The organism is Cyanobacterium aponinum PCC 10605, from assembly GCF_000317675.1.
Classification (GTDB): Bacteria; Cyanobacteriota; Cyanobacteriia; order Cyanobacteriales; family Cyanobacteriaceae; genus PCC-10605.
In genome coordinates this window covers 3,633,302-3,690,518 of sequence record NC_019776.1, presented here as the reverse complement: position 1 = coordinate 3,690,518, position 57,217 = coordinate 3,633,302, and the positions used below count along the sequence as shown (strand labels likewise).

Genomic DNA, 57,217 nt, shown 5'->3' with positions numbered 1-57,217 from the left:
TCTGGGGCAGAACCCATTTTTATTAATCCTGAGTACGATCGAGATTTTGATTTATTTTATAATCTCTCTACCACACAAATAATTAAAGCCTTAGACAACAATTCCAGAGTTAAAGCAGTACTTTTAGTTTCTCCCACTTATCACGGCATCTGTGCAAATGTGAGAGAAATAGCCTATTGTTTGCATAACTATAACATTCCTTTGATTGTTGATGAAGCTCATGGCGGACATTTTCACTTTCATTCAGATTTACCTATGTCAGCACTAGAAGCAGAGGCAGATGTGGTTATTCAGTCAACTCATAAAGTTTTAGGGGCAATGACTCAGGCTTCTATGTTGCATTTACAAGGTAGTCTAGTTTCTTCTGAAAAAATTAGTCGAGCTTTACAAATGGTTCAATCTTCTAGCCCGAATTATTTACTATTAGCTTCCTTGGACTCAGCACGACAACAAATGGCAACAGAGGGAGAATCGTTATTAAGAAATACTTTAGATTTAGCCTTAATAGCAAGGGAAAAACTGAGTAAATTAGATTATTTATCAGTATTAAATTTTGAACAAAAAAAAGATAGTTTTAATAATTTAGATTTGACAAGATTGACAATAAATGTATCTAAATTGGGTTTAACAGGGTATGAAGCTGATGAAATTTTAAACACTCAACTCAATGTTACTTGTGAGTTACCATCATTAAAAACCTTAACTTTTATTATTTCCATTGGGAATAATCTTGATGATATAAATAAGTTAATTGAGGGTTTAACCAAGTTAGAAAAATACCGTAAAAAAGTAAACCAAAATGATATTTTTATCACAAATTTCCCCACTCCTAAACTAAAAATAACCCCTCGTCAGGCATTTTATGCTGAGACAATAACTCTAGGGCAAAGTCAAGCTATTAACCATATTAGTGGGGAAACAATTTGTCCTTATCCCCCCGGTATCCCCGTCATCATGGCAGGAGAATTAATCACCCAAGATGCGATCGCATCTCTCCAAAATATTATCAATCATGGTGGTACAATTACGGGAGCTAGTGATTCGAGCTTACAAACACTAAAAGTAGTTAATTCTTAACTCCTTCTTCCCTTTCTCTTTTCTTTCTTCTCAAACCTAAAACCTGAAACCCTGTACGGGCGAATGGCCATTCGCCCCTACTTCCCCCTCTTCCCTCATCCTCCTATCCCTAACACCTGCAACCTACAACCTGACACCTAACCTTAACTGAGATTAAATTACCACCATCTTCTCTTACCATCAGGAAAAATAGTGCGCCAACTGGTTTTTGCCATTTTTAACTGCTCATCATCCACTTTTGCCCCTTTCAAATTAGCCCCCGCTAAATTACAATCTTTCAGCAACGCACTGGTTAGATTCGCCGCCGTTAAATTAGCACCCTGTAAATCCGCATTTTTCAAATTAGCCTTATATAACTCCGCTCGTCTTAAATCCGCTTCTTTTAAGTTGGCTTGGGCTAAATTGGCATTATAAAAATTAGTGCGATAAAGATTTGCTTTTTGTAAATTTACACCAATTAGTTTACTTTGAGAAAAACTAGCCCCCGCTAATTTAAAGCCCTCCAAATCAAATCCATTCAAACTCTGTTGACTAAAATTGCGATCGCCCTGACGATAATATTCCATAATGGCATCAGGAGTTAGTTGTGCTTTCGGTTGAGTGGGAGGAATAGCACTTATATTAACCTTTGCTTTTGCTGGTGTATTGCCTCCAGCTTGTTGTAACTTTTCCCGGCGTTTTCTAATGGCATCAGCAAGATTTTGAGAAGTAGAATTAGTAACAGTCATATCCTCATCATCATCACTACTTACCTCTTTGCTGACACTTAAATTGACCATGCTACCAGCCAATTCTTCTTCATAGGGAACTAGCTCTAAAGCCTTAATAACATCGTCTGCGGAACTGTAACGCTTACGCACGTCTAACTCTAGCATTTTATTCAACACCTTGGCAAAATTGGAACTAACTGCCGTATGTCTTTCCCATGCCAACTCCCCCGTCACATTGTCGCATAAATCCTTGGGTGCTTTTCCTGTCAACAAAAATATACAAGTTGCCCCCAAAGCGTAAATATCACTAGAATATACAGGACGCATCGCCAACTGTTCAGGAGGAGCAAATCCCATTGTACCAACAGATATTTTCGTAAAGGCACTTTCAGGATTTTGACTCATTAACTGAGTGTTAACCTGTTCTTTTACCGCTCCAAAATCAATTAAAAATAAATTATTTGTCTTTTTCTCACGAAGAATATTCCCCGGTTTTATATCTCGATGAATTACTTTTTCTGAATGTATATATTGCAATACAGGCAACATTTGGCGAAGAAATTTTTTTGCCGTAGTTTCGGGATATATTCCCCCTTTTTTGATTTCTCGCTCTAAATTTTTTCCTAATACAAAATCTTGAATCAAGTAAAATTGGTTATTCTCTTCAAAATAATCCAATAGTTTCGGAATTTGAGGATGATTTAACTTTGCCAGTGTTTTTGCTTCCCGATTAAATAAGTCTAAAGCTGTACGGTAGGCTTCTGGATTTTCCTTAGCGAGTTCAAGTTGTTTAATGACGCAATAAGTGTTTTTCCGTCCCATATCCACCGCCAGATAAGTCGTACCAAAACCGCCTCTGCCTATTTTTTTGATGGCAACATAGCGTTTATTCAGGATTAAATTAGACTGACAACTACGACACTTTCTGGTTTTGGTATCGTTGACTGGATTTTCGCAATCGGGGTTGAGACAATAGATAACGCTCATTCACACTGGTTTCTCTGCTGAGTTAATGGAAAAATATTCATCTCAAGATGTATTTTTAGTTTATCTTAATTTCTTCCCCCTCGAATAAATTTACTCAAAAATCTTCCCCTTTTACTTGATTTTCTATTTCTTCAATTTTTTGTTAAGTTTTTTAACTTTTTGCGTATTTGGTAGCAATTTATACAGAAATTTATTATCATGGTGTATGTAAGCAATAAATCCTCATAAGGAGATAAGACTATGAACACCAATCAAAAATCTCGTGCTTTAATGATGCGTCACGATAAAATGATTAGAAATCGTCAACAATCTATGTTAGGTAGAGTTGCTGGTGAAATCGGCATGGATGTAAATAACACCGAATATTATGAAAATTTGAAATCTGCTCCTTTATCCAATTTTGCTCGTAGCTACGATCGCAGCAGTAGCACTTTAAGTTAAGATAATTTATGAATAAATAATGTTACAACTAAATATTAGTCAATTTTGGGCGTTCTTTCTCTGAGAAGGGGCGCCTTTAGGTTATGTTCTAAAGTTGCGCATTTATTTGGCATTGTCAGCGAAGGTAGGCTTCAGGTGACAAGCTGCAGGTTTCAGGTTCAATATAAGTAAAGGTAAAGCAAAAAAGGCAAAGGGCAAAAGCGAGTAGTGAATAGTGAATAGTGAATAGTTGATAATTAATAATTAATAATTAATAAACCCGAACTCCTCATCCCGCTAACACCCCAACCCCAAATTGTAAAAACTCCCAACTCAGGTAAAATTATGGTGTTGTTTAACAATAACTGGATGCAAAGGACGGAAAGATATAGATGAAAATTAATACCCTTGTTATTATTAAACGAAAACCTTGGTTTAGGGAAGCATTTAGGGTTAAATATTCTGTTTTTCCAGATGTTTGGGAAAAGGCTCTTTTTTTTGCTATTTTTTCCTTTGTTATTTGTTTACTGCATAGTGTTGGTTTTCCTGTTCAACAACCGATTCTAAGTAGTTTGATACCCACTATTGTCTTAGGTTTATTATTAGTTTTTCGTACTAATTCTGCTAATGAACGTTTTTGGGAAGGGCGAAAATTATGGGGGGGAATTGTTAATCATTTACGTAATTTAACTTGGCAAATATGGGTTAATATTAAAGAAGAAACACCTCAAGATCAAGAGCATAAAATTAATGCTTTAAATTTATTGACAGTATTTGCGATCGCAACTAAAAATCATTTAAGATCAGAGGGAATAAGTGAAGAAATGCGCCCTTTGTTATCTGCTTACTATTACCATCACTTACAAACAAGTCAACATTTACCGCTACAAATTGCCGCCTATTTGGGAGAATATTTACAGCAAGAATATCAAAAAAAACATCTAAATGAATATCAATTAACTAATATGCAACAATTGATTAATCAACTTATGGATATGGTGGGCGGATGTGAAAGAATTTTAAAAACTCCTATCCCTAATTCCTATAGTATTCACTTAAAACAATTACTTTTAATTTATTGTTTAGTATTACCATTTCAGTTAGTAGATCAAATAGAGTGGTGGACTATTCCTTTTGTTTCCATTGTTAGTTATATTGTTTATGGTATAGAAGCGATCGCCCTTGAAATTGAAAATCCTTTTGGTAGAGATAGAAACGACTTACCATTAGACCAAATTTGTCAGGCAATTAACCAAAATATTCAGGATTTTATACTTAATCAAAAACGTTAAAAATTAATGTTAATTATCTTTTCCAGAGGTATTAAATTTTGACTGACTCTACGATTATTAATTATGATGAGATAAAACCAAGAATTAATATATATCAATCTTCAATCATTTAAAATGAAAAAATTTTTACAGCAAACCCTTGCCAGTTTTTTAGGAAGTTTAGCCAGTTTATCATTATTAGCTTTATTAAGCTCAGGAGGATTATTCATTCTCATAGTGGTTTTACTATCCATGAGTAGCACTCCAAAAATTGAGAATCAATCTGCCTTAGTTTTTAACTTAAATAGTCAAATTAGCGATTATCAAAGAGAAAGTGATCTTAATTCTTTGTTAGGAGGAAATAACACCGAGAATTTAACCTTAAGAGATATTACTTATGCTATCAATAAAGCCGCAGAAGATAAAAGAATTTCCGTTTTATATTTAGACGGTAGTCGAGGAAATCTTATTACAGGATATGCTAGTTTAACGGAAATAAATGATGCCCTAGAAAAATTTAAAGCTAGTGGTAAAAAAATTATTGCTTATAATGTTTCTGCTGGAGAGCAAGACTACTTTATCACATCCATTGCTGATGAAATTATTTTAAATCCTATGGGCGGAATGGAAATGAATGGTTTAGCTTCCTCTCAACTGTTTTTTGCCTCTGCTTTAGAAAAATATGGTATAGGTGTTCAAGTGGTTAGAGTCGGTAAATATAAATCAGCAGTCGAGCCTTTTATTCTTGATAATTATAGTCCAGAAAGCAAGTTACAAACTCAAGATTTAATTGATGATTTATGGAATTCTTATATAGAAAATGTAACTAATAATCGAGATTTAAAAGCAGGAGAAATTAATAATATTGCAGATAATAAAGGTATTTTACAAGCCTCAGAAGCGAAGAATTTAAAAATAATTGATCAAATTAAATATGAGGATGAAATTATTAGCCAATTAAAAACTATTACTAATAGCGAAAACGAAGACAATTTTCGTAAAATATCCATTAAAGATTATATTACTGCCAATCCTGAAGAAACTAGCAGTAGTAATCAAATTGCAATTCTTTATGTAGAAGGAACAATTGTTGATGGAGAAGGCAGAATCGGAGAAGTTGGGGGTAATCGCTATGTGGCAGAAATTAGAAAAATTAGACAAAATGATGATATAAAAGGGGTCATTGTTAGAATTAATAGCCCCGGTGGAAGTGCGATCGCATCTGAGTTAATTTTACGAGAATTACAGCTAACCGCCAAAGAAAAACCAGTGGTGGTATCCATGGGCGATGTTGCCGCATCGGGAGGGTATTGGATTTCTACCGCAGGAGAAAAAGTATTTGCTAGTAATAATACTATTACAGGTTCGATCGGTGTATTTGGCTTAATATTTAATGTAGAAGATATAGCCCAAAATAATGGCATTAATAATGAAGTAGTAAAAACTAATAAATTTGCCGATTTAGGTAATGGTTTTGCACCGAAAACCGACGCAGAATTAAGTGTTATTCAACAAGGAGTTGATCAAGTTTATGACTTGTTTTTAGAAAGAGTTTCTAAAGCAAGAAATCTACCTATGGAAAAAGTTGTAGAAATTGCTCAAGGAAGAGTTTGGTCTGGACAAGCCGCTCAAAAAATTGGTTTAATAGACGAAATTGGTGGTTTAGATAAATCCTTAGAATATTTAAACGAAAAATTAGAATTAAATAATAATTATCAGCTTATAAGTTATCCTGAAAAAAGAAGTTGGCAGGTTGAGTTAATTAACCAATTAAGTGGAGCAAAACTCAATTCCAATCTAACCGATAAAGAAACTTTATTGAAAATGATTTGGGAAGAAAATACAGAGTTACAATTAAGAGAAATTTTAAAAAATCCTCATCAAATTTATAGCATTCTCCCTTATAAATTAAATATAAAATAAATAACTTCAGTTCGTTTTAAGAATATTGGATAAGGGTAGGTGTCAGGTTGCAGGTGTTGGGGATAGGGGGATGAGGGGTAGATAAGTTCGGGGTTCGGAGTTTTTTATTCTCAATTCTTAATTATCAACTATTCACTATTCATTAAATTGCCCTTTTCACCATCACTCATAGATGAAAATTTATGGTGAGTTTGTTGTGATGTTCGATTCGGTAAACCACATCTTGATCGCATTAAATCTTTTGTGACATGATGACCTATATAGTAGGGATAACAACTATATCCCATCAATTTTTACTGTTTATATAATTTCACTGTCACACTTAAACTAACTGCTTATGACTACTATCTTGGAAAAAGGAAATATTACGATTCATACCGAGAATATATTTCCCATCATCAAAAAATCCCTTTATACTGATCACGAAATCTTTTTAAGAGAATTAATTTCCAACTCTGTGGATGCGATTTCTAAAGCAAAAATGGCATCTTTAGCAGGGGAATTTAGTCAAGAATTGCCTGAACCCGAAATTTCAATTACTATTGATAAGGAGAAAAAAACCCTTGCCATTAGCGATAATGGTATCGGTATGACAGTAGAAGAAGTTAAAAAATATATCAACCAAGTTGCCTTTTCTAGTGCGGAAGATTTTATCACTAAATATGGTAAAACCGCTAATGATTTAATTGGGCATTTTGGTTTGGGTTTTTACTCTGCTTTTATGGTAGCTAAACAGGTAGAAATCGATACTTTATCTTATCGTGATGGTTCTACTGCGGTACACTGGACTTGTGATGGTTCACCTGAATTTCAATTGAGTGATTCTAGTCTTACAACCCCCGGTACAACCATTACCCTTACCATCATGGATGAGGAAACGGAGTATTTAGAGGAAGCAAGAATCAAAGGTTTAATCAAAAAATACTCTGATTTTGTACCTGTAGCCATTAAAATGAACGGGGAAACCATCAACCGTCAAAAGGCTTTATGGAAAGAATCCCCTCAAGATTTGACCGATGACGACTACTTAGAATTTTATCGTTATCTCTATCCTTTTCAAGAAGATCCTTTACTCTGGGTACATTTAAGCACGGATTATCCATTTTTACTCAATGGTATCCTATATTTCCCCAAATTGAAACCCGATGTTGATGTCACTAAAGGACAAATTAAGTTATTCTGTAATCAAGTATTTGTTAGTGATCATTGTGAGGAGATTATTCCAGAGTTTTTGATGCCTTTGCGTGGTGTCATTGATAGCCCTGATATTCCCTTAAACGTTTCTCGCAGTGCCTTAACTAATCATCGTACTGTTAGACGTATTGCAGACTTTATTACTAAAAAAATCGGCGATCGCCTCAAGTCTTTATATAATGATAACAAGGGTGAATATATCCGTTGTTGGGAAGATGTCGGCACTTTTGTCAAATATGGTGCATTAAGAGATGATAAATTCAAGAAACAAGTAGAAGACTTAATTATTTTCCGCACTACCTATGAGGCAAATCAAGGGGAAGAAAAAGCCAAAGTTGAGGTACAATCTGGAGATGATGATGCTTGGTCAGATGTTAAAACCGATGAAAGCTATCCTTACACTACCCTCAAAGAATATTTAGAGAGAAACAAAGCCAAACACGAAAATCGAGTCTTCTACACTACTAACGCTCAAACCCAAAGCACCTATATTGATTTGTATAAAAATCAAGGGATTGAAGTGTTATACATGGATTCTTTCATCGATAATAACTACTTTATTCCCTTCCTTGAGAGAGAATACACTGATGTTAAATTTTCCCGGGTTGACTCAGAATTAGACTCTAACTTGGTAGAAGAAGATAAAGCAGGAGAAATCGTCAATCCTCAAACCAATAAAACCCGTGCCGATGAAATCAAGGAAATATTCGAGAAGGCAATTAATAAGCCAAAGGTGAATATCAAAACTCAGTCACTGAAAGCAGAAAAACAGGAAGAAACTCCCCCCGCAATGGTGTTGTTACCTGAAGCTATGCGTCGTTTCCAAGAGATGACGGCAATGATGCAACAAAGGGAAATGCAGTTTCCTGATGAACATATGTTAGTAATTAACATCTCACATCCTTTGATTGAAAATATCTATCAACTCAGTAAATCCTCAATTATTCAGGCAGGAGGAGAGTCTTCTAATCAGGAAATGGTTAACCTCATGTGTCAATATGTCTATGATTTAGCTTTGATGGCACAACGGGCTTTTGACGCACAGGGTATGACAGACTTTGTGGTGCGATCGAACCAAGTGTTAACTAAACTAACCAAGCGCTAAAATTATATGGTGGGCTAATACCCACCTTTTTTGATGTAAAAATATTAAAGTTGAGATAAAATTGTCATTTTTTATAAATACTTCTTCGATCATCTATTTCATATATTAATAATTCATTATCTATGGAATTTATCCTAAAAATAATCCTAATTTTTCCTATCCTTAATCTTAAATAACCTTTCCAATTACCTGTTAAAGTTTTTATATTTAATTCCTGAAAAGGAATATTATTATCTTCATTAATTTTTTCTACTAAATATTTTAGTTTTTGCTTAATTTTTAAGGTTCTTCTACAGTGGTTATGATAAATTAATAAAAAATAACTTCCATAACCTTTATTGAATAGTTTTTATAGTAAAATAAAAAATAAAAGTTTATAAATTATTATTTAATAATCTCCTATTGTCTATTGCCTCTTGCCTCTTGCCTACCAAACACTAATAATTTACACGACGAGAAGTGATAGAGCCATTTTTAATTGGTCTTTTTCAGATAAATTATTAATAAATTTAACCGCACTTTTACTAAATTTTAGTTTAATCATTTAACCAATCATTCATCTCAACAAAATTAGCCTCATTATAGTTATGGGGATGACCAAATTTTCCTTCAATTTCCTTCATTTCTTCATCATTCACAGGAGGTATCAAAGATTGTATTAAAGATAAACGTTCTTCGTGCAATACTTCCCTAATACTTTCTTTGATCATTTCTTTTAAAGTTGCTGTTTCCATTAGACCTCTCCATAAATTATTTTTCGTTGGCTCGTAGTAAGGGCTTCAGCCCTTAAAATGTCTATTATTGGAGATGTCTATTATTCTCTCATTTTTACTTTGTTTGATACTTTAATTATAACTAAGCAAATACTTATTTTAAAATTCAAAAATAATGTTAGCATTGGCAACAAAAAATTAAATTAGTTAACCTCAGTTCGGTTTAAGAATATTGGATAAGGGTAGGTGTCAGGTTTCAGGTTGCAGGTTGCAGGTGTTGAGAGAAAGTAATGAGTAACAAATAATGAGTGTTCGGGGTTTTTAATTCCTAATTCTTAATTTTTCCTTTGCCCTCCTCCCTCTCGAGGGGGGATATAAGGGGGGTTTGCCTCTTGCCTCTTGCCTTTTGCCTTTTGCCTTTTTTTCTCCATCATTCATAGATGAAAATTTATCCCGAACTCAGGTTAGTTAAGGTGTGAAAAAATTTTTTATAAACCAGCTATCGTTATTTTACCATACAGTGAAAATTCAAAATAAGAAGCCATGAGAAAATATATTCAAATTGTCCTATGGCTAGGGATAGCTAGTATCTTTCTGTCTTGCAATACTAGGACTGTTCACGAGCCTCCACCTTCTGTTGAATTATTGGCGACTGATGCTAATTTTTCTATTGGCAGAAGAATCGTTCGGATTCCTCTTGTTGCGATCGCCTCGATCAATTTTCCACGCTCCAAGGCGGCTGTTCTTTGCGAGAACAAGTCTGATGAATTTTGCAATCTTTCCTTAGATGAGATTCGTGAGAAACAGCCAATACCAATTTCCGTAAAAGCTCTTGATATTTCTGTCAATGATTATTCTTATCTTCAAGATGCACAAACTGATACCTACATTTCCATGCCAGAATTATGTCCAATGCTTTCCCAGCAATGGGCTAAGGAAATTTGCCTTAATAGAGGCTCTCCCGTTTTTGGAGAGTATTTACGCAGTTTCACCTTAATGAACTCTGATTATCTAAAATATGCTGATATTAGCTGGATTGGCAATACCAAAAAAAGTGCCGGAGAACTTGTGCGAGAACTTGAGTTAGAGATTGGACAACCCCAACGAGTTTGCCCAAATGAGGAAAATGGGCAACCTTCATCTCTGTGTGTTGCAACATTAAAACTAGACAATGACCTTCTTGCCGTCTGGATTGTCACCCGCTCACAAGGATTAAGAGGGCTTACTAAAGACAGTGAAGCAATCCAAACTTTAGTTGAACTATGGACGGATGATGCAACAGACGGAAATGAAGTCTCCTGATATGAATATATGTTAGTAATTAACATCTCACATCCTTTGATTGAAAATATTTATCAACTCAGTAAAGGCTTAATTATTCAAGCAGGAGGAGAGTCTTCTAATCAGGAAATGGTTAACCTCATGTGTCCAATATATCTATGATTTAGCTTTGATGGCACAACGGGCTTTTGACGCACAGGGTATGACAGACTTTGTGGTGCGATCGAACCAAGTGTTAACTAAACTAACCAAGCGCTAAAATTATAGGGTGGGGTAATACCCACCTTTTTTGATGTAAAAATACAGGAGTTACAATAAAAATGAGTGCCTATCCAGAAATTTTAAAAGAAGTGCAGAAAATGCCTATTACTGAACAATTTAAACTGTTTAATACCTTAAAAAATTCTCTTAGTAAATATATAGAAACTGAAGATAGTGAAGAAATTATTTTAGCTGAAGAAATTGCCGAAAGTGAACAAGCATGGCGAGAATATATTACAGTAAAAGATAAAGGTATAAATTCCCAAGATTTAAAGAAAAAATTATTAATCGCAGAAAATGTTTGATTATACTTTACTTAAAAATGCAGAAAAATTTTTATTAAAATTACCAAAAAATGAACAAATAAGAATTATTCAAGTTAGATAATTTGGTTAATAATTCTACTAATCTTGATATTAAAAAGTTAAAAGGACGTTTAGAATTTCGTTTAAGAGTGGGGAAATATCGTATTTTATTTATAGAAGATATTGATAATAATTTATATGTTATTACAACAATTGGTTCAAGAGGAGATGTTTATAAATGACCAAATTATAGAAAAGATGAATAAACCTGAATTATTAGATGCGATCGAACTATTAGTAGATATTGCTCAATATAGTCTAAGAAAAGGAGAACAAGGCACAATAGTTGAAGATTATGAAAATGAATTCTATGAAGTAGAATTTACCAACAGAAAAGGAGAAGCCACAGCTTTATGCACGATTAATCAAGATAAATTTACGGTGGTTTGGAGTGCAAAAACTCAGCAATGGTTAACTTTCGTTGTTTAAATAGATCGAACCAAGTGTTAACAAAACTAACCAAGCACTAAAATTATATGGTGGGCTAAGAAGAAGTCTATTAATGCTAAATAGTTTCCATAATAAATATTGAGATATAAACGGTTCGATCTAAGAAGTGAAACTTAAAATGATTGCTTTATTTTTAATGCCTGTATTGGTATTTACTTGGATTTTTTCCGTTCTAAAGAAAGAGCGTGATCTTAAAAAAGTTCTTCCTAAGGAAATAAGGGTATCAAAAATTATTTCAACTTATGAAAAAATAGGATTAGGGGAGGGTTGCGGTATTACTATTTACAAAATATCTCCACATACAATTGGGCAAATCAATAAGCAGGGGTTAGACTTTTTTAAAAATTTAAAAGTAGCTAGAGGGAGTGAATTATTGGAAAAGCAGTCCCCTTATTACTTTTATCAAGATTGGAGAAAAACTCCAATTCAAGAAAACAAGAATAATAAAAATTTTTGGTTTGGTTTATCGTGTGTCAATCAAAAAGATTTGAATAAGTCTTTGTTTGAAAAAATTATCCAAGAAGCTAATGAAGCAAACTCTTATTATACAGGTCACAAAGAAGGTCAGTTAGTTGTTATACCAAGTATGCGGATAGTAATTTTTGCTTATTCAGGATAGTTGGCGATTAAATAAACTTAAATTAACTTTAACCTAAATATAATAAAGACAAGTTAAATTTAAGTAATTGATAACAATTAATTATAATTCTGGGAGAATTGTATGCTCATTAAAATTCAACAATAATGTTAGCACTGCCAACACAAAATTAAATCGATATGAGGTATGAAAAAAATCCTTTATGAAATAGCCATCCTGACTTTGCCATTAGGTATAATTCTTTCGGTGTTCTTTACACTAAATTATTCAGGCTTTTGCTTTAAAGAATTCAGGTATCTCAGTGATAGGGAACTGATGGAATCCCTTTTTAATATTTGGAATAGCTCTTATTTAGATAATGTTAACTTTGAAATTTTGGAGCGAAAAAACAGATATGCTAACTTCGATGAATTTTTAGCCAAACACCCAAACTGCTGTGAAGTTGATCCTGGAGGCCCCTATGATATGGGAGCTCCCTTCTTTATAGATAGAATCACAGGCTATGATTCTGGTAAAGTAATCAGTTTCGAGTTTAAAGAGGAATATATATATCCAGACGGTAATATCCGCACTGAAAAAATTCATATCTTAGATAGATTACAAAATTGTGGCGAATCATATTGGTAATCTACGTTATAGCTTTATCTCGGATTTAGGTTAATTGAGAAGAAGATAATATTTTTGTTGCTCTTTTTGAGTAAGTTTTGACTGTTTCATAGGGCATTTCTAATTCTGTGGCAATATCTTTTAATGATTGTCTTAATTCTTTTCTAGCAATGATATTGGCGTAATTAAGACAAATATTTTTAGTACGATTACCTCCTTTACCATTCTTTTTTTTCAGAAAAATATCAACTAATTCATCTATTCTTTGAGATAGTTTATCTTCAAGACTATTATTATTATTTTGATAAATATCAACCCATTCTAATCTGGTATGTCCTAAACCAAATGTAGTTTTATGGCCTGTACCGCAGTAAGGTGCAAATCTGCATAAAGCGGAGTAAAGTTGAGTAAATTCGGGATAATCTTGATATTTATGACCTAAATATAACTCTAATGAACCTATAAAGCCTGTAACACTACCTTTTTTTCCTCCTGCTACTTTTTTTGATTCCAGATGATACCTACGGATGATGACAAATTTATCTATCCAATCTAAAAAGCTATCTTGGGAAAATACTTTTTGGGAAAATTGATTCCAACGTCGCAAATAACTATGGAATAAATTGGGGGGATGAGGCAAGGGGTAATGGTGATTGTTACGGCGAAAACTTGTGGGTGAGAGAAATGTAAAACAAAAATTAGTTTCTATTTTTTCTTTCCAGAGATTTTCGTAGGTGGTGGGGGGAGAAAAAAATTTGACTTTTTGGATTTGTAGAGGTGCATGGTATAAACCCAAATGAGAGGGGAATTGATTAAACCAAATTTTTAACCATTGGATTAATTCTTGAGAGAAGATGGATAGATACCAAGTGTAAAGAGAGTTTTGTTTGAGAAGAATTTTATCGTCTGATTCTATTAAATTACCTTGCAAACGGGAAATGCTGAATGCTTTTTCTTCTGGATAGTCGTGAAGTCTTTGTGATAAATCAGAGGATAGTTGCCTTACTTGATCTAAAAACCAAGCGTGTAAGCCTTTACTGTAGTCGAAACAGAGATAGTAATCTTTTCCCGCAACTAATTCAAATTCGAGAATAACTAAATCATTTTTATTTGTCCAAGTTAAATTTCCTAAAGAGGATAGTGGATTAATATTCACAAACAACTAAAAGGTTATAGGCTAGTTTATATTAAAGTTTGCAATGAAGTGCTAAGGCACTGGTAACAATATAGTATCTTATGAAAAATTTTCCTAATGTAGATAATTTAATAAATTGTAACAGATAAGTAAATAGGAAGTTATTTTTTATTACTATTTTATTATAAAATAGCTACAAGGGGACTCAGCATTAGTAACGCTGTAAGTTAATTATATGGAAGAGGCGATCGCATCCAGATATAAAATCATTAAAAACCTTGGCAGTGGTGGCTTTGGGGATACATTTCTCGCTCAAGATTTACAAATGCCTTCTGCTAGACAAGTAGTTATCAAAAAACTTAAGCCGGTTCATCATAATAATATTTCTCTTGAATTTATTGAGACACTATTTGAAAAAGAAGCAAAAGTATTAGAAGAATTAGGACAAAATTGCCCACAAATTCCCACTTTATACGCTTATTTTCGAGAAAATGAAGAATTTTATCTAGTTCAAGAATATATTGAAGGTAAAAGTTTAGCGGAATTGGGAGTAATTCACCCCAATCAATGCGAATCAATTTTATCATCTCTGCTTAATACTCTCAAATATGTTCATGGCAAGAATATTATTCACCGTGACATTAAACCCGAAAACATCATTCTTAGAGACAGCGATAAATTACCCGTCTTAATTGACTTTGGTGCAGTCAAAGAAAGTATGGGGGCTGTACAATTAAGCAGTGGTTCGACGGTAAGTTCAGTAATTATCGGCACAAGGGGCTTCATACCACCAGAACAAAGCACAGGTAGGACAGTATTTAGTAGTGACCTATACGCCCTGAGTTTAACCATTATTTATAGCTTAACAGGAAAATATCCTATAGAACTGCCCAATAATAACATTACGGGGGAATTAGATTGGCAAAGCTATATTCCTAATTTACCGTTAAATTTGAAGACAGTACTGGAAAAAGCCTCAAAAATTGATTTAGCTCAAAGGTATCCTACCGCCCAAGAAATGTATGAAGCCTTGCATCTCAGTCAAGGACAAACTATGGCAGTAACTCCAAATCCTATTGATTTACAAAAATCTAGTACTCCTAATCTAGCACCGACAGTCTTAATTCCCAACAGTATGGCTAGTGTGCCTCAACAGGTGTCGCAAGTTTCTCAACCCCTTGTTGCCCCTCAAAAAAATAATTTGCTAGTCATATTAATAACAGCTTTATTAGTGGCTTTAGGGGTATCAGGAGGGTTTTTTGTCGTTCAACAAATGAAGGAAACTCAGGCAAGATTAGAAGAAATTGAAAAAGAGAAAGAGGAAACAGAAGCAAGACTAGCTGAGGAACAGACAAAACGAGAAGAAGAAGAATTAAAACGGCAAGAGTCCGAGAAAATGAGATTAGAAGCAGAAAAGGAGAGAGCAAAAGCTGAGGAATTACGTCGTCAAGCGGAAATAAAGGCACAATCTCAACCTCAAATTCGTACAGTTGTAGTTAATCCGTCCAGTTTAACCGATGGTTCTTATGGAACAATTACGGGTAGTACAGGCTCAAAAAATATTCGATCAGGACCGGGTACAGGTTATCCTGTAGTAGGAGAAGGATACACTGGTGAATCCATTGAAATTTTAGATAGTGGTTATGACAATGGAGGCTATCTTTGGTATAAAGTTTATCATCCTTCATCAGGGGTAACAGGGTGGATGGCAGGACAATTAGTTAATTATTAGAGAAAATGGGGTATATATGAAAAAATTTTGGCAATTTTTAGGGTCTAACTTTCAAATAGTTAATTTTTTTCTCGCTTCAATTATTATAGGTGGGCTTTTTGGTTTCTGGTATCTCCCTCAATCCTCTCAAAAGGAAAATACTAATATTAACAATCCCCCCCCCTCTGTCACTAAAATTACCCCCACGAATTCCCCCGAAACGGCAACCGAGTCACCTCTTACTATTGCTAATTCTCCTCGCAACAATCCAGAAACACCCGTTGATAATACTTCTGTCACCCCTTCCTCAACTTCCAATAACTCCACTGCATCTATTACCCCTCCCGCAACCGTGAATAATACTACCATTGCCACTTTGCCCACCACTAAGCAAGAAAAGGTAAATAATCCCGTTAATAGTTCACAATCCCCCGAAATAGAGGATCAAGAATTAGCTAAGATTAATTATCTTCTTTCTTCTACTTATTTTGGTCATTTTCCCTTTCAAGAAGCCCCTCAAGCACGATTAGTGAACATGGGAAAATATTATAATCGCACAGAGTATTTAGACAGAGAAGCAGGGGAAGCATTTTTGCGGATGAAGGCGGCGGCGAAAACTCAGGGAGTTGAATTAATTTTAATTTCGGGATTTCGTTCAATTTCTTCACAAACCCAATTATTCCAAAAACAAATCCAAAAACGAGGTAGTAAAGAAGAAGCAGTAAAATTAAGTGCACCTCCGGGACATAGTGAACATCACACAGGTTATGCTTTAGATATAGGCGATGGAAAACAACCATCTCTTGATTTGAAAACTCAATTTCAATCCACACAGGCTTATCAGTGGTTAAGTAATAATGCCCATAAATATGGCTTTGAGCTATCCTTTCCCCCAAATAACTTACAAGGAGTAAGTTTTGAGCCTTGGCATTGGCGTTTTGTGGCTTCTGATCGAGCTAATAGAATTTTTGCTATGCCTAGACATTTACTTTATCAAAATAAATGATATTAAAGTATTGTTTATCAAAATTTTCTCGTTAAAGATCTAATGTTTCACCTTAACTCACCCTTCCAACCCACTGGAGATCAACCAAGTGCGATCGCATCTTTAGTCAAATCACTATCATCGGGTAATCGCTTTCAAACCCTCCTCGGTGCTACAGGCACTGGTAAAACTTATACCATAGCTTGTACTATCGCTCAACATCAAAAACCAACCCTAGTATTAGCACACAATAAAACCCTTGCCGCCCAATTGTGCAATGAATTAAGGCAGTTTTTCCCTCATAATGCCGTAGAATACTTCATCAGCTATTACGACTACTATCAACCAGAGGCGTATATTCCCGTTACCGATACCTATATCGAGAAAAGTTCATCTATCAACGATGAAATTGATATGTTGCGTCACTCCGCTACTAGGTCATTATTTGAAAGAAAAGATGTCATTGTCGTTGCTTCTATCAGTTGTATTTATGGTTTAGGGATGCCCGTTGAATACCTCAAAGCCTCTATCCCTTTAGAGATTAACCAAGAATATGATCCCCGTCAACTACTTAGAGACTTAGTAAATGTGCAGTATCACCGCAACGATACAGAGCTATCCCGTGCTACTTTTCGCCTTAAAGGAGATGTGTTAGAAATCGTACCAGCCTATGAAGATCGAGTTATACGGGTGGAATTTTTTGGAGATGAAATCGAAGCAATTTCTCTTTTAGACCCCGTCACAGGGGAATTATTGCAAGAATTAGAGCGAATTAACATCTACCCTGCCAAGCACTTTGTAACACCACAAGATCAATTAGAAAGAGCGATCGCACTTATCGAGATGGAATTAGAAGAAAGATTAACGGAATTGGAAAAACAGGGGAAATTAGTAGAAGCACAAAGGTTAAAACAGAAAACAAAATATGATTTAGAGATGTTAAAAGAAGTCGGATACTGCAACGGAGTAGAGAATTATTCAAGACATTTAACAGGTAGAAAAGCAGGACAACCACCCGATTGCTTAGTGGATTATTTCCCTGAAGATTGGCTTTTAGTAGTGGACGAATCACACGTTACTGTACCACAAATTAGGGGAATGTACAACGGAGATCAAGCAAGGAAAAAAGTATTAATTGATCATGGTTTTCGCCTACCCAGTGCCGCCGATAATCGCCCCTTAAAAGCCGATGAATTTTGGCAGAAAGTTCAACAGTGTATTTTCGTTTCAGCAACTCCTAGTAATTGGGAAATTGAACAATCAGAAAATAGAATTGTGGAGCAAATTATTCGCCCTACTGGTATTTTAGATCCTGAAATTTTTGTAAGACCCACCGAGGGACAAGTGGACGACTTATTAGGAGAAATTAAAGAGAGAATTAAGAGAAAAGAAAGGGTATTAATCACAACTTTAACAAAAAGAATGTCGGAAGATTTGACAGAATATTTACAAGAAAGAGGAGTAAATGTACAGTATTTACATTCTGAGATTCAATCTATTGAGAGAATAGAAATTTTACAGAGTTTAAGGGCTGGAGAATTTGATGTCTTAATTGGAGTGAATTTATTAAGGGAAGGGCTAGATTTACCTGAAGTCTCATTAGTGATCATTTTAGACGCAGATAAAGAAGGATTTTTGAGATCAGAAAAATCATTAATTCAAACCATAGGAAGGGCGGCAAGACACGTTAATGGACAAGCTATTTTATACGCTGATAATTTTACCGATAGCATGGAAAAAGCTATTAATGAAACTAAAAGAAGAAGGAAAATTCAACTGGAATATAATCAAAAAAATAATATTATTCCTCAATCTATTAGTAAAAAATCGAGTAACTCTATTTTAGAATTTTTAGATATATCACGAAAATTAAACTCTCAACAATTAGAGGAAATTTATAACCAAGTTGAAGAAATTAGCCTTGATAAAATTCCTGATTTAATTAAACAATTTGAGGAAAAAATGAAAGAATCAGCTAAGAATTTAGAATTTGAAAAAGCCGCTGAATATAGAGACAAAATTAAAAACTTAAGGGCAAAATTAGTCTCTTATAATTAGGGTTTGATGAAAAAATGGCGTGAGGGAAATAGACAATGGGCAAAGGGTAAAGGTGAATAGTGAATAGTGAATAGTGAATAGTTGATAATTAATAACTCCGAACACTCATTACTCATTACTCGTTACTTATTACTTTCTCCAACACCTGCAACCTGAAACCTGAAACCTGACACCTTGTCTCCCTCTCCCTCATCTCTTCATCTACCAAACACCCTGACACCTACCCAATATTCTTAAACCGAACTGAAGTTATTTATCTCAATTTGGTTAATTGTTTGCTATTCGTTGATTGATTTACCATTTTTTATAGGGTAAAAACTTACCACACATTGTAACTTGGACTCGATCGCCCTTGGGGTCTTCCACTTTGTCCACATCTAGGGTAAAGTCGATCGCACTCATGATACCATCTCCGAATTTTTCATGGATAACCTCTTTCATAGGCATTCCATACACCTGCATAATTTCGTAAAAACGATAAATCAGGGGGTCAGTGGGAATTACGGGGTCTAAAGAGCCTTTTAAGGGAGGAATAGTTAATTCTTCAGCGAACTCTGGGGATAAACCTAACGCCTCGACTAACTTTTTCGCTTCCGTTTCATCAGCACTAGCTTGACGGTAAATCACCGATGCGATCCAGACTTCATCCCGTCCTAAAATTTCCTCTAATTGAGCAAAAGTAACGCCCTTTGCCTTTTTTGCATCTAATAAAGTTTTGGTAATTTCTGCAATAGTCATAATGTGTTCACCTCAATAAAATAATTACAGTTGATTGTGTATAAATTTGGGGTTCGGAGTTGAGAGTAGGGAGAAAACCAATTAAAGACTTTTGCCTCTTGCCTCTTGCCCACCTTCACCGAGATCCCACTATGATAAATAAGATCTTTTTGAATTTAACCCCTTTCCCAGAGAAATTTTCGTTCTGATTCCTTGATCAAAACATCATTGATACTAGCAAAACGATTTTGCATTAAGCCATTTTCGGCAAATTCCCACATTTCATTGCCATAGGAACGATACCACTGATTAGATTCGTCGTGCCACTCATATTCAAAACGAACGGCAATACGATTATCTGTAAAAGCCCATAATTCCTTGCGTAAACGATAATCTAACTCCTTTGCCCATTTACGGTACAGAAAAGCCTTGATTTCTTCTCTACCAGACAAAAACTCAGAACGATTACGCCATTGAGAATCAATGGTATAGGCTAAAACAACCTTTTCAGGATCTCTTGTGTTCCAAGCATCCTCAGCCATTTGCACTTTTTGTTGTGCCGTTTCTAAGTTGAAAGGTGGGAAGGGTGGTTTTGATTCCATAGGTGCGATATTAATTCTTAATTGTTAACTCTGGCTTCTTCCACCGCCCTAGTTTCTCGGTATAAGTGTTCTTCCATGGCCACTTTCAAATCATGATAAGCAGGATGATCTTCTACTTCAAAACGATTACGAGGACGGGGGAAAGGTACATCGAGAATTTGAGCAATACCTGCGCGAGGACCTTTTGTCATCATGATGATTTTATCCGACAACAATAAAGCCTCATCGATACTGTGGGTAATCATAATTACCGTTTTCCGATGTTCTTCCCAAATACGCTCGATTTCTTCTTGTAAGAAACCACGAGTTAAAGCATCCAACGCTCCAAAAGGCTCATCCATTAGTAAAATATCTGGATTAATTGCCAATGCCCTTGCAATACCCACCCGTTGGCGCATCCCCCCCGATAACTCATGAGGATGTTTTTTTGATGCCCCTGTTAAGCCTACCATTTGCAAATGTTCTTTAACAATGCGTTTTTGTTGGTTTATGGGCATTTTCGGGTAAACCGTTTCCACTGCAAAACGGATATTTTCCTCTACCGTCATCCAGGGCATGAGGGCGTAACTTTGAAACACCATACCTCGATCGGGACCTGGTCCTATAATGGGTTCTTTATTCATCATTACAGAGCCACCACTAGCAGAACTTAACCCGGCAATAATGCTTAAGAGGGTTGACTTTCCACAGCCTGAAGGACCGATGATACTGACAAAGGTATTGTATTCTATATCGAGATTGATATTTTCGAGGGCGACAAATTCTTTTTTCTTTGTGCCGAATAAGCCTTGTTTTGTTGAGAATACTTTAGAAACATTACGAAGACACAGTTGGACGTTATCCCCTGCCTCCAAACAAGTTAAATATTCTGGTTGAGTTGATACCGTCATGATGATTCTTTTCCAAATGAAACCATTTTTTCTAAATAAGCGAAGATTTGATCTAGTAAAAGTCCCACTAAACCAATGATGATAATTGCCACGATGATGTTAGGTAGATAAAGATTATTCCATTCACTCCAGATGAAGTAACCCAAGCCAGTACCTAAAAGCATTTCCGCCGCTACAATTACCAACCAAGAAATTCCCATACTGATGCGTAAACCAGAAATAATATTGGGCAACGCCGCAGGGATAATAACTTTGAAAATAGTCCGCCATTTTGATGCACCGAGGGTTTTGGCTACGTCGAGATAGTCAGAGTTAACTTTACTTACTCCAAAAGCAGTATTAACAAGGGTGGGCCAAATACTACTAATTAAAATAATGAAAATGCCTGTTTTTTCTGAATCTCGAAATAAATATAAACCCAAAGGCAACCAAGCAAGGGGGGAAACGGGCTTTAGAAGTTGTACGTAAGGATTAAACGCTTTGGTGGCTATTTTCGACATTCCGAGCAAAATCCCTAAAGGTACGGCAACTACAGATGCCATAATATAACCGATCGCAACCCGTCTTAAGCTAATTAACAAATTCCAACCGATACCCATATCATTAGGTCCATTGTTGAAAAAAGGATTAGTTAGCCACCACCATAATTCTTTGAGGGTTAAGGAAGCGCTAGGCATACCTTTAGCGAAAATTTTGGCATTTGCCCCTAATTCCCACACCAGCAAGAATATCCCCAAAGAAAGAAGGAATATCCCCAAGGCTTGGACATTTTCGTTATCCAATAATTGTTTAAATTTATTTTGGGGCGATCGCCCTTGTACAATAGTCATAAGAATTTAGAATTGAGAATGAAAAATGTAGAAAATAGGTGTCAGGTTTCAGGTTTTAGGTGTCAGGCGAATAAAAATTACTCTCCACACCCCCTACTTAAAAAAACTCCGAACCCTAAAAACCATATTTATCAATCTGTGCCTGAATATATTGATCGGGTTGTTGAGGATCGAAGGTGTCAAATTCAAGGGTTTCCGTGCGATAAATTTCATCGGGGGGAGTTTGTCCTAATTCTTCCGCTAATTCCCTTGCTAAATCTGTGAGGAAGATTTCTTGTCCTAATTGGTCATATTTACCATCGGCGGTTAATTGTTTTGCTTTGCCATCTCCTGATATATCCCAACGCACTAATTGAGACATGATCCAGTTTGCGAAACTCTGCCAAGGGTAAGGATCGAAGTCAATGCGATCGGGTACGTCTAAGTTATTACCTAAACCGTCCTCAAATTTACCTGTTAAGACCGCTTGAACTACTTCCACTGGTTGATTCAAAAAGGCGCGATCGGATATAGCTTCCGCAATTTCGACTCTATTTTCTGGTTTACTAGCGTAGCCCGTTGCCTCGATAATAGATTTATTTAACGCTCTAAAGGTGTTAGGATTTTCGTTAATCCATGTGTCACTGGCCGCAAAAGCACAACAGGGATGTCCGGGCCACAATTCTTTGGTTAACTTATGAATAAATCCAGCGTCTTCATACACCGCCCGTTGATTAAAAGGATCAGGCATCAAGAAACCATCAATATCCCCTGCTACTAATTGAGCGATACTGTCTGGAGGTGGTACAGGGCGAATAGTAACGTCCACATCAGGATTAATACCCCCTGTGGCTAAATAATAACGTAAGAGTAAATTGTGCATGGAATAGGGGAAAGGTACTCCCAACACAAAGCCCTTAAAGTCCGCAGGACCATTGATTTTACCCTTATACTTATTAGAAACGGTGATGGCTTGTCCGTTGATGTTTTCAATACTTGCTAATCTCACCCCAAAAGTAGCTGAACCTAATCCCAGAGTCATGGCAATGGGCATGGGTGCTAACATATGATATGCGTCTAACTCCCCTGCGATCGCAGAATCCCTCACCGCCCCCCAACTCGGCATTTTTACAACCTGAGCGTTTAAGCCGTATTTTTGATAAAAACCTAAAGGCTCAGACATAATAATCGGAGTAGCACAGGTAATGGGGATAAAGCCCACTTTTAAATCTGTTTTTTCCAAATTAGAGGTATCGGGGGGAGGGGCATCAGGTTGAGACTCAGGAGTACCAGCATTATTGCCACAGGCATTAACAAGGGAAACTAAAGCCGCCCCAATGGCTACGTTTTGCAAAAATTTACGACGACTAAATTCACCACTGCGAATAGCATCGCCGAAAAATTCTCCAGCTTTTGCACCAAAGGCGGCGGAAAAAGCATTATCTAAACCCCCCGCTTGTTTGGCTAATTCTAAAACCAATTTTTCTCTTTTTGGGCTTCCTTTTCCTGCCATTTTTAGGAATAATTCTTTCCTTAATTCTGCAGTGCTTAAGGAGTTGGCAATATCGAAAGTGGCGGGTTTATAAACCCCCATTTTTGTCAAATCACTAATCATCTCAAGAGGATCTTGAGGCATAGTTTGCATAAATTCCCAGTGACTTTGACTAGGGTGAAATTTACCACATTGGACACAAAAATTTTTTGCCGTTTTCCATTCATCTCTGGGAGATAAAATTGTTTTTGTTAATGCCATAGTTACCCAATATTAGCAATTTGTATGGGGATATTAAACGGGTTTTTAAGGGCGTTAGTTGTAAATATGGCTACAAATTTTATATTTCTTTAAAAATTTGACATTACCGTTATGTAATCCTATGGACTCTTTGATCAAGCTACAATTAAGACAAAATAACGTTATTATTCTTTACTAAAATTTTATGCAATTAACTTGGTTAGATAGCAATTCATGGCTGATTGAAATGTCCAACACGAGGATTTTACTTGATCCTTGGTTAGTTGGTTCTTTAGTTTTCGGTAATCTTAAATGGTTATTAGAAGGAAAAAAGAAAACTTCTCGCCCTATTCCTGACAATATTGATTTTATTCTTCTTTCTCAGGGTTTAGAAGATCATGCTCATCCCCCTACTTTAAAAGTTTTGGATCATAATTTACCTGTTGTGGCTTCGGTAAATGCGGGAAAAGTCTGTCAAGATTTAGGCTATACCAATATCACTACTCTTAAGCATAATGAAAGCTACATTTTTAATGATAAAATTCAAATAGATGCGATCGCAGGTTCTCCCGTTGGGCCAGGTGTAATAGAAAACGGGTATATTCTCAGAGATTTAGTGACTGGGGAATCTATTTATTATGAACCTCATGGCTTTCACTCTCCCAATTTACAAAAACAAGAATCAATTACCACAATTATTACTCCTCTAACTAACATCAAAATCCCTTTCCTTGGTCCTGTTATTAAAGGTCAAGAAACTGCTGTAGAAGTCTGCCGTTGGCTGAATCCTCAATATATTCTTTCCACTGCCGCAGGAGGAGATATAGATTTTGACGGTTTATTGGTCAATCTTTTAAAGCCTGACGGGACTATTGAAAGACTGCGTAATTTGTTAAAAGAGGCTAACTTATTTGTAAATGTTATTGAGCCTCAACCCGGAGAAAAGATAGTTATTACCAAGTAGGCAAAGTCAAAGTTAAAAGGGCAAAAGGCAATTAGTGAATAGTGAATAGTGAATAGTTGATAGTTGATAGTTGATAATTACTCATTACTCCCCTAAACCTGACACCTGCAACCTGATACCTGCCACCTCTCCCCCCATCCCCTCATCTCCTAAACATCTTACTCAAACCATCAAAACCCCAAAATCAAGCTATTTTTATCCTTTCGTTGCCCATTCTTTTGCCCAATGGAGATTTTCTTGGACTATCTTTAAAGTAGGTGCTTCTGAATATAAACGTAATAATGGTTCAGTACCACTAAAACGAATTAATAGCCAACTGCTATCTTCAAGACGATATTTATAGCCGTCAATGGCAAGGCAATCGATTACTTTCTTTCCCGCTATTTCTGTGAGGGGATTGTCTGAAAGTCTCTGTTGTAATAGGTTTTTTTGTTCTAAGTTTTTTAAGGGTAGGTCGATGCGATCGTACTCTGAGGTAAAATTGACTTGTTGACGGAGGTTATTATATAAGTCACTGATGTCTTTTCCTGATTCTACCACTGCTTCAAGGACATATAAAGCAGATAACAAAGCATCCCTTTCGGGGATGTGGTTACTGTAACCCACTCCTCCTGATTCTTCTCCCCCCACTAAAACTTGATTTTGTAACATTCTTTCTGCAATGTATTTATAACCGATCGCAGTCTCGGAGATGGGAATATTCATAAACTGGGCTATTTTGGGTATTAAGTCTGATCCGCTCACCGTTTTGACAATTTCCCCCTTCATTCCTTTTCTTTGGGCTAAATGCTCAATTAAAACGGGAATCAAAATTTGCGTACTACAAAAGTTTCCCTGTCCATCAATTGCGGCGATGCGATCGCAATCTCCATCGAAGACTAAGCCCATTCGCAACCTATGAGGGTTATCTTTAGCATCTTCTTTGACTCTACGGAATAATTCAGAGATATAACGAGGTAAGGGTTCGGGTGCACCACCATCGAAAAGGGGATCTCTATTAGCGTTAATTTCTTCTATATCACAGCCTAATAAACGACGTAGCCCCCCAGAAGCCGCACCGTGCATCACGTCCACAAATATTTTTAACTTACCAGATGCGATCGCATCTCTGATAATATTAACATTGACTTGAGAACTTAATTGTTGACAGTAACTTTCCCAAGGATCAAATAATGTTATGTTACCTTCTTTACTGCTAGTAATAGTTTCATCCCTAGGGATTAAGGCTTCGATTTTCTGAGTTACATCTTCAGTGACAGAACCGCCAAAAGCTCCTTTTACCTTTAAGCCTAAGTATTTCGCAGGATTATGACTAGCGGTTAAAACTAAAGCACCTAAGGCGTTTTTCTCCTTCGCCGCCCAACTAAAAGCAGGAGTTGGAGCAAAACTGTCTGATAATAACACATCAAAACCAGCTTCCTGTAAGCTATCCGCCGCCAACTTCGCAAAATCTTCCGCTAAAAAACGGCGATCGAATCCTACAATCATTAAATTAGAATTGGGGTTATATTCCCGTAAAACATGAGCCGACAAAGGTGCTAATTTTGCCACTCGCTCAAAGGTGAAATCGGCGGCAATGACACCGCGCCAACCGTCTGTGCCAAATTTGATCGGATTTACTGTAAAAGCCATGATTTTAAGTAATGAGTAACGAGTAATGAGTAGGGAGTTTTTAAAAGTAGGGGAGTAGGGATAAAAACTAACACCTGAAACCTGACACCTGCCACCTGACACCTGAAACCTTTTAATTGTTTACCGTTAAGTCACTAAACGCAAGGCGAATTTGCTCTAAGCGACGACGATTCACCCCTAAATCAGACTCTCCTAAACGAGAAGCTGATCGCCATTGTACTACTTTTTCATCTTCAGGAAAATAAAATTCGGCATCATCCACAAAGCCCATAATTTTACTTCTTGATTCTGTACGGATATAATCATCTGTTTTTTCTACTATCACAGTATCAGGTACAACAGAAAGGATTTTGAGAAAGTTATTGTAAGCAGAAGTGCGATCGCTGTTATACTTTAACGGTTTGATGTAGTGAGTTTCATCCTCTGTTTGACTAACAACACAATTAGGAGAAGGAGGACATTGTTTTAATTTGCCATCTGTTACCCCTAAATCCGTAGGCACACTCCCCTCAAAATGGAAAATAGAAGCCATTGCAGATTTTTCCCATGAAAGAGGAAAAAGCAAGGATAATGCGATAATGACCGAACAAAAAAAGGAAATGAGTGCAGACATATTCTATAAAAACTAAATCAGGTTTGCTCATAAGTTTACTGGTGTAAGTGGTGAATGGGCAATAGTCATAAACATAAAGATGAATTAATTATCTATGGAGAAATAATTAATTTTCCTCACTCTTGCTTCTTACCCAACTTCCTTCCAAAAAAAAGTTTATTGCCTGAATCCCAATACCTATCATCGCTTCATCGCTTACAAGTTATTTTTACAGAAAATAAATGATAAAAAATTGCAACAACTCTTGAAAAGATTTTTCAACTGATCTAAAATATAAACATTGAAAAATAACCATAATAACTATTGAAAATTGTCTGAATCAAAAATAGTAAAAATAGACTAACTAGGAAACAAAAAAATAAAAATACTGTAGTTATTATCGAAGAAAAACTATACCAAATTTTAAGACGAAAAGTCGAAATTGCGAGGCAAAGAAATAAAATGAACTGTCATCAATGTCAAAGCACAACTTGTCATTCTCACAGCAAAAATAATTGGTTTACATCTTTATTTAAGAAAAAAAAGACTCAAACTATTGAGAGAGAAACTACGGGAAAAATTGCTTTAGTAGGAATGCCAAATGTGGGAAAAAGTGTCTTATTTAATGCCTTAACTGGTATTTATGTGGATATATCTAATTATCCCGGCACAACGGTAGAAATTTCCCACGGAAAATTTCAGATAGATAATGATTATTTTTCCATTATTGATACTCCGGGGATGTATTCTTTACTGCCTATCACCGAAGAAGAAAGAGTAGCTAGAGATTTGCTATTACAAGACTCTTTATCTCTTGCTATTCATGTAGTTGAAGCCAAAAATTTAGCCCGAATGTTAACCCTTACTTTTCAGTTAATTGAAGCTGGCTTTCCTACTTTATTAGCAGTGAATATGATCGATGAAGCGGAGAAATTAAAAATAAAAATCGATCCCCTTACTTTAGAAGATGAATTGGGAATTCCTGTAATTAAAATGTCCGCCGCTACCGGCTTTGGATTAGATCAGTTAAAACGGAGAATTTTGAGTTATGTCAGCTAATATTAATTACCCTAACATTATTGAAAAAGGTTTAGCAAAAATCGAAGATTTATTAGTACAAGAAGCTGAACTATTTTTACAAAAAAATTATCTAATTTCTCGTCGTAGTTTAGCTTTACTAATTATTCAAGAAGATAGAGAAATAATTATAGACTTACAGAAATATTTACCTAGTATTTCTCCCATTGAAGAAATTATCTATGATGTACAAACTCAATTAGGTAAATCTATCACAGAGGCGATCGCATTTACTAGACAACAGAAAGCCTTAGAAATTGAACAACAAGTATTGCAAGATAATAGCGATAGTCAGAGAGGAATAGGAGAAAAACTACATCAATGGATGATTAATCCCCTCACAGGATTTCCAATTTTAGCCCTAGTGCTTTACTATGGAATTTATCAATTCGTTGGTAACTTTGGTGCAGGCACATTAGTTGATTTAATTGAAGGGTTTTTCGAGGAGAATATTAACCCCTTTGTTAATCATATCGTTGCTCAAATTTTTCCATGGGTAGTAATTCAAGACTTATTCGCCAATGACTACGGTATCATCACCCTAGGTATTCGCTATGCTACAGCGATTATTTTACCCATTGTTGCAACTTATTTCCTTATGTTTTCCCTTTTAGAAGACACAGGATATTTACCTCGTTTATCTCTCATGTTAGATAGAGTTTTTAAAACTATGGGATTATCAGGAAGAGCGGTCATTCCTATTGTTTTAGGCTTGGGCTGTGATACTATGGCAACAGTGGTTACTCGCACCCTCGAAACTAAAAGAGAGAGAATTATTGCTACTTTCTTACTTGCCCTAGCCATACCCTGTGCGGCTCAATGGGGTGTTATCTTAGGGTTATTAGCAAAAAATCCCCTTGCTTTGTCAATATGGGCAGTAGTGGTTTTAGGTATATTTTTGTTAGCAGGATTTTTAACCTCTCGTTTCTTACCCGGTAAACCTGCTCAATTTTATATGGAAGTGCCTCCTTTGAGGATGCCCAAAATTGAAAATATTATCACCAAAACCGTGATTAGAATGAAATGGTATTTCTGGGAAATTATCCCCCTATTCATTTACGCATCTATTCTTATTTGGTTTGGTAAATTAACGGGTTTATTTGACTTAATCATTAGTTGGATTAATCCTATTACCCTTGCATTAGATTTACCTGAAGAAGTATCCCCTATTTTCCTATATGGATTTTTCCGAAGAGACTATGGTGCGGCAGGATTGTTTGATATTCAAAGCAATGCAGGATTAACGGGCAATCAATTGGTGGTTTGTGCCATTATTTTAACTCTGTTTTTACCCTGTATCGCCCAATTTCAAGTCATGTTGAAAGAAAGAGGATGGAAAACCACTTTAGCAATGGTATCTTTTATTTTCCCCTTTGCCTTTTTCGTTGGTTATTTAGTCAATCAAGGCTTAAATATTATTAACCTCACTATCTAATTTTTCCTAACCCCTTTAGGGGTTTTACTTTTTTTTATTTACAAGCAAAATACCTGTTGTACGGTTTTAAAATGCGAAAGTTTATTAAGTTGGATAACATTTAACTCCTACGAACTAAATATTAAGTTTTGTAACAAGTAATTGTTAATAATTCCTAGTTGTAAGTGCAAGTTAAAACCATTGTCTATAAAGATAAAACCCAATTTTGTTAAATTCGTTTTACAGATAGTTTCATGTCAGGAGTTTCTCAAGTTAATATTATAGAGTCGATCGCAACTTTAAAAACCTTATTAAACGAGCAAAAAACTTCTGATAACTTTCAGAAAATCCAAGTTTTATATCTACTCAAAAGTAAACAAGTAAAAACCATCACAGAAGTAGCCCAAATAGTGGGGAAACATCGGGTAACAATTCAATGGTGGTTAAGATGTTATCAACAAGAAGGAATACAAAAATTTTTAAGAGATAAAAAAGATAAAAATAGCGGAGGCAGAAAATCAATTATTTCCGATAGTGTCATCAAAATATTAACGAAAAAACTGAGAGAAACTCCCGATTTTAAAACTTATAAAGACATTCAACACTGGTTAAATCAAGAGTTTCAAATTCAAGTTAGTTATGATGTGGTTTATTATTTAGTCAGAAAAAAACTTAAATACTGTCTCAAAAAATGAAATTGCATCTTGATGTAATTATTACCCCTAAAACCTCAAGCCTACATCTTAGATAAAGAAGAAATTTTCCCTAACTTTGCAGAGTCTAAACCAGTTAATTCTTCCAAACTAATCCAACCCTCTTTTAAAAGTTGAGCAAAAGTAAACACTAACATTCCTTCAGTATATTTATCAATAGAAATCTCTTAACGGATAAAATTTAATAACTCTTTAGGAGATGCTAATAAGTCAATCGCAACAAAAAAGATTTTATTCTCAGGATTAAGTAAAAAGCGCCAAGCAATATCCATACCAACGTTACCACCAAACCAAGGGGTTTGAACTTTTCCAGTCACTTTAATTTGAGTATAACCATCTTCTGCCGGTTCGGAAATTCCCTGTTGAGGAATTAGTTTTAAATTTTGACATTCTTCTTTCATAAATTTTCCTAATTGATACCAAAAACCAAGTTTGATATTAGCAGACCACACTGCACTGGTTTGTTTATCGTTGCCCATGATGGTATGCACGGTATTCTTTTTCCTTACAATCTTAATATCAATGATGCGATCGCAGCTTTAGCTTTAATTTTATATGGGGGGTTATCTTTCAGAGATTTAAGGGAAAAACATTATTTGCATCATCGTTTCACTGGTACGAGTCTTGATCCAGACTTTCATGAGCATAACCCAAATTTTTGCTTTTGGTATTTTAGATTTATGGGAAAATATGTCAGTTTTTTAAATTTGTGTCGTCTATGTTTATTAATTTTAATAATTGTTAATCTTTTTCACATTCACTGGTTAAATTTACTTTTATTTTGGGCTTTACCTTTAATTTTTAGTTCGTTACAACTATTCTTTTTTGGGACTTTTTTACCCCATCGTCATCATCAGGATAATCAATATAGTTTAGGTGCAATTAAGAGTCTTCATTTACCGATATTATTGTCTTTAATTACCTGTTATCATTTCAGTTATCATCAAGAACATCATCGCTATCCTTCTCTTCCTTGGTGGCAATTACCCCATTTGAGAGTCCATAACATGGGGTAACGATAACTTAATCCCTTTAACTATCACAAATGCACCCCTGCTAATAACCTCTCTACCTAAAAATTAACTGTTAAATTCGAGGTAGGATTCTAAGACGAAATGAGAATTACCTTTTCTCATCTGTTGTTAATAACACTTACCTCTTGTAACGGAAGCCCAAATTTTAATAATAATTTATCCTAATAAATTTACTTCTTTCTTTGAAATCTATTACTTATAACGATGATTTAATTAAGAATGATTTTTTTTGATGCTAGAAGAAAGATATAAACTACTTTTGATCATACTTTTCAATAACGGTTTACCTAACTTTACAGTAGCAGGAATGAATACTGTACCCATAACAATAGCACCTAATCCCAAGAGAGCGGTGCGATCGCCTTTTTGGTGATCTTCCATCATTTCTTTCAGATGTAATGTTAAAACCGACTTATCCCAATGTACTAAAGCCATAACAATACCTTTACAACTAATAAACTTCCTCTCAGGAATTATTGCATAATATTTGCATTAAAATTATATCTTAATAAAAATTAACAATTAATAATTTTGCCTCTATCACTTCTCGTCGTGTAAATTATTAGTTAGGGTAGGCTGAAAGGCAAGAGGCAAGAGGGGATTATTAAATAATAAAATAATAATTTATAAACTTTTAGTTTTTATTTTACTATAAACACTATTCAATAAGGGTTATGGGAGTTATTTTTTATTAATTTATCATAACCACACTCTGAAGAACCATAATCTTTAAAAATCTATTATTGAAATAATCGTTTTTCACTCGAAAGGAAAAAATGTGAGAAATATAGCTATATTTTTGTCAAGAAAGTGATAGCTATCGAAGGAGAATCAGGAAAAATTACATCAACAAACATTTTTCTAGTCATGGAATGTGTAAAGTGATTTTTTAAAATTAATAAAAGTGACATTTTTTTACTGATAAAAATAGTTAACAAAAGGTTAAAATAAATAATTGATCAAAAAAGTAAAGATTGCTATTATGAATATGAGGAAGTTAATAATTTTCACTATTCAATTAAGAATAATTAATTGTTTTATTGTCAAATAGAGGTTTAATATGTCGAATTATTTTCCTTTGTCAGATTTAAAAGTAGGCTCACAAGCTATAGTTGCAAAATTAGAAACCCAAGATGAAGGAATTATTCGTCATTTGATGGCAATGGGGGTGATTCAAGGAGTCAATATTTCCCTTGAAAGTAAATTCCCTTCCTATGTGCTTTCGGTGGGTAAAAGTAGAACTGCTTTAGATAAAGAAACAGCTTCTATTATCTATGTCTCTCAAGACTAATATAAGGGAAAACAATAACCTTCTTTAATTGATACTTTCATCAGTATTTACTAAGTTAATTTGCAAGGAGAAAATAATGCTAGATAAAATAAAAAATATGTACCAAAATGACCCTCTTAAAACTATTGCTATTGGTGTAGGTGCGGTGATTATCGCTCCAACAGTGGCTTCTTTACTCAAGCCAGTGGCTAAAGCTACTATTAAAACAGGAGTTATTTTATATCAAAAAACAAAAGAAACGATAGCTGAAACTGGAGAACAATTGGGAGACTTAGTGGCAGAAGCACAAGCCGAAGTTTTAGCTGAAAAAGCAGAAAATAGAGACAACATTACAGTTTTAAATCCCTCTTCTAATGATTAAAAAATGTAAAAATAATTGGCTATCTTACTTATTCAGAAAAAGAGATACTTATCTTCATATATATATTTATGATGAGGAGAAATAGATTATGACTAATGCAACAGTAACGGCAGAAAATTCTGCTATTACTACCACAGAAAATAAAGAACAAATTGCAACTTTTTTAAAGGAACATGAAGAAGTTGAAATGATTATTCCTGTTATGTTTGGACTATTTGTAACCAGTCAATTTCAATTAAGGGGTGCAAAGGCTTTATTAGTTAATTTAGGAGTAGCAACGGTTTTTCGTCAACTATTTAAGGAATTAAAAAAAAGTCCTTCTCAAGATACACAATCATCGACGACACAAAATCAAACCAATGTTTCTGAGGATGAGGAGGAAATGTCGATTCTTCACTCTGTTAAAGGCAGAATTAGATTGCGTATTCCTCAAATAAAAAAAGATGCACTATTTGCTAAACGCCTAGAAAGATTACTCAATGATGATGATAACGTTTTAAATGTGCGTATGAATCGCACCGTTTCCTCTGTGGTAATCAAATACGATGCAGGAAATTTATCGGATATGGATTTAGGGTTTAAGTTGATGAGTATTATTGATGCGGCGAAGGGAGAATAAGAAGTATTAGTTGTTAGTTATATTTCTGGTGGCATAGGGGGGATAATTTTTTCTAATTCAATAACAAGATTAGGAATGTCAACAGTGATTACTTGCCAAATTCTTTTTTGATCAACTTTTTCATATTGATAGGCAATAATATTCCTTTGCCCAATAATATCACTCCAAGGAATTTGCTTGTTTTCTTGCTGAAAATCATCGGATATTCGTCTTGCCGCTTCTCCTAATATTTCTAATTGTCTCTCGATCGCACTTTGTAATAAGATATTATTGCGGTATTCTTGCCATGAGGTATTTTCGGTAAAAAGAATAATTCTTTGACTCGATTGCCACATATCCCAAAGAAAAGCATAATTTCTATTAATTTGACTCATAAATAATTTGAGGATTATTGATAATTTCGTAACGAATAAAAGGATTAGATAATGCAGATTTTTCTACTAAGTCAACTTCCTGTTTGAATAAGTTTTTTAACTCATTTTTTAGTCTAACAATATCAAATAGACTCCACATAGCACTATCATCAAACGTGACTAAAACATCAATATCACTATTCTCATTAAATTTATTAGTCAAAATTGAGCCAAATAAAGCTAATTCTTTAACTAACCATTTTTGACAAATTTTTTCTAACTTATCTTGAGGTATTTTATCAATGTTAATTAAACTCATTATTTTTCATTTTAACTGGCAATATATTCTTTAATTTGGGCTAATACTTCCTTTTCTTTTGTTTGAGTGTGGAATAAATCCCAACGTAGTTGAAGGTTAAGCCAAAAGTCTGCTGATGTGCCGAAAAATTTGGCTAGGCGTAGAGCTGTACTAGGGCTAATGCCTCGACGACAATTTACTATTTCATTTACTCTCTGGTAAGGCACTCGGATTTTATCCGCTAATTCTCTTTGTGATATACCCATAGGCTCTAAAAACTCTTTCAGTAGCATTTCTCCGGGATGGGTTGGTTGTCTATGAGTAGGAATGTTGATCATGCTTATTCTATTCTCTATCAATATTAAGATTATGGTTTTATCTCGCAAAGGAGCAAAGACGCAAAGGGGTTAATCATCAATTATCGGTGTTGTCTAAGCAAGAGAAAGAAGTATGTAATTAATTCTTAGTGATAATCGATTATTTCAACTTCCCAAATATGGTTATTTTGCCAAGAGAAACAGATACGGTATTGTTGATTAATTCTAATATTATATTGTCCATCTCGATCGCCCTTTAGGGGTTCAAATTGATTACCTGGCGGTATTTTTAATTCAGCTAAAGAAATTATAGAATCTAATTGATCTAATTTTCTTCTTGCTATTTGCCAAAGATTTTGAGGACAAGTTTTTCGGGCTAATTTACTATTTTCCCCATAAAAAATATCCTCTGTGCCTTTATTTTTAAATGATTTAATCATAATAACATATTATCACGGTTTCCATGACATTAACTCAAGCAACAATCAATCATTCTCACAATAATCATCTCGGTGAATATTCCCTTGTCCATAGTATTGAGGGGAGAATCCGCCTTCGCACTCCTGTCTTAACAAAGGCTTTACAAGAACAATGGGAAAAACGTTTGATGGCAATGGAGGAGGTTAAGGATTATCGTTTCAATGTGTCCGCTTCTTCAATGGTGATTAATTATCAGAGAGAAATTTCTCAAGATGTTTTTTTAAATAGTCTCTTTTTAGGGTATAATTCAGATCATAATGGGATGTTCTCGTCAAAAATTGCATCTGACTCTACAAGTATTAACAATCGCACCTCTGACACTGACTCTCAAAATGAAGAATGCGATCGCCCCTCATGGTCTAATTTAACTTTACCATTAGTATCCACTGGTTTAGCTATTGTTGCCAATGGTTTCTCCTCCAGTTTAATCACGTTTTTGGCGAGAAGTGCCTTAATTACTGCTGGTTTACCCGTTGCGACAAGGGCGATGGAAAGTGTTTTTATCCATCATAAACTCAATATCGACTGTCTCGATTTAATGGCTTTGGTGTTGAGTGGTTTACAAGGTAAGTTGTTGACTCCCTCTCTGGTGATTACCCTTCATGAGTTAGGGGATTTGATTCGGGAATATACGGCGCGATCGACGGAACAAAAAACTGCTAATCTATTGGATACCATCGGGCGTTTTGCGTGGGTAGAAAGAGAAGGGGAAATAGTGCAAATTAAAAGTGATGAGGTGATAGCAGGAGAAATCGTCATCGTCTATCCGGGGGAACGCATCCCCGTTGATGGTATAGTAACATTTGGAGAGGCTACCGTTGATCAACAGCAACTCACCGGTGAATCTATGCCCATTGTTGCTCAAATTGATACCTATGTCTATGCTTCCACTTTGGTTCGATCAGGTAAAATAAAAGTAAAATCCGAAAGGATAGGCACTCAAACAAGAGCGGCGGCTAGTATAGAATTATTAGAAAAAGCCCCAGTCCATGATACCAGAATGGCAAACTATGCGGCAAAAGTTGCAGATAAGTTGATCATTCCTTCCATGATTTTAGCAGGAATTGTCTTCGCTACCACAAAAGATCCGACTCGCACCGCCTCTATTTTAACTCTCGATTTCGTTACTGGTATCCGTGTCTCTATGCCGACGGCTTTCTTAGGTGCATTAGATCACACTACCCGTCACGGTATTTTAGTTAGAAGTGGACGCACCATGGAATTGTTAGGGGAAATTGATACCATTGTTTTTGATAAAACAGGCACTCTCACGGAAGGTAATATTAAGGTGGTTGGGGTGGAAACTGTCAATGATAATATCACCCCTCAAAGATTATTGCAGTTAGCGGTATCTGCTGAACAAAGAATTACTCATCCTGTGGCCGAAGCTATCGTTAATTATGGGAAACAAGAGAAAATAGAAGTTTTACCCCGTAATAGTTGGGATTATAGCGTAGGTTCGGGCATGACGACAGAAATTGACGGTTTAACGGTGATGGTGGGTAGCGAAAAGTTTTTACGCTCTCAGGGAGTAAATTTTGCTTTTATTCCTGAAAATGAGGACAAATCAGATGTTTTAGAGGGTTTATCTTTTGTTTATGTTGCCTGTGATGGTGATTTAATGGGTTATCTGGAATATACTGATCCTTTGCGCCCTGAAAGTGCTAGTTTATTGTATGATTTACAAAATCTTTACGGCTTAGAAGTACATCTTCTCACTGGTGACAATCAAACAAGGGCGCATCAGGTGGCAAAAGTGCTTAATATACCCCCTCAGCAAGTCCATGCTGATGCTTTCCCTGAAGATAAGGCAAAAATTGTCAGAAATTTGAGTAGAGGCGGTAAAACGGTGGCTTTTGTTGGAGATGGTTTAAACGATTCTGTCGCTTTAGCCTATGCGGATGTGTCTATTTCTTTCGCTGATGGTTCGGATATAGCACGGGAAACGGCGGATGTTGTCTTAATGAATAATGATCTAAGTAGTATTTTAGAAGCAATTTTGATCGCAAAACAAACTCAAAATCTTATTGAACAGAATACCATGTTAGTGGTCGCTCCTAATCTCATCGGCTTGGGTTTTGCTTCTACTATCGGTTTAAATCCCCTACTCGCTACTATAATCCATAATGGAACGGCGATCGCAGCAGGGTTGAATAGTTTACGCCCCCTAGTGCAACATCAATTGGAAACTAAGGAAAATTGATTATTAGATACAAACCTGGTTGATTTTTATTTACAGCAAAAGGGAGACTTGAAACACTTATTGTTGCTTGGCTACAACAAGCAGGATAACCTGCTTCCTTACACTCAGTCGATCAAGTTTCGGTGCATCTGCAACCTTTGTCTGCTCTCCTTGAACTAAAGTCGCCCCATGTCTGCCTAAGCACGTTGGTACCGCACAATCAAACAAATCTATTCCAGATGCGATCGCATCTCTGATAATATTAATATTGACTTGAAAACTTAATTGTTGACAGTAGCTTTTCTCCAGAGCAAAAAACGGCGATCAAATTCTACAATCATTAAATTAGAATTAGGGCTATATTCCCATAAAAAATGAGCCGACAAAGGTGCTAATTTTACCACTCGCTCAAAAGTAAAACTGGCAACAATAACTCCGCCTCCTTAAAAATCCCAATCATCATCTTCATCATCAAAATTATCGTAATTTTCGGCAGTATTATTCGTTTGGGCAGGGGCAATAACCCGATAAGGGGCATCATAAACTCCTTTATAGGTTCTTTTTGGTTGGGGGGGGGATTCTTTTGCTTGTGATGGATTTTTTTTGGTTTTTTTGGGATTGATTTCGGTTTTTTCTCTTGATTGATAAGAATATGGAGAAGCCTGACGAGGTTTAAGTAAATTTTCAGGGGGATAATCTTCTTCTGACAGCTTACTTATCTCTGACATTGAAGTTTTGTTTTCTGTTTCAATTTCAGTAGAGGGGCTGTCAATGGGTTTTGGTTCTTCAATTTTGATTTTTTCTTCTTCTTCTATTTTATTAGTCGTTTCTTTTATATGCTCCTGTGTTTTGCTCTCACTCTCTATTTTTGTTTTCGGATAAGCTACCTCGTTTTCTGGAAGTTTATTGATAGGTAAAGGCGTATTGATAATAGGAGTGTCTGGTAAGTCTTCAAAAACATCATCTTCTTCCCATTGGTATTGAGGTTTTTCTTTTTCTATGGGAGGATTCTGGTTGAGAGAAATATTTGGTTTTGCTTTTATTGGTTGGGGAGATGGTTGAGGCGCAGGAGAGTAAGGGGGATTGAAAGATTGGTTTTTTTTATTTTTTGGAATTGGGTTATTACTTAACAGATTAATCATTAAACTGGAAATAATCCCGGTAAATAGTGCCATAAGTATCCAAACAAAAAGGGGTAAGGCAGGGGAATTAAAGCCGAAAAAGGTAAGAACGATCACACCTCTGTTTTGCAATCCAAATATGATACAAAATGCGATCGAGCCTATTAAAACAAAACTTTTAAATCCCATTAGATCTTTGAATACTTGTGATAATCATTTAAAAATAATATCATTTTTGCTTATTTTTTTCTGCTTAAGAGATTCTGAAATCCGTTTGAGGTTTTCTTGATTATTAATTGGTTGACGAGGATAAGGTAATTCATTATTGGGCCAGTTATCCATATCGTTACAAACACAACTGCTATTTTGTATCCCCACATCAATCATTGGCACTGGCATACTACAACGAGCACATTCAGTAATATCCCACTGAGAAGATAGTAATTGCTGAATAGTTTGAGATGTACCCTCTAAATAACAATCTCCTGTATTTTCGTCAGTGACTAATTGCCAACATTCTTCAAACTCATTAGCATAACCGTGACCATTTAAAATTTTAGAAGGTAAAATGGCTGTATTTTGGCTAGGAATAATAATTTTTTTTCCCAATTGAAACCAATAGGCGAGATATTTTTTTACCTTTGCTGACTCTGCCATAGAAATAATCATAGATTGCGATTTTACTTTCACTTCTATTCTATGGTAACGATTGATTGACATTCTTTGATAATTTTTAAGCTAATCTCCAGATTTGGGAATTGGGGAATTTAGAATAGTCTGCTTCGCTTGTTTTCCAAGCGGTAGGGAGTTTTAGAAAGTTGCGGTGAACTTACCAAATTATCTACAATCTCGAACTTATAACTTTCAAACTTTATGCCTCGGTTTTGCTAAATTTAAATCTTGATGAGCAATGGTATGAGATGATAGATAAGTATATAGTTTAATAAGATCAAGATAAAAAGGAAATTTGTCAATGGCTCGAATTGAATTTGCACAAGGTGTTGTAGAAGAATCTATTCCTGATGTTAGATTAACTCGTTCCCGTGATGGCAGTAATGGCACTGCAACTTTTCGCTTTGAAAGCACTAAAATTCTCGATAGTGGTAATACTCAAGAAGTAACGGGAATGTACTTAATTGATGAAGAAGGAGAGTTAGTAACTCGTGAGGTAAAATGTAAATTTGTGAATGGAGAACCAACTGCGATCGAAGCTATCTACGTTATAAAAAACCCTGAAGAGTGGGATCGTTTTATGCGTTTTATGGAACGTTACGCAAAAGAAAATGGTCTTGGTTTCACTAAATCATAATTCCATTGGGAAATAAGGCTTAAGAGTTCGGTTGATTGTGGTAATCATGCCGACTCCCTTGACACCATCTACCTAGAAAACTATTTTGGTATCAATAATAAAGATTTCGCAGGGGAAGAATTAGAGTTATCTGAAAAATTGGTGATTAAAAAAATAGGTATAGTCAGAGTTGTTAAAGCAATTAATGTACCTAGAATTTCCACAGATACTTGCTTAAAACCTTTTTTCTTCCTCGACGGTTCGCCAGCTTCCATATATAGATTGATAAATTTAACGTTAATTAAATATTGTTGTTTTTAATTGTTAGTAATAACTATGATAGCAGTGATTTTCAAGATAACTGTAATTAAGACGACGATCTTAACTTTTACTTTAATTTTGGCTACATTTAGGGCAAGAGGCAAAGATAAATAGTGAATAGTGAATAATTAATAACTCCGAACACTCATTACTCGTTACTTATTAGTTTCTCCAACACCTGCAACCCGAAACCTGAAACCTGACACCTTGTCTCCCTTTCTCCTCATCCCCTCATCCCCTCATCACCGTAAGGGTTGAATATATTCAACCCCTACCACCTGCAACCTGCAACCTGACACCTACTCTTATCCGATACTCTTAAACCGAACTGAGGTTAATTACTCAATAGTTCGCCAATCCCCCGAAGGAATAAACGCCGCCCAAAAAACAGGATGATAATATTTTTCGCTCTTTAACATTTCTAATTGTACGTTACGTAATGCTTCGGATCTTCCTTCCCCCTGAGTAAGTTTTTGATAGTATTTGATCATTAAATCTTTTGTGCCTTCATCATAAACATCCCATAAACTCATTAATTGACTCTCTGCCCCTGCCAAGACAAAAGCCCTTCTTAATCCATAAACCCCATCTCCATTTTTTACTTCTCCTACTCCCGTTTGACAGGCAGATAAAACCACTAATTTTGTTCCCCATAAATATAAGCTAGAAGCATCTAAAGCCGTCAATGCACCACTCATTTGATTTCCTTGAGGATTAAATCCCGTTAAAGCTAAACCCGATCGCAACAATGGATTTTCGCTTGTAATAATATTTGCTTCAAGATTGTTTTGGGTATCAGATAAAGTGGGAGGGGGAGAATTTTTGACATCAGGCAAAAAGAAGCCATGAGTAGCTAAGTGTAAAATTTTGGGTGCTTTTATTCTTGTAATATTAGTAGTATGGGCATCTTTTTCTGTATAGACTAATGGCTGAGAGAGTAGAGGGATTATTGCTTCGGCTTCCGCTTTTGTACCAGACAAAGCAGTACAGCACCATTGTAAAGCGTCTAAGTCTCCTCCTCGCAAATTTGCTCCCCGATTCATTGCCATAAAATTTGTATCGTCATTAATTTTCAAGTCATAGATAGGATTGGCAACAATAATAGCTTGGGATTGGGATTGAAATTTAGTTTTGAGTCTGAGCAAGTCTCGCCCACTGGTAAGATAACTAATGGAATAGTCTTCTACTAAATATTTACCTTGATTATCTTGCAAAGCGGCAAAGGGAATTAAGTTGAGTTGACTATCAGGAGAAACTAAGAGAGTTTTTTTGTTATTTAGTAAGGGTAAAAGTGGCTCAAAAATTAGCTTATAGAGTTGCTGTGCATATTTTTTTAAGTTATCTAAATCACTAATATCACCGTAGGCTAAATTACCACGAAAATGCTCTACTAATTGATCAATAATTTCTGTTTCACCTAAATCGATACCCTGAGATTTACCATTATGATCTAAAACATAGACTCCATAACGTGGTTTTCCCCAAGTTTCTGTTTTTGGTTCAAAAGGATAGTAAACGATATACTCCACTAAAACCGTATTTTCAGGTATTTGTTGAGCAATAGTCGAAAGGGTTATTTCTTCATTCAGAGTCCGAAATTCTGCACTATTATTGGATAAATCTGTTTCTAGTTGACGGATATTTTGCTCTAAACTGGCAATTAATTCACCATAAAGAGTCGGAGACATTTTCCCCACTCCTTGTAAGGTTAAAGAGGCGAGTTGACTTCTTTTTTCGGCGAGGGTATTAAAGATTTTTTCCGTTTCGGGGTTACTGTTTTGCCGTAGGGTAGAAACGATATTACTCATTGCATCTAATACTCTTCCTTTTCTACGTAGAATTGTGGTTAATGCTAAATCTGTGGCTTTTTGATTCTCTGGTGCATAGTTTAGATGTAGAGAAACAGTCCAATTTGTTGTGCCGTAAAGGGTGTTAATATAGGCTTGTTTTCTTAATTCATCACCACTACTGTTAAGAAATTCTGCAAGGTTAAATTCTTCTACGTTTGCACCTTGGGTAAGATAGTCTAAGGTAGAGTCTAATTTATCGGTTGCCCAGTAAACCATTGCCAAGTTGTTGAGATAGGTGGCATTGTCAGGATGATTTTCGCCGAAAACTTTTTGTTGAATCGTTATGGCTTGTTTGTAGAGAGGTTCAGCAGATTGATAGTTACCCTGATTATAGTAAAGCAAGGCTAAGTTATTGAACGATTGAGCAACATCTGGATGGTTTTCGCCTAATATTTCTTTTCTAATAGTTAAAGATTGCTGATAAAAAGGGGCGGCGGTTTCGTACTTTCCTTGAATACGGTACAATTCTCCTAAGTTATTAAATGAAGTGGCTGTAAAAGGATGTTTTTCACCTAATACTTCTTGATGGATTTTGAGGGCTTGTTGATATAATTCTTCGGCGGTTTGATAATCTCCTAAACTATAGTAAAGTAGTGCCAAATTATTGAGAGATTGGGCGGTATCAGGGTGTTTCTCTCCTAAGACTTTTAAACGAATGCTAAGGCTTTCTTGATAGAGGGGTTGGGCAGATTCGTAATTACCTTGAATACGATACAATTCCCCCAAATTGTTAAGACTTGTGGCAGTGTTGGGGTGGTTTTTTCCTAATACTTCTTTTTGAATTGCGATCGCATCTTGATATAATGATTCTGCTTCTTGATGATTGCCTTGGCTATGATAAAGCAATGCTAAATTGTTGAGAGATAAGGCTACATCAGGATGTTTTGCCCCTAAGATTTGTTGACGAATAGCTAATGTTTCTTTAAATAAGGGTTCGGCGGCGATATAATTGCCTTGATAATAGTACAGTAATCCTAAATTATTTAAACTGGTAGCGGTGTCAGGATGGTTATTCCCTAATACTTCTCGATAAATTGCGATCGCTTCTTTATAGAGGGCTTCAGCCCTTGGATAATCTCCCTTATTCTCCGCTAATAAAGCCATATTATTAAGGGTTTGGGCAACGTCAGGACTTTTTTGACCTGAAACTTGTTTCCTTACGGTTAATGCCCTTTCATAGAAATTTTGGGCTTTTTGATAATCCCCTTGATACTGATAAAGTAACCCCAGATTATTCATGGCCGTTGCGGTGTCAGGATGATTTTCCCCCAAAACCAAAAAATAAACCTGCAAAGCCTCCTCATACAAAGGTTGTGCCCCTTCATAATTACCCTGATTTTGATAAAGTAAGGCTAAATTATTAAGAGTAGTGGCAGTAGCAATATCCTTATCTCCTAAAACTTCCCTTTGAATTGCTAAGACTTCTTGATAAATTTTTTCCGCTTCCTGATATTTACCTTGATAGTAATATAAACCTGCTAAAGTATTTAAGGAAGAAGCGGTGCCGGGGTGCTTATTTCCGACTACTTCTCGATAAATACTCAAAGCCTGTTGATAGTAGTCTTCTGCTTTTTTATAGTCTCCTATTTCTCGATAGAGAGTGCCTAAGTTATTGATAGCTTCTGCAGTGTCGGGGTGCTTTTCTCCAACTAATTCTTTGGCTAAAACAATGATTTTTTCGGCGATGGGGATTGCTTCTTTGTATTTTCCTTGTTGATATAAACTGAATAACTGCTCATATAATTTTTCTGCTTCTGTATATTTTTCATTCTCAGAATTTTGCACAATTATATTTTGAGAAACAGTTATTGCTTTTAGGGGAAAAATATTAATATAAAAATCAATTACTCCCAGAGACAATAAAAATAAGAGTGTTTTTAGTAAATGAGTCATTTTTTTCTATATAGCAATCCTAAATCATTTGTAAAAAATAAAAGCGTGATAATAAACCTTTCCTAAAAGCCGACGATGAGACTAAATACATTGATTTATAAGCACTTTTATCCTGACTCGATGATTTCTACTACCATAATAATCTTCACAACTCAAATAGGATCGCTATATTAAATTATTTATACTGGTAGAGGTTATAATCTGGTATTACATAAAAACTGTTGCCTATTGCCTATTGCCTATTGCCTACCTTCTCCTAACTCAACTTATGCCCTTCCAGAGTATATATTATTGACGATTTATTCTTTATGATCACCAATTTTTTTTCTGCCCTACAATTAGAATTTATGCAAAACGCCATTATGGCTGGTTTTTTGGTAAGTATTGCCTGTGGTATTATCGGTACTTTTGTAGTAGTTAATCGCATTGTATTTATTAGCGGTGGTATAGCCCACTCTGCTTATGGCGGTATCGGTTTGGGTTACTTTTTTGGCTTTAATCCTATTATAGGTGCGATCGCATTTTCTCTATTATCTGGTTTCGGGATGGCCATAGTGGAGAGAAATACTGGAGAAAGAAAAGATACTATTATTGGCACAATGTGGGCGATGGGTATGAGTATTGGCATTATTTTTATTGATTTAACGAAAGGATATAAAGCCAATTTGATGAGTTATTTATTTGGCAGTATTTTGGCTGTGCCGAAACAGGATTTATGGATTATGTTGATACTAGATTTAGTAATTATTACGATGGTATGTCTTTTTTATAAAGAATTATTAGCTATTTCTTTTGACCCTATGTTTGCCACTACTCGTAATCTCCCTGTTAATTCATTATACTTGATGTTAGTAGGTGCGATCGCACTCACTATTGTTATGGTAATGCAAGTTGTTGGCTTAATCATGATTATTGCCCTATTGACTATTCCGGCGGCTGTTGCCAATCAATATGTTCAAGAAATGAAACAAATGATGATTTTAAGTAGTATTTTAGGAGTTATTTTTATTTTATTGGGCTTATCTCTTTCTTTTGTTTTTAATTTAACTTCTGGAGCTACGATTATTATGGTTGCTGGATGTGTCTATTTTCTCAGCTTAATTATTAAGCAATGGCAACTAAAATCTAACTAAGTTAGTTTGCATCTAAGTTTACTGGTAGAGATAGGCAAGAGGTAAGCGTTTAAGTCATTTTTTAACACTAATAAAAATCAAAATTAATGGCTCTTCTACAGTTGCTATGGTAAATTAATAAAAAATAATTGCTATAAACTATGTAAATTAAGAGATTAACGATAACAAAAAATTAATTGTTATAAATTAATATTTATTATTTAACCTGACACCTGCCACCTTCCGCCTGACACCTTTTCCTAACCAATAATTTATATACTCACAGTAAGAGAGCCAAATTAATTGCGTCTTAGCTTATACTTGATGAGAGAATAAAGATCTGATTTAGAATAGAAATATTGATTATCCCCATCATCAGAAAAATCAAAATGGATTCTGCCAATTTATTGCGTCAACAACAGCTAGATTTTTATTCTCGCCTCGAAAAAAATAAGTTGTCTCTTAACGAACAAAACTATGATTTTAAAGAGTTAGTCATGGTGGGGCAAAACACCATTGAAGAAATAACCTTAGAGTCGATACAAATAGCAGAAGATATTATTCGTCAATACGAATTTAATTATCCTCGTAAACAAATTTTAAATACTATTTTTTACCGTCAATTACTAGAAAATGGTTTCTTATCCCATTATGGATATTTATTATCTTTAGAAACTTCAAACCCAGAAAATATAAATTTTTGCTCTCAAGGGGTAACTCAGCACAATTTTTTGTTAAAGAAAAATAATAATATCAAGGTTTTACTCAAGGCTTATCATGGAAATTTTAATGATACTCAATTAAATCTAACTGATATAGAATTTGAAGAAAACGATATATTTATTTTTTGTTTATGCCCTGACAATTTAGAGAACTATCAGTCTGAATTTCCAATATTATTTCTGGGATTTATTCCTAAAAAGTTTATTCAAGAAAATATGTCAGAGGGTAATTATTTACTCATTCATTTAGCTGTTAAAGATTTACTACATATTGGTGGATTAGAGGATTATTTAACTTCTTTTATTAATGCTATCAATAATTTATTTGCTGAAGTTAAAGTTTATCTCAAAAAAGGAGAATATAATAAGGTTATAGATTTAATAAATAAGGATAATAAGAAAAATTTACCTTATGAAAAACTAAATTTATTGAAAGGAATATGTTATTATCGCTTAGGACAAAATGCAAATGCGATCAGTAGTTTTCTCAAAACAGTTGAAATCAATCAACAATCCTATTTAAGTTATCATTGGTTAGGAAAAATCTATTATGATTTAGGGAATTATGGTCGTGCCTTAAGTAACTATAATGCAGAAATTAAAATATGTGGTCTTAATTTTTTTGCTTACTTTAATCGAGCATTAGTTCATTATAAATTGAATAATTTAGTACAGGCTTTAGATGATTATAATGTGGCAATAAAAATCAATCAAAATTTTTTTCAAACATTTTATAACCGAGGTATTCTTTACTATAAATTAGGAGATAAATATGCCGCTATTGATAATTATTTACAAGCTATTAAAATTAATCCCGATTTAGCTTCTGCTCATTTTAATTTAGCTATTCTTTATCAGGAATTAAGTAATTACAAACAGGCGATCGCATCTTATCAAGAAGCAATAAAAATTAATCCTAACCATATAAATGCTTACTATAACTTAGCCATTTTAGAGGCGAATTTAGGACTTTATAAACGCTCAATAGAAACCTACGAAAAAATACTAGCCATTGAACCAAATTTTCTTCCTGCTATTTATAATCATAAATCCTTAGTTTTACTTCTCAAAAAAGAAGGACATATTATCCTATCTGAAAATGAAAAATCATCCCATATTGCCCATGCAGTAGCAGATATAATTAATGTTTCTTACGAAGGAAAAGTTGATAGTTCATTACAACAAAATAGTCCTAATAATCCATCAATTCTTGAGAATAATCCCTTTGATTTTTTAGCCATAGATTAGCTATCGATAAACAGGTAAAGTAAAACGAAAACAACTCCCTTGATTACCATTATTATCAACCCAAATTTGACCATAGTGAGCATTAATTATTTGCCGACATAAACTTAAACCTATACCATATCCTTCTTCATTTCTATCTCTTTTCAAACGAAAATGTCCCTCAAATATTTTCTGTTTTTTTGCCGTAGGAATACCCGGTCCTAAATCCATCACACTTACTTGTACTTTTTGGGTAGTTTTATGAATAATTGAAAGGGTGATAGGTACATTTTCTGGACTATATTTGATCGCATTTTCCAATAGATTAATAATAACTTGTCTGATAAGTTTTGGATCTGCATAAACTGGAGGTAAATCTTGGGGAATTTCTTTAATAATATACTGCCTTTTTTCTGACAATTTATTTTGTAAATTATTGACAATTTCTTCTGTTATATTTACTAAATTAACTCTTACAGGGGCAACGGTCAATTGACTGCAAATATCTTTAGAAGCGGCAAGTAAATCATTAATCATTTTATTCATAATCAAAAACTGATTTTTTGCCTGTTGAAATAACTTTTGATATAAAGAATGATTAGGCTTTATTTCTTTTTTATTTTGAACTAATTCGATAGTTTCCACTGCAATGGAAGCCGCCGTTAACGGACTTCTTAAGTCATGAGCTAACATTGCTAACATTTGATCTTTAAATTGTACTTGTTGTTTGAGATTATCTACTTCTTGTTTTAAATGGAAAATTTCATCTCTCAAACGAATTAATTCAAAGGAAGGAAGACAAGTTTGTAAAAGAGAATCTTGCTCACTAGAGTCATGAAAAACATCCCGATTTTCTCTTAAAGATGTTTGCCATTTGTACCAATATTTTTTTAATTTTGCGGTTAAATTTGTCCCTGCTAAAGTTTGTTGAGGAGGGGGATTTACCTTTACTAAAGCAGGAGTCACAACTAATTTGAAATGTTCTACTAGATGGGGATATTCACTAATTTCTAATACTTGTAAATGAAAATTATAATCTTGACTTAAACCGTTTAAATATTCTTTAATTTGCTCTATATTCTTTTGAGAACCATGGCGATTATCAACAAATAATAATAATTGTAAAATGTCTGGATTTAGATTGGAGGTATAAGAGAAAAATTCTGACATATTTTTTGTTATAATCATAATGAAATAAATGCCCAATTGTTAGATAACAACAATCGCCTTTTCCGAAACTTTAGTACCAATATTAATAAAATATAAAATATCCCCAATTACTATCTTACATTAGTGTCTGATTTTACAGTAGAATCTAAAGGCAGTGTTTAAAGATTAGGGTGATCAATGGATTTATCTTTGGATTTTAGTACTTATACCTTATGGTCAGTATATGGCACGATCGCATTTTTGTTATTAGCGATTTTAGGATTTATTTTTAAATGGGGTTTTCGCTTCCGTTTTGTAGGGGCGACAGGATTCATGGCAGTTTTAACCGTAGGCTTATTTGCTTTGAGTTTGGGTTTATTTGAGCGTGTGGAAATACCTAATGCTCTCAGATATAATTTAGTCTATGATACTGGTACTAACCAAGCAGTTATTGCCGTTGAGGAGGATATTACAAAAACCGAATTAGAAGCCACTTTACAACAAGCTGCGATCGATTTATTTTCTTATGGTAGAACTGCAAGTAATGGAGATGATCAATTAACTATTAGGGCAAGAGTGCAAATTCACAAGGAAAATATCACTTATCCTCTATATCTAGGACAAATTAGACGCTCTTTAATTACAAGAGAGGACGACAACCCAGAAATCACAATATTTCAAGATAGCTTACGTAAAAGACAATCTCTTATTAACCTGAGTTAGAAGCATAAATTTCCGGTTTATATACAATTTCTTATTTAGGTGGGCAATGGGCAAAGGGTAAGAGGCAAAGATGAATAGTGAATAGTTGATAATTAAGAATTAAAAACTCCTAACTCCTGTACGGGCGAATGGCCATTTGCCCCTAACTAACTCCTAACTCCTAACTCATTTCTCTCTGACACCTGCAACCTAAAACCTACCCTTATCCGATATTTTTATTATTTTTCTCATTAGCGAGGCACTTTAGAAGATACTTCAGTAAATAGTAATTACAAAAAAATATCAGAGTTAAATTCGGGCTATTGACCATAAGGACTTAGGTTTTTTTGATAATATAGGATTCCGGAAGCACTAACTTAAAATTAGTTTTTGAATTTAATTAAATTTTTGGGTATATTGCCCCTTGTTTGTAGGAGAATAAAACCTTACATTAATAGATAAGTTGGCTCGGTAAATTAGCATTACTATCGTGGCTCTTTCTTTTTGTATTTACATAAGGCATCATTTCTAATTATTTATAAATCATATTCAGAGGAAAATTCAATGAGAGAGCAACTAATTACCGTTTTAGATTTCTTTGGTTTAGCTTGTTGGTTAGAAATTACTACTAATCATCCCGAATGTATTTATTATTTTGGCCCTTTTTTAAGCCAACGAGAAGCCCAATCTTATAGCCAGGGTTATATTGAAGATTTAAAAGGAGAAAATGCGGTGGGAATAATAACGAAATTTAAGCGTTGTAAACCTAAAACCTTAACTATTTTTGATGAGAATATTTCTTATTCTAAATCTGCTATTGTTATTTAATATCATTAAATCTTATGGCATCTCTGTGCGATGCACTAATGTTAGATTTCAGCAGATATTGGGTTTCAGGCTTTAATAATTGCTAATTACTAATTATTAATTGTTAACTGTTAATTGCCTACCTCGGCGACATCACTTTTTCATTAACTCCTAAGTACCGAAAATTAACTATTTCGGTAAATTTTTTTGGCTCTTCTACAGTGGCCATGATAAATTAATAAAAGTAATAACTTCAAATTATTGTCACACAAGTAATAGACTAAAGTGAAAATTAACATTCTATCTTTTACTCTTTTTAAGAATACTCTGTTGCCTGTTGTCAACCTTAACCAATAATTGACACAACCAGAGGTAATAGAGCCATTTCTTTCATTCGTTCCAAGATTATTCAATTTTCATCATCATTGCATTGATTCTCAGAAAAACTAATCCAATAAAAAGTCCTCATCGCAATAACCGTAAATGCACAGAGTAGCAAGATTATGTCACAATCAGAAAGAGAATAAATTTAAGCTGATTGAGGAAAAATTAAGATGAATTCACCCATTCAAGCCGTAAGTGCACCTTATCGAGGTGATGCCTACTATCGCACCCCTCCCCCAGATTTACCATCCTTGCTACTAAAAGAGAGAATCGTTTACCTTGGTTTACCTCTTGTTTCTCCTGATGAGTATAAAGATCAATTGGGAGTAGATGTGACAGAATTAATTATCGCTCAATTATTGTACTTACAATTTGACGATCCAGAAAAGCCTATTTACTTGTATATTAATTCTACAGGCACATCATGGTATGGTGGAGATTCGATCGGATTTGAAACAGAAGCCTTCGCTATTTGCGACACCATCAACTATATCAAGCCTCCTGTCCATACTATCTGTTTAGGGCAAGCAATGGGTACAGCCGCTATGATTTTAGCATCTGGAACAAAAGGTTGTCGAGCCAGTTTGCCCCATGCTACCATTATCCTGCACCAAGCCCGTCAAGGCGCCCAAGGACAAGCCACAGATATTCAGATTCGGGCTAGAGAAGTTATCGTCAATAAGAGGGTAATGTTAGATATTTTATCGGCAAAAACAGGACAACCCAAAGAAAAAATTGAGAAAGATACCGATAGAATGTTTTATATGAATCCCCAACAGGCAAAAGAATACGGTATTATTGATAAAATTTTGGAAAGCACCAAACAGCTACCAACCCCTGTACCTGCCATCTAAATTCTCTGGAAAAGGATTTTTTTAGTTAATAATTGTTCGCATTTATCAAATATACATATAATCAAGAGGAAAAATCATGCCTATTGGAGTACCTAGAGTTCCCTATCAACTACCCGGTCAACCTTACAGCGACTGGGTAAATATTTACGATCGCCTCTATAGAGAAAGAATTATATTTTTAGGTAGAGGAGTAAACGACTCTTTAGCAAATCAAATTATTGCGGTGATGTTATATCTTGATTCTGAAGATAACAGTAAACCCATCTACTTATACATAAATTCCCCCGGTGGTTCTGTTACCGCAGGTTTGGCAATTTATGACACGATGCAACATATTAAATCAGAAGTAGTAACAATTTGTGTTGGGTTAGCCGCTTCTATGGGGGCTTTCTTGCTTTCTGCTGGAACAAAAGGAAAGCGTTTAGCTTTACCCCACTCCCGAATCATGATTCACCAACCTTTAGGGGGTATTCAGGGAAGAAGACAAGCCACTGACATTGAAATTGAAGCAAAAGAAATTTTGCGCATCAAACACGATTTAAACGAGATGATGGCTTTACACACAGGTCAACCTATTGAGAAAATAGAAAAAGACACCGATAGGGATTACTTTATGTCTGCGGCGGAAGCTAAAGAGTATGGCTTAATCGATAAAGTTATTGAGGATAGAGTGTAAATGTCAATGAACAATTAGGATAAGGGCAAAGGGAAAGGGGCAAACCTCTCTTTATCCCCCTAGGGCTGTTTCATTTTCGAGAAAGAAAAAAGAGCGGGAGATAGGGGAAGAGGGAGATGGGGGGATTTTTGTTCATAAAGTTTTAACTAATAGAAAAAATCCTTGTATCTCTTACTCTTACTTAATCTCAGTTAACCTAATTTTTTACTTTGAAACAGCCCTGCCCTCTTGAGGGGGGAGGGCAAAGGTAAATAGTTGATAATTAATAACTTCTAACTCCTGTACAGGCGAATGACTATTCGCCCCTAATTAACTCCGAACCCCGAACTCTTATCCGATATTCCTAAATCGAACTGAGGTTAATTAATGTTTAAGAAGTAATAATTATTTCCAGTTAGAAGCAATAATTTCAGCTAAATCAACAACTCTTTGAGAGTAACCCCACTCGTTGTCATACCAAGCAACAATTTTAACCATGTCACCATCTAAAACAAGAGTTAATTTACCGTCAACAGTAGAAGAACAGTCAGTAGCACGGAAGTCACTAGAAACAAGTTCTAAATCAGTATAGTCAAGAATACCTTTCATGGAGCTACTAGCCGCTTCTCTCAAAACGCTGTTAACTTCTTCCGCAATGGTTTTCTTTTCAACCTGAGCAACTAAGTCCACAACGGAAACGTTGGGAGTGGGAACTCGCAAAGCGATACCATTTAATTTACCTTTCATTTCAGGGATTACTAAAGCTACTGCTTTTGCCGCACCTGTAGAAGTGGGAACAATATTCACTGCGGCGGCTCTAGCACGACGCAAATCACGGTGAGAAGCATCTAAAATACGTTGATCTCCTGTGTAGCTATGGGTTGTAGTCATTGTACCTTTGATGATACCAAAGTGTTCATGAATGACTTTAACAATAGGTGCTAAACAGTTAGTGGTACAACTAGCGTTACTAACAATATTATGTTTATCATGCTCATAGTCTTTATCGTTAACTCCCACTACATAAGTGCCGATGTTTCCACCTTTACCGGGGGCGGTAATCAACACTTTTTTGGCACCAGCTTCGATATGTTTGGATGCACCTTCTTCTGTAACAAATACACCGGTAGATTCGATAATTAAATCAATATCCCAATCTTTCCAAGGTAGATTAAGGGGGTTGCGATCGGATACGCACTTGATGGTTTTACCATTGACAATAATAGAATTTTCATCGGCTTGGATGTCTGCATCTAAACGACCTAACATAGAGTCATATTTGAGCAGATGTGCGTTAGTATGGGGATCAGAAGTGTCGTTAATACCGATGACTTCTAAACCACTGTTTTCACGTCCTAACCAGCAACGCAAAAAGTTGCGCCCGATTCGTCCAAAACCATTAATAGCTACTCTAACCACAGTTTTTTTCCTCTTTTAATATTTAAACTAAATCAAGTAAATTTTTCTAATGACCCTAATCATATCGTAAAGCCTGTCTAATGCAATACCCATTTGGAAATTTTTTTCCGTTGGCAAAACAGAAGTATAACCTCATTTAGACAAGACAGGTCATAAGATTTTTGTTAGTGGGAATAATTCCCTAGCAATTTTACCTTTAGGAAGTCATTAAGTCAAAAATGCAGTATTAGGTATAACCACACTTTCGGTATTCCTCTGTGGATCGGGTATAATATAACTAGACTCGCTAAAGGAGTTTTTATCATGAAAAAATATATCGCAGGTGCGATCGCACTTATAAGTACATTAGTTGTATCCGGATATAGTAAAGCCGAAAATCCAGCCCATGTTCAACGGTTATTAGAAACTAATCTTTGCATGGGATGTGACTTGGTGGGAGCAAACTTAGAAGGAGCTCATCTCATTGGTGCAGACTTGAGAAATGCAGACTTGCGTAATGCCAATTTGAATTCAGCCAACCTAGAAGGTGCAGATTTAGATGGAGCAAATTTACAAGGTGCAGATTTAAGTAATACTTTTTTGACTAATGCCACTCTTAACAATTCTAATTTGAATAATGTTGATTTAAGCTACGCAACTATTTTCGACGCTCAAGTACAAGGAGCAACCATGAATAATATGAACATTGAAAATGCTAGTATTAGCGAAACAGGTATTGCCGTAGGTGGCGAATACCCATAGTTGACTTCGGAGATAAGTATTGCAATTAGAGTATTACAAGGTAAAAAATAAGTTCGGTGTTTGGTGTTGTTAATTATTAATTGCTCACTATACCCTATTGCCTGTTGTTCGTTCCCTGTGGCTTTTTCTTAACTACCTTAATTATCTACATCTCCTTATATTTAGAATCGGAAAAGAAACGAATATGACAAAATAAAGGTAATTTATTCTGAGAATAAGAAGATATACTCAAAAGGGAGCGAATTTTGTGACTACAGCAACATTAGAAACAACTAAAACAGGTTTTAGTCAAGATACTTTTAATCAATATGTAATGAACACTTATGGGCGTTTTCCCGTTGCCATTGAGAAAGGAGAAGGTTGTAAATTATGGGATACCGAAGATAAAGAATATCTTGATTTTGTAGCGGGTATTGCTACTTGTACGTTAGGACACGCACATCCAGCTTTAGTTGAAGCAGTAACAAAACAAATCAAAAAGTTACACCACATTTCCAATTTATACTATATCCCTGAACAGGGAGAACTAGCTAAATGGATTGTTGATCATTCCTGTGCAGATAAAGTCTTTTTCTGTAATTCTGGGGCTGAAGCTAACGAAGCGGCAATTAAATTAGTAAGAAAATATGCTCACACGGTTTTAGAATTTTTGGAACAACCCGTGATTCTTACTGCTAAATCTAGCTTTCATGGACGAACTCTTGCAACTATTACCGCTACAGGTCAACCTAAGTATCAAAAGAATTTTGAGCCTTTAGTGCCGGGGTTTGAATATGTTCCTTATAATGATATTACAGCAATAGAAGAGGCTATCACTGATATTGATGAAGGCGATCGCCGTGTAGCCGCTATTATGATTGAACCATTACAAGGAGAAGGGGGAGTGCGTCCCGGAGAGTTAGAATATTTTTTAAGATTGAGAAAAATTTGTGATGATACAGGTATTTTATTAGTTTTTGATGAGGTGCAAACTGGTGTGGGTAGAACAGGTAAAATGTGGGGTTATGAAAATCTCGGTATTGAGCCAGATATTATAACCAGTGCCAAAGGTTTAGCTGGAGGCATTCCCATCGGTGCGATGATGTGTAAGGCTTCCTGTGATGTTTTTGAGCCGGGAAATCATGCTAGTACATTTGGGGGTAATCCTTTTGCTTGTGCTTCTGCGTTAGCGGTTTTGCAAACCATTGAAAAAGATAATTTATTGCAAAATGTACAGGCAAGAGGGGAACAACTACGCACTCGTTTAAGAGCGATCTCACAAAAATATTCTGATATATTTATAGATGTGAGAGGGTGGGGATTAATTAACGGAATGGAAATCAATAATAATGCCGAATTAACTTCCATTGAAGTAGTTAAAAAAGCGATGGAAAACGGCTTATTATTAGCCCCTGCAGGACCTAAAGTTATTCGTTTTGTGCCTCCTTTGATTGTTTCTGCTGAAGAAATTGACCAAGGGAGTGATATTTTAGAAAAAACTGTGTCTCAATTAATCTAAATTTAATCTCAAAAGTTGCAACGGAATTTTTTGAGTCAGGGTTGGGTTTTAAAGTGTTAGGGAACCTCAGTTCGGTTTAAGAATATTCGATAAGAGATAGGTGTCAGGTTTGACGGTTGCGGGTGGTAGGGGTTGAATATATTCAACCCTTACGGTGTTTAGGGAGGAGGAGGAAATTTCTTTTTTATCTTAACTCCTAATTCCAAACTCTGATAAAACCCTTGAGATGTTGAGGTAGGTTAGCTAACTAATTTTTAATTCTTCATTCTAAACATTGATGCTTTAAGGTAGAATGAAAGAGAAACTATCACAAAACTAACTAACCGTGTTTTCATCAATTATCGCTGACTTTAAAATAATATTTGAAAGAGATCCCGCAGCGCGCAATTGGTTAGAGGTTTTACTCTGCTATCCGGGTTTACAGGCATTATTGTTACATCGTTTCTCCCATTGGTTATATAATCTTGGTTTACCGTTAATTCCTCGTTTGTTATCTCATTTCGGACGCTTTTTTACTGGCGTTGAGATTCATCCCGGAGCAACCATTGGAAAGGGCGTTTTTATAGATCATGGTATGGGAGTTGTCATTGGAGAGACAGCTATATTAGGAGATTATTGTTTAATATATCAGGGTGTAACCCTTGGTGGTACTGGAAAAGAAAAAGGAAAAAGACATCCCACCCTAGGAGAAAATGTTGTTGTTGGGGCAGGGGCAAAAGTTTTGGGTAATATCCTAATTGGCAATGAGGTGAGAATCGGGGCTGGTTCTGTTGTACTTAAAGATGTTCCATCTGATTGTACTGTGGTAGGTATTCCGGGGAGAATTGTTTATCGTGCAGGAGCAAAAGTAGATCCTCTTGATCATAGTAATCTACCAGACTCTGAAGCAAAAGTGATTCGTACTTTACTCGATCACGAAGCGGCTCTGCGCGATCGCATCGAAAAGTTGGAAAAACAAGTTACTGAGTTACAGCAGCAATCTTTAGAAGCAAGATATATTAAATGAGTTCGGAATTAGGAGTTAGGGGTTCAGGATTATATTTAATTTTATAGGAGGCATGGGAAGATAGGGAAAATAATTTTTTTATTCTTCTGAATTTTTGACTCCTTTTTCTCAATTCTTCATTTTTAATCATTAATTATTTTATATGGCAAATATCACTTTAAATGTTCCTAGTATAGCTTGTGAAGTTTGTGCAAAAACTATTACTAAAGCTATTCAAAATGTCGATAACATAGCTGAAATTAATGTGGATGTTAAGACGAAAATGGTAAATGTTACCACTCAAAAAGCAGAAGAAATTATTAAACAAGCCATCCTTGATGCGGGGCATGATTTAGCTTAACACTGAATGAAACGATTTGATTTAATTGCATTGACGGGGCTATCTTGGCTTAGCTATACTTTTGCCGGATATGCTTTGGAAGATTCTCTCTCGGAAAAAGGCATAGACGCAAAAAGATTACATGAAGCCCCTTATAATTTATTAGGACGTAAAATTAGCATAGGACAAGTAGAAATCGGCAGACCAAAAAAATTTGGTTTGGATAAGTTGTCTCCTCTCCATCGTAAGTTGCCTATTGTTCGATTATTTTATCGTGATCAACCTGCTATTTCTAATACTCATATCGATAATCATGCCATGATGGTGGCAGGTGTTATGGTTAGTAATAGTAAAAAGTTGCCGGGGGTTGCCCCTTCTGCTAATCTTTATGTAGGTGCGATCGGATCTTTAAAAACAGCAAAACAGCCGGAAGAATGTCTGACAATTCAAAATATTGCTTCTCAGAATGGTAACACTGTTCAGGCAATTAATCTCAGTTTTGGAGAGTCTTTGGCGAGGGATGAAAGGGAAAAACCTTTATTAGATGGTAATGCTTTATTTACTCAATGTGTTGATTGGTCTGCAAGGGTACATAATGTTTTATATGTGGTAGCCGGTAATCAGGGCATGGGAGGTATTCCAATTCCTACAGATAATTATAATGGTATCACTACTGCTTATAGTCGTCGTCAAGATGGGGTTTTTCGGAAGGTTGATTTTGCCAATCTTAGTGTTTCTGTAAGGGGAGTTGCTAAAGCCCTTATTTCTCAAGAAATTAATGTAGGCGATCGCCGTAGTATAGGTTTACTAGCTCCGGGTAATCGCATTCGGGTGTATAACTTGGACGGAAAAATAGAAACTGTCTCTGGTAGTAGTTTTGCTTCACCTCATGTCACTGCTACGGTTGCTTTATTACAAGAAGCAGGAAATCGATTTTTTTCCCAAGGTAAATTTCTTGATACTGATTATCGTCAAGCTGAAGTAATGAAAGCTATTTTACTCAATTCTGCTGATAAATTACAAGATAAAGGGGATGGTAATTTATTAGGAATGACAAGAACAGTTTTAACGCAAAAAAATAGTACTTGGCTAGAAAGTGATGCTTATTTAAACCCAAAAATTCCCCTTGATATGGAAATGGGAACAGGTCATTTAAATGCAATGAGGGCTTATCAACAACTATCAGCAGGAAAATGGAACTATTTAGATAAAGTACCAACTA

60 protein-coding genes and 2 pseudogenes (2 of these 62 cut by a window edge) are annotated in these 57,217 nt (G+C 35.2%); 36 read left to right on the top strand and 26 right to left on the bottom strand.

The genetic code is table 11. The features are described from left to right. On the top strand, positions 1-1,077 hold the 3' portion of the coding sequence (locus CYAN10605_RS15535) for an aminotransferase class I/II-fold pyridoxal phosphate-dependent enzyme (RefSeq protein ID WP_041922552.1). 378 nt of this gene lie to the left of the window's left edge; the window shows 1,077 of its 1,455 coding nt (coding positions 379-1,455); its start codon lies off the left edge, out of view; the stop codon is at positions 1,075-1,077. Between the two features lie 158 nt (positions 1,078-1,235). On the opposite strand, the gene CYAN10605_RS15530 is transcribed toward CYAN10605_RS15535, so the two are convergent. Further along, complete coding sequence (locus CYAN10605_RS15530) at positions 1,236-2,774, bottom strand: serine/threonine-protein kinase (protein ID WP_015220896.1); 1,539 nt, start codon at positions 2,772-2,774, stop codon at positions 1,236-1,238. 240 nt (positions 2,775-3,014) lie between these two features. Here CYAN10605_RS15530 and gifA point away from each other — a divergent pair, with 240 nt between their 5' ends. The 3 genes from gifA (at position 3,015) to sppA (ending at position 6,388) form a co-directional block, all read left to right on the top strand. Next, complete coding sequence (gifA, locus tag CYAN10605_RS15525; protein ID WP_015220895.1) at positions 3,015-3,215, top strand: glutamine synthetase inactivation factor IF7A; 201 nt, start codon at positions 3,015-3,017, stop codon at positions 3,213-3,215. A gap of 371 nt (positions 3,216-3,586) precedes the next feature. Further along, entirely contained in the window at positions 3,587-4,486 is a 900-nt protein-coding gene (locus tag CYAN10605_RS15520; protein ID WP_015220894.1) for a bestrophin family protein, read from the top strand. A gap of 114 nt (positions 4,487-4,600) precedes the next feature. After that, positions 4,601-6,388 carry a signal peptide peptidase SppA gene (gene sppA, locus CYAN10605_RS15515; RefSeq protein WP_015220893.1) on the top strand — a complete coding sequence of 596 codons (1,788 nt, stop codon included), beginning with the start codon at positions 4,601-4,603 and terminating at the stop codon, positions 6,386-6,388. Positions 6,389-6,516: 128 nt separating this feature from the next. On the opposite strand, the gene CYAN10605_RS18935 is transcribed toward sppA, so the two are convergent. Continuing rightward, a complete protein-coding gene (locus CYAN10605_RS18935) occupies positions 6,517-6,675 on the bottom strand; it encodes a hypothetical protein (RefSeq protein WP_015220892.1) in 159 nt (52 codons plus the stop codon). Between the two features lie 50 nt (positions 6,676-6,725). On the opposite strand from CYAN10605_RS18935, the gene htpG reads away from it, so the two are divergent. Then, positions 6,726-8,687, top strand: coding sequence for a molecular chaperone HtpG (htpG, locus tag CYAN10605_RS15510; protein WP_015220891.1), 1,962 nt, complete (start codon positions 6,726-6,728; stop codon positions 8,685-8,687). Positions 8,688-9,223: 536 nt separating this feature from the next. Here htpG and CYAN10605_RS15505 read toward each other — a convergent pair. After that, a complete protein-coding gene (locus tag CYAN10605_RS15505; protein WP_015220890.1) occupies positions 9,224-9,421 on the bottom strand; it encodes a hypothetical protein in 198 nt (65 codons plus the stop codon). A gap of 522 nt (positions 9,422-9,943) precedes the next feature. Between CYAN10605_RS15505 and CYAN10605_RS15500 the strand changes: the two genes are divergently transcribed. The 7 genes from CYAN10605_RS15500 to CYAN10605_RS15475 all read left to right on the top strand — a co-directional run bounded on the left by CYAN10605_RS15500 (position 9,944) and on the right by CYAN10605_RS15475 (position 12,982). Continuing rightward, positions 9,944-10,702, top strand: coding sequence for a hypothetical protein (locus CYAN10605_RS15500; protein ID WP_015220889.1), 759 nt, complete (start codon positions 9,944-9,946; stop codon positions 10,700-10,702). A 9-nt stretch (positions 10,703-10,711) separates the two neighbouring features. Then, complete coding sequence (locus tag CYAN10605_RS19490; protein WP_277422486.1) at positions 10,712-10,843, top strand: hypothetical protein; 132 nt, start codon at positions 10,712-10,714, stop codon at positions 10,841-10,843. Between the two features lie 158 nt (positions 10,844-11,001). Then, a complete protein-coding gene (locus tag CYAN10605_RS15495; RefSeq protein ID WP_015220888.1) occupies positions 11,002-11,247 on the top strand; it encodes a hypothetical protein in 246 nt (81 codons plus the stop codon). Between the two features lie 83 nt (positions 11,248-11,330). Beyond that, positions 11,331-11,489 carry a type II toxin-antitoxin system RelE family toxin gene (locus tag CYAN10605_RS19230; protein WP_241212774.1) on the top strand — a complete coding sequence of 53 codons (159 nt, stop codon included), beginning with the start codon at positions 11,331-11,333 and terminating at the stop codon, positions 11,487-11,489. 16 nt (positions 11,490-11,505) lie between these two features. Further along, positions 11,506-11,736: a DUF4926 domain-containing protein gene (locus CYAN10605_RS15485; protein ID WP_041922950.1), complete on the top strand. Its 231-nt coding sequence runs from the start codon at positions 11,506-11,508 to the stop codon at positions 11,734-11,736. A 139-nt stretch (positions 11,737-11,875) separates the two neighbouring features. Beyond that, positions 11,876-12,376: a hypothetical protein gene (locus CYAN10605_RS15480; protein WP_015220886.1), complete on the top strand. Its 501-nt coding sequence runs from the start codon at positions 11,876-11,878 to the stop codon at positions 12,374-12,376. Positions 12,377-12,541: 165 nt separating this feature from the next. After that, positions 12,542-12,982: a hypothetical protein gene (locus CYAN10605_RS15475; RefSeq protein ID WP_150108964.1), complete on the top strand. Its 441-nt coding sequence runs from the start codon at positions 12,542-12,544 to the stop codon at positions 12,980-12,982. 25 nt (positions 12,983-13,007) lie between these two features. Here CYAN10605_RS15475 and cas6 read toward each other — a convergent pair whose 3' ends face one another. After that, positions 13,008-14,117, bottom strand: coding sequence for a CRISPR-associated endoribonuclease Cas6 (gene cas6, locus CYAN10605_RS15470; RefSeq protein WP_015220884.1), 1,110 nt, complete (start codon positions 14,115-14,117; stop codon positions 13,008-13,010). A gap of 214 nt (positions 14,118-14,331) precedes the next feature. Here cas6 and CYAN10605_RS15465 point away from each other — a divergent pair, with 214 nt between their 5' ends. Genes CYAN10605_RS15465 through uvrB form a run of 3 tightly spaced genes read left to right on the top strand, consistent with a single transcriptional unit; the run spans position 14,332 to position 18,850 of the window. Beyond that, entirely contained in the window at positions 14,332-15,828 is a 1,497-nt protein-coding gene (locus tag CYAN10605_RS15465; RefSeq protein ID WP_015220883.1) for a protein kinase domain-containing protein, read from the top strand. A 16-nt stretch (positions 15,829-15,844) separates the two neighbouring features. Beyond that, complete coding sequence (locus tag CYAN10605_RS19225; RefSeq protein WP_015220882.1) at positions 15,845-16,813, top strand: D-alanyl-D-alanine carboxypeptidase family protein; 969 nt, start codon at positions 15,845-15,847, stop codon at positions 16,811-16,813. Between the two features lie 42 nt (positions 16,814-16,855). Continuing rightward, entirely contained in the window at positions 16,856-18,850 is a 1,995-nt protein-coding gene (gene uvrB, locus CYAN10605_RS15455; protein ID WP_015220881.1) for an excinuclease ABC subunit UvrB, read from the top strand. Between the two features lie 294 nt (positions 18,851-19,144). Here uvrB and cynS read toward each other — a convergent pair whose 3' ends face one another. The 5 genes from cynS to CYAN10605_RS15430 all read right to left on the bottom strand — a co-directional run bounded on the left by cynS (position 19,145) and on the right by CYAN10605_RS15430 (position 23,621). Then, complete coding sequence (gene cynS / locus CYAN10605_RS15450; protein ID WP_015220880.1) at positions 19,145-19,588, bottom strand: cyanase; 444 nt, start codon at positions 19,586-19,588, stop codon at positions 19,145-19,147. 155 nt (positions 19,589-19,743) lie between these two features. Then, positions 19,744-20,169 carry a nuclear transport factor 2 family protein gene (locus CYAN10605_RS15445; protein WP_015220879.1) on the bottom strand — a complete coding sequence of 142 codons (426 nt, stop codon included), beginning with the start codon at positions 20,167-20,169 and terminating at the stop codon, positions 19,744-19,746. Positions 20,170-20,186: 17 nt separating this feature from the next. Next, positions 20,187-21,059, bottom strand: coding sequence for an ABC transporter ATP-binding protein (locus CYAN10605_RS15440; protein WP_015220878.1), 873 nt, complete (start codon positions 21,057-21,059; stop codon positions 20,187-20,189). Next, complete coding sequence (gene ntrB / locus CYAN10605_RS15435; RefSeq protein ID WP_015220877.1) at positions 21,056-21,889, bottom strand: nitrate ABC transporter permease; 834 nt, start codon at positions 21,887-21,889, stop codon at positions 21,056-21,058. The genes CYAN10605_RS15440 and ntrB overlap by 4 nt, the downstream gene beginning before the upstream one ends. A 115-nt stretch (positions 21,890-22,004) precedes the next feature. After that, complete coding sequence (locus tag CYAN10605_RS15430; protein WP_015220876.1) at positions 22,005-23,621, bottom strand: ABC transporter substrate-binding protein; 1,617 nt, start codon at positions 23,619-23,621, stop codon at positions 22,005-22,007. A 184-nt stretch (positions 23,622-23,805) separates the two neighbouring features. Here CYAN10605_RS15430 and CYAN10605_RS15425 point away from each other — a divergent pair, with 184 nt between their 5' ends. Next, the gene (locus CYAN10605_RS15425; protein ID WP_015220875.1) at positions 23,806-24,564 is read left to right on the top strand and encodes an MBL fold metallo-hydrolase; all 759 of its coding nucleotides are present in this window, start codon (positions 23,806-23,808) and stop codon (positions 24,562-24,564) included. A 195-nt stretch (positions 24,565-24,759) separates the two neighbouring features. Here the strand turns inward: CYAN10605_RS15425 and CYAN10605_RS15420 are convergent, their stop codons facing one another. Together CYAN10605_RS15420 and CYAN10605_RS15415 are read right to left on the bottom strand one after the other, a co-directional pair. Next, positions 24,760-26,196, bottom strand: coding sequence for a phosphoglucomutase/phosphomannomutase family protein (locus CYAN10605_RS15420; RefSeq protein WP_015220874.1), 1,437 nt, complete (start codon positions 26,194-26,196; stop codon positions 24,760-24,762). A gap of 112 nt (positions 26,197-26,308) precedes the next feature. Continuing rightward, entirely contained in the window at positions 26,309-26,809 is a 501-nt protein-coding gene (locus CYAN10605_RS15415; protein WP_041922550.1) for a DUF1499 domain-containing protein, read from the bottom strand. Between the two features lie 441 nt (positions 26,810-27,250). On the opposite strand from CYAN10605_RS15415, the gene CYAN10605_RS15410 reads away from it, so the two are divergent. The 3 genes from CYAN10605_RS15410 (at position 27,251) to CYAN10605_RS15400 (ending at position 29,974) form a co-directional block, all read left to right on the top strand. Continuing rightward, positions 27,251-27,847, top strand: a complete 597-nt coding sequence (locus CYAN10605_RS15410) for a FeoB small GTPase domain-containing protein (RefSeq protein WP_015220872.1) — start codon at positions 27,251-27,253, stop codon at positions 27,845-27,847. Further along, complete coding sequence (locus CYAN10605_RS15405; RefSeq protein ID WP_015220871.1) at positions 27,837-29,300, top strand: ferrous iron transporter B; 1,464 nt, start codon at positions 27,837-27,839, stop codon at positions 29,298-29,300. The genes CYAN10605_RS15410 and CYAN10605_RS15405 overlap by 11 nt, the downstream gene beginning before the upstream one ends. 233 nt (positions 29,301-29,533) lie before the next feature. Next, positions 29,534-29,974: a helix-turn-helix domain-containing protein gene (locus CYAN10605_RS15400; protein ID WP_015220870.1), complete on the top strand. Its 441-nt coding sequence runs from the start codon at positions 29,534-29,536 to the stop codon at positions 29,972-29,974. 41 nt (positions 29,975-30,015) lie between these two features. Here the strand turns inward: CYAN10605_RS15400 and frp are convergent, their stop codons facing one another. Both frp and CYAN10605_RS17965 read right to left on the bottom strand, forming a co-directional pair. After that, on the bottom strand, positions 30,016-30,129 hold the full coding sequence (gene frp, locus CYAN10605_RS18930) for a fluorescence recovery protein (RefSeq protein ID WP_190275002.1): 114 nt from the start codon (positions 30,127-30,129) through the stop codon (positions 30,016-30,018). A 30-nt stretch (positions 30,130-30,159) separates the two neighbouring features. After that, positions 30,160-30,399, bottom strand: a pseudogene (locus CYAN10605_RS17965) (ketosteroid isomerase family protein); the annotation flags it as partial. A gap of 54 nt (positions 30,400-30,453) precedes the next feature. Here CYAN10605_RS17965 and CYAN10605_RS15390 point away from each other — a divergent pair. After that, entirely contained in the window at positions 30,454-31,008 is a 555-nt protein-coding gene (locus CYAN10605_RS15390) for a fatty acid desaturase (RefSeq protein ID WP_051018162.1), read from the top strand. A gap of 231 nt (positions 31,009-31,239) precedes the next feature. Here the strand turns inward: CYAN10605_RS15390 and CYAN10605_RS15385 are convergent, their stop codons facing one another. Next, positions 31,240-31,461 carry a hypothetical protein gene (locus CYAN10605_RS15385; protein WP_015220869.1) on the bottom strand — a complete coding sequence of 74 codons (222 nt, stop codon included), beginning with the start codon at positions 31,459-31,461 and terminating at the stop codon, positions 31,240-31,242. A 625-nt stretch (positions 31,462-32,086) separates the two neighbouring features. On the opposite strand from CYAN10605_RS15385, the gene CYAN10605_RS15380 reads away from it, so the two are divergent. From CYAN10605_RS15380 to CYAN10605_RS15370, 3 genes are all read left to right on the top strand, one after another. Continuing rightward, positions 32,087-32,317 carry a FeoA family protein gene (locus tag CYAN10605_RS15380; RefSeq protein WP_015220868.1) on the top strand — a complete coding sequence of 77 codons (231 nt, stop codon included), beginning with the start codon at positions 32,087-32,089 and terminating at the stop codon, positions 32,315-32,317. Between the two features lie 76 nt (positions 32,318-32,393). After that, entirely contained in the window at positions 32,394-32,678 is a 285-nt protein-coding gene (locus CYAN10605_RS15375; RefSeq protein WP_015220867.1) for a DUF5132 domain-containing protein, read from the top strand. 88 nt (positions 32,679-32,766) lie between these two features. After that, complete coding sequence (locus CYAN10605_RS15370; RefSeq protein ID WP_015220866.1) at positions 32,767-33,297, top strand: HMA2 domain-containing protein; 531 nt, start codon at positions 32,767-32,769, stop codon at positions 33,295-33,297. Positions 33,298-33,314: 17 nt separating this feature from the next. Here the strand turns inward: CYAN10605_RS15370 and CYAN10605_RS15365 are convergent, their stop codons facing one another. The 4 genes from CYAN10605_RS15365 to CYAN10605_RS15350 all read right to left on the bottom strand — a co-directional run bounded on the left by CYAN10605_RS15365 (position 33,315) and on the right by CYAN10605_RS15350 (position 34,705). Continuing rightward, complete coding sequence (locus tag CYAN10605_RS15365; protein ID WP_015220865.1) at positions 33,315-33,671, bottom strand: HepT-like ribonuclease domain-containing protein; 357 nt, start codon at positions 33,669-33,671, stop codon at positions 33,315-33,317. Next, positions 33,658-33,969 carry a nucleotidyltransferase family protein gene (locus CYAN10605_RS15360; protein WP_015220864.1) on the bottom strand — a complete coding sequence of 104 codons (312 nt, stop codon included), beginning with the start codon at positions 33,967-33,969 and terminating at the stop codon, positions 33,658-33,660. Before CYAN10605_RS15360 ends, CYAN10605_RS15365 begins: the two co-directional genes overlap by 14 nt. 11 nt (positions 33,970-33,980) lie before the next feature. Next, positions 33,981-34,286: a HigA family addiction module antitoxin gene (locus tag CYAN10605_RS15355; protein ID WP_015220863.1), complete on the bottom strand. Its 306-nt coding sequence runs from the start codon at positions 34,284-34,286 to the stop codon at positions 33,981-33,983. Between the two features lie 125 nt (positions 34,287-34,411). Beyond that, a complete protein-coding gene (locus CYAN10605_RS15350) occupies positions 34,412-34,705 on the bottom strand; it encodes a type II toxin-antitoxin system RelE/ParE family toxin (protein ID WP_015220862.1) in 294 nt (97 codons plus the stop codon). A gap of 23 nt (positions 34,706-34,728) precedes the next feature. On the opposite strand from CYAN10605_RS15350, the gene CYAN10605_RS15345 reads away from it, so the two are divergent. After that, positions 34,729-36,948, top strand: coding sequence for a heavy metal translocating P-type ATPase (locus CYAN10605_RS15345; RefSeq protein ID WP_015220861.1), 2,220 nt, complete (start codon positions 34,729-34,731; stop codon positions 36,946-36,948). Between the two features lie 123 nt (positions 36,949-37,071). Here the strand turns inward: CYAN10605_RS15345 and CYAN10605_RS19475 are convergent. From CYAN10605_RS19475 to CYAN10605_RS15335, 4 genes and pseudogenes are all read right to left on the bottom strand, one after another. Continuing rightward, positions 37,072-37,176: pseudogene (locus CYAN10605_RS19475) on the bottom strand (hypothetical protein); the annotation flags it as partial. Between the two features lie 32 nt (positions 37,177-37,208). Beyond that, positions 37,209-37,331: a hypothetical protein gene (locus CYAN10605_RS19345; RefSeq protein ID WP_277422485.1), complete on the bottom strand. Its 123-nt coding sequence runs from the start codon at positions 37,329-37,331 to the stop codon at positions 37,209-37,211. Between the two features lie 39 nt (positions 37,332-37,370). Next, positions 37,371-38,237, bottom strand: a complete 867-nt coding sequence (locus tag CYAN10605_RS15340) for a LapA family protein (RefSeq protein ID WP_015220860.1) — start codon at positions 38,235-38,237, stop codon at positions 37,371-37,373. A gap of 24 nt (positions 38,238-38,261) precedes the next feature. Next, the gene (locus CYAN10605_RS15335; protein ID WP_041922946.1) at positions 38,262-38,705 is read right to left on the bottom strand and encodes a hypothetical protein; all 444 of its coding nucleotides are present in this window, start codon (positions 38,703-38,705) and stop codon (positions 38,262-38,264) included. 316 nt (positions 38,706-39,021) lie between these two features. Here CYAN10605_RS15335 and psb28 point away from each other — a divergent pair, with 316 nt between their 5' ends. Further along, entirely contained in the window at positions 39,022-39,357 is a 336-nt protein-coding gene (gene psb28 / locus CYAN10605_RS15330) for a photosystem II reaction center protein Psb28 (RefSeq protein ID WP_015220858.1), read from the top strand. A gap of 80 nt (positions 39,358-39,437) precedes the next feature. Here the strand turns inward: psb28 and CYAN10605_RS18925 are convergent, their stop codons facing one another. Both CYAN10605_RS18925 and CYAN10605_RS15325 read right to left on the bottom strand, forming a co-directional pair. Then, positions 39,438-39,611 (bottom strand): TLTLP motif-containing protein, encoded by a 174-nt coding sequence (locus CYAN10605_RS18925; RefSeq protein WP_015220857.1) that lies wholly within the window; start codon positions 39,609-39,611, stop codon positions 39,438-39,440. 384 nt (positions 39,612-39,995) lie between these two features. Then, positions 39,996-43,400, bottom strand: coding sequence for a CHAT domain-containing tetratricopeptide repeat protein (locus CYAN10605_RS15325; RefSeq protein ID WP_015220856.1), 3,405 nt, complete (start codon positions 43,398-43,400; stop codon positions 39,996-39,998). Between the two features lie 308 nt (positions 43,401-43,708). On the opposite strand from CYAN10605_RS15325, the gene CYAN10605_RS15320 reads away from it, so the two are divergent. Further along, positions 43,709-44,533, top strand: a complete 825-nt coding sequence (locus CYAN10605_RS15320) for a metal ABC transporter permease (RefSeq protein ID WP_015220855.1) — start codon at positions 43,709-43,711, stop codon at positions 44,531-44,533. Between the two features lie 368 nt (positions 44,534-44,901). Continuing rightward, positions 44,902-46,482 carry a tetratricopeptide repeat protein gene (locus CYAN10605_RS15315; protein WP_015220854.1) on the top strand — a complete coding sequence of 527 codons (1,581 nt, stop codon included), beginning with the start codon at positions 44,902-44,904 and terminating at the stop codon, positions 46,480-46,482. Here the strand turns inward: CYAN10605_RS15315 and CYAN10605_RS15310 are convergent, their stop codons facing one another. Further along, complete coding sequence (locus tag CYAN10605_RS15310) at positions 46,483-47,631, bottom strand: histidine kinase (protein WP_015220853.1); 1,149 nt, start codon at positions 47,629-47,631, stop codon at positions 46,483-46,485. A gap of 177 nt (positions 47,632-47,808) precedes the next feature. On the opposite strand from CYAN10605_RS15310, the gene CYAN10605_RS15305 reads away from it, so the two are divergent. The 4 genes from CYAN10605_RS15305 to CYAN10605_RS15290 all read left to right on the top strand — a co-directional run bounded on the left by CYAN10605_RS15305 (position 47,809) and on the right by CYAN10605_RS15290 (position 51,033). Continuing rightward, positions 47,809-48,333, top strand: a complete 525-nt coding sequence (locus tag CYAN10605_RS15305) for a Ycf51 family protein (protein ID WP_015220852.1) — start codon at positions 47,809-47,811, stop codon at positions 48,331-48,333. Between the two features lie 543 nt (positions 48,334-48,876). Beyond that, complete coding sequence (locus CYAN10605_RS15300) at positions 48,877-49,140, top strand: DUF1816 domain-containing protein (protein ID WP_015220851.1); 264 nt, start codon at positions 48,877-48,879, stop codon at positions 49,138-49,140. 533 nt (positions 49,141-49,673) lie between these two features. After that, positions 49,674-50,357, top strand: a complete 684-nt coding sequence (locus CYAN10605_RS15295; RefSeq protein WP_015220850.1) for an ATP-dependent Clp protease proteolytic subunit — start codon at positions 49,674-49,676, stop codon at positions 50,355-50,357. A gap of 76 nt (positions 50,358-50,433) precedes the next feature. Beyond that, positions 50,434-51,033, top strand: a complete 600-nt coding sequence (locus CYAN10605_RS15290) for an ATP-dependent Clp protease proteolytic subunit (protein ID WP_015220849.1) — start codon at positions 50,434-50,436, stop codon at positions 51,031-51,033. Between the two features lie 384 nt (positions 51,034-51,417). On the opposite strand, the gene CYAN10605_RS15285 is transcribed toward CYAN10605_RS15290, so the two are convergent. Then, positions 51,418-52,431, bottom strand: coding sequence for a type I glyceraldehyde-3-phosphate dehydrogenase (locus CYAN10605_RS15285; protein ID WP_015220848.1), 1,014 nt, complete (start codon positions 52,429-52,431; stop codon positions 51,418-51,420). Between the two features lie 303 nt (positions 52,432-52,734). Here CYAN10605_RS15285 and CYAN10605_RS15280 point away from each other — a divergent pair, with 303 nt between their 5' ends. From CYAN10605_RS15280 to CYAN10605_RS15260, 5 genes are all read left to right on the top strand, one after another. After that, positions 52,735-53,172, top strand: a complete 438-nt coding sequence (locus CYAN10605_RS15280) for a pentapeptide repeat-containing protein (protein ID WP_015220847.1) — start codon at positions 52,735-52,737, stop codon at positions 53,170-53,172. Between the two features lie 247 nt (positions 53,173-53,419). Beyond that, positions 53,420-54,670: an aspartate aminotransferase family protein gene (locus tag CYAN10605_RS15275; protein ID WP_015220846.1), complete on the top strand. Its 1,251-nt coding sequence runs from the start codon at positions 53,420-53,422 to the stop codon at positions 54,668-54,670. Positions 54,671-54,995: 325 nt separating this feature from the next. Further along, on the top strand, positions 54,996-55,676 hold the full coding sequence (gene cysE, locus CYAN10605_RS15270; RefSeq protein WP_015220845.1) for a serine O-acetyltransferase: 681 nt from the start codon (positions 54,996-54,998) through the stop codon (positions 55,674-55,676). A 142-nt stretch (positions 55,677-55,818) separates the two neighbouring features. Further along, a complete protein-coding gene (locus CYAN10605_RS15265) occupies positions 55,819-56,016 on the top strand; it encodes a heavy-metal-associated domain-containing protein (RefSeq protein WP_015220844.1) in 198 nt (65 codons plus the stop codon). Between the two features lie 6 nt (positions 56,017-56,022). Continuing rightward, positions 56,023-57,217 carry the 5' portion of a S8 family serine peptidase gene (locus CYAN10605_RS15260; protein WP_015220843.1) on the top strand. Its footprint extends 386 nt past the window's final position, so the window shows 1,195 of its 1,581 coding nt (coding positions 1-1,195); the start codon lies at positions 56,023-56,025; its stop codon lies beyond the right edge, outside the window.

What these genes read in the sequence shown, in the direction of transcription:
- CYAN10605_RS15530 (WP_015220896.1), bottom strand. Translation starts at nt 2,774, where the DNA reads ATGAGCGTTATCTATTGTCTCAACCCCGATTGCGAAAATCCAGTCAAC.
- gifA (WP_015220895.1), top strand. Translation starts at nt 3,015, where the DNA reads ATGAACACCAATCAAAAATCTCGTGCTTTAATGATGCGTCACGATAAA.
- CYAN10605_RS15520 (WP_015220894.1), top strand. Translation starts at nt 3,587, where the DNA reads ATGAAAATTAATACCCTTGTTATTATTAAACGAAAACCTTGGTTTAGG.
- sppA (WP_015220893.1), top strand. Translation starts at nt 4,601, where the DNA reads ATGAAAAAATTTTTACAGCAAACCCTTGCCAGTTTTTTAGGAAGTTTA.
- CYAN10605_RS18935 (WP_015220892.1), bottom strand. Translation starts at nt 6,675, where the DNA reads ATGGGATATAGTTGTTATCCCTACTATATAGGTCATCATGTCACAAAA.
- htpG (WP_015220891.1), top strand. Translation starts at nt 6,726, where the DNA reads ATGACTACTATCTTGGAAAAAGGAAATATTACGATTCATACCGAGAAT.
- CYAN10605_RS15505 (WP_015220890.1), bottom strand. Translation starts at nt 9,421, where the DNA reads ATGGAAACAGCAACTTTAAAAGAAATGATCAAAGAAAGTATTAGGGAA.
- CYAN10605_RS15500 (WP_015220889.1), top strand. Translation starts at nt 9,944, where the DNA reads ATGAGAAAATATATTCAAATTGTCCTATGGCTAGGGATAGCTAGTATC.
- CYAN10605_RS19490 (WP_277422486.1), top strand. Translation starts at nt 10,712, where the DNA reads ATGTTAGTAATTAACATCTCACATCCTTTGATTGAAAATATTTATCAA.
- CYAN10605_RS15495 (WP_015220888.1), top strand. Translation starts at nt 11,002, where the DNA reads ATGAGTGCCTATCCAGAAATTTTAAAAGAAGTGCAGAAAATGCCTATT.
- CYAN10605_RS15485 (WP_041922950.1), top strand. Translation starts at nt 11,506, where the DNA reads ATGAATAAACCTGAATTATTAGATGCGATCGAACTATTAGTAGATATT.
- CYAN10605_RS15480 (WP_015220886.1), top strand. Translation starts at nt 11,876, where the DNA reads ATGATTGCTTTATTTTTAATGCCTGTATTGGTATTTACTTGGATTTTT.
- CYAN10605_RS15475 (WP_150108964.1), top strand. Translation starts at nt 12,542, where the DNA reads ATGAAAAAAATCCTTTATGAAATAGCCATCCTGACTTTGCCATTAGGT.
- CYAN10605_RS15465 (WP_015220883.1), top strand. Translation starts at nt 14,332, where the DNA reads ATGGAAGAGGCGATCGCATCCAGATATAAAATCATTAAAAACCTTGGC.
- CYAN10605_RS19225 (WP_015220882.1), top strand. Translation starts at nt 15,845, where the DNA reads ATGAAAAAATTTTGGCAATTTTTAGGGTCTAACTTTCAAATAGTTAAT.
- uvrB (WP_015220881.1), top strand. Translation starts at nt 16,856, where the DNA reads ATGTTTCACCTTAACTCACCCTTCCAACCCACTGGAGATCAACCAAGT.
- cynS (WP_015220880.1), bottom strand. Translation starts at nt 19,588, where the DNA reads ATGACTATTGCAGAAATTACCAAAACTTTATTAGATGCAAAAAAGGCA.
- CYAN10605_RS15445 (WP_015220879.1), bottom strand. Translation starts at nt 20,169, where the DNA reads ATGGAATCAAAACCACCCTTCCCACCTTTCAACTTAGAAACGGCACAA.
- CYAN10605_RS15440 (WP_015220878.1), bottom strand. Translation starts at nt 21,059, where the DNA reads ATGACGGTATCAACTCAACCAGAATATTTAACTTGTTTGGAGGCAGGG.
- ntrB (WP_015220877.1), bottom strand. Translation starts at nt 21,889, where the DNA reads ATGACTATTGTACAAGGGCGATCGCCCCAAAATAAATTTAAACAATTA.
- CYAN10605_RS15430 (WP_015220876.1), bottom strand. Translation starts at nt 23,621, where the DNA reads ATGGCATTAACAAAAACAATTTTATCTCCCAGAGATGAATGGAAAACG.
- CYAN10605_RS15425 (WP_015220875.1), top strand. Translation starts at nt 23,806, where the DNA reads ATGCAATTAACTTGGTTAGATAGCAATTCATGGCTGATTGAAATGTCC.
- CYAN10605_RS15420 (WP_015220874.1), bottom strand. Translation starts at nt 26,196, where the DNA reads ATGGCTTTTACAGTAAATCCGATCAAATTTGGCACAGACGGTTGGCGC.
- CYAN10605_RS15415 (WP_041922550.1), bottom strand. Translation starts at nt 26,809, where the DNA reads ATGTCTGCACTCATTTCCTTTTTTTGTTCGGTCATTATCGCATTATCC.
- CYAN10605_RS15410 (WP_015220872.1), top strand. Translation starts at nt 27,251, where the DNA reads ATGAACTGTCATCAATGTCAAAGCACAACTTGTCATTCTCACAGCAAA.
- CYAN10605_RS15405 (WP_015220871.1), top strand. Translation starts at nt 27,837, where the DNA reads ATGTCAGCTAATATTAATTACCCTAACATTATTGAAAAAGGTTTAGCA.
- CYAN10605_RS15400 (WP_015220870.1), top strand. Translation starts at nt 29,534, where the DNA reads ATGTCAGGAGTTTCTCAAGTTAATATTATAGAGTCGATCGCAACTTTA.
- frp (WP_190275002.1), bottom strand. Translation starts at nt 30,129, where the DNA reads ATGTTAGTGTTTACTTTTGCTCAACTTTTAAAAGAGGGTTGGATTAGT.
- CYAN10605_RS15385 (WP_015220869.1), bottom strand. Translation starts at nt 31,461, where the DNA reads ATGGCTTTAGTACATTGGGATAAGTCGGTTTTAACATTACATCTGAAA.
- CYAN10605_RS15380 (WP_015220868.1), top strand. Translation starts at nt 32,087, where the DNA reads ATGTCGAATTATTTTCCTTTGTCAGATTTAAAAGTAGGCTCACAAGCT.
- CYAN10605_RS15375 (WP_015220867.1), top strand. Translation starts at nt 32,394, where the DNA reads ATGCTAGATAAAATAAAAAATATGTACCAAAATGACCCTCTTAAAACT.
- CYAN10605_RS15370 (WP_015220866.1), top strand. Translation starts at nt 32,767, where the DNA reads ATGACTAATGCAACAGTAACGGCAGAAAATTCTGCTATTACTACCACA.
- CYAN10605_RS15365 (WP_015220865.1), bottom strand. Translation starts at nt 33,671, where the DNA reads ATGAGTCAAATTAATAGAAATTATGCTTTTCTTTGGGATATGTGGCAA.
- CYAN10605_RS15360 (WP_015220864.1), bottom strand. Translation starts at nt 33,969, where the DNA reads ATGAGTTTAATTAACATTGATAAAATACCTCAAGATAAGTTAGAAAAA.
- CYAN10605_RS15355 (WP_015220863.1), bottom strand. Translation starts at nt 34,286, where the DNA reads ATGATCAACATTCCTACTCATAGACAACCAACCCATCCCGGAGAAATG.
- CYAN10605_RS15350 (WP_015220862.1), bottom strand. Translation starts at nt 34,705, where the DNA reads ATGATTAAATCATTTAAAAATAAAGGCACAGAGGATATTTTTTATGGG.
- CYAN10605_RS15345 (WP_015220861.1), top strand. Translation starts at nt 34,729, where the DNA reads ATGACATTAACTCAAGCAACAATCAATCATTCTCACAATAATCATCTC.
- CYAN10605_RS15340 (WP_015220860.1), bottom strand. Translation starts at nt 38,237, where the DNA reads ATGGGATTTAAAAGTTTTGTTTTAATAGGCTCGATCGCATTTTGTATC.
- CYAN10605_RS15335 (WP_041922946.1), bottom strand. Translation starts at nt 38,705, where the DNA reads ATGGCAGAGTCAGCAAAGGTAAAAAAATATCTCGCCTATTGGTTTCAA.
- psb28 (WP_015220858.1), top strand. Translation starts at nt 39,022, where the DNA reads ATGGCTCGAATTGAATTTGCACAAGGTGTTGTAGAAGAATCTATTCCT.
- CYAN10605_RS18925 (WP_015220857.1), bottom strand. Translation starts at nt 39,611, where the DNA reads ATGGAAGCTGGCGAACCGTCGAGGAAGAAAAAAGGTTTTAAGCAAGTA.
- CYAN10605_RS15325 (WP_015220856.1), bottom strand. Translation starts at nt 43,400, where the DNA reads ATGACTCATTTACTAAAAACACTCTTATTTTTATTGTCTCTGGGAGTA.
- CYAN10605_RS15320 (WP_015220855.1), top strand. Translation starts at nt 43,709, where the DNA reads ATGATCACCAATTTTTTTTCTGCCCTACAATTAGAATTTATGCAAAAC.
- CYAN10605_RS15315 (WP_015220854.1), top strand. Translation starts at nt 44,902, where the DNA reads ATGGATTCTGCCAATTTATTGCGTCAACAACAGCTAGATTTTTATTCT.
- CYAN10605_RS15310 (WP_015220853.1), bottom strand. Translation starts at nt 47,631, where the DNA reads ATGTCAGAATTTTTCTCTTATACCTCCAATCTAAATCCAGACATTTTA.
- CYAN10605_RS15305 (WP_015220852.1), top strand. Translation starts at nt 47,809, where the DNA reads ATGGATTTATCTTTGGATTTTAGTACTTATACCTTATGGTCAGTATAT.
- CYAN10605_RS15300 (WP_015220851.1), top strand. Translation starts at nt 48,877, where the DNA reads ATGAGAGAGCAACTAATTACCGTTTTAGATTTCTTTGGTTTAGCTTGT.
- CYAN10605_RS15295 (WP_015220850.1), top strand. Translation starts at nt 49,674, where the DNA reads ATGAATTCACCCATTCAAGCCGTAAGTGCACCTTATCGAGGTGATGCC.
- CYAN10605_RS15290 (WP_015220849.1), top strand. Translation starts at nt 50,434, where the DNA reads ATGCCTATTGGAGTACCTAGAGTTCCCTATCAACTACCCGGTCAACCT.
- CYAN10605_RS15280 (WP_015220847.1), top strand. Translation starts at nt 52,735, where the DNA reads ATGAAAAAATATATCGCAGGTGCGATCGCACTTATAAGTACATTAGTT.
- CYAN10605_RS15265 (WP_015220844.1), top strand. Translation starts at nt 55,819, where the DNA reads ATGGCAAATATCACTTTAAATGTTCCTAGTATAGCTTGTGAAGTTTGT.